46 protein-coding genes, 2 tRNA genes, 3 rRNA genes and 1 riboswitch (1 of these 52 running past the window's edge) are annotated in these 57,671 nt (G+C 59.8%); of the genes, 39 read left to right on the top strand and 12 right to left on the bottom strand.

From position 1 onward, the window contains the following. The first annotated feature begins 96 nt into the window (after positions 1-96). Both sake_RS10840 and sake_RS10835 read left to right on the top strand, forming a co-directional pair. A complete protein-coding gene (locus sake_RS10840; RefSeq protein WP_129360511.1) occupies positions 97-1,377 on the top strand; it encodes a cell wall metabolism sensor histidine kinase WalK in 1,281 nt (426 codons plus the stop codon). Next, complete coding sequence (locus sake_RS10835; RefSeq protein WP_129360512.1) at positions 1,374-2,054, top strand: response regulator transcription factor; 681 nt, start codon at positions 1,374-1,376, stop codon at positions 2,052-2,054. The genes sake_RS10840 and sake_RS10835 overlap by 4 nt, the downstream gene beginning before the upstream one ends. Positions 2,055-2,180: 126 nt before the next feature. Here the strand turns inward: sake_RS10835 and sake_RS10830 are convergent, their stop codons facing one another. After that, entirely contained in the window at positions 2,181-2,714 is a 534-nt protein-coding gene (locus sake_RS10830; protein ID WP_129360513.1) for a hypothetical protein, read from the bottom strand. Between the two features lie 302 nt (positions 2,715-3,016). On the opposite strand from sake_RS10830, the gene sake_RS10825 reads away from it, so the two are divergent. The 6 genes from sake_RS10825 (at position 3,017) to rrf (ending at position 11,928) form a co-directional block, all read left to right on the top strand. Beyond that, entirely contained in the window at positions 3,017-3,499 is a 483-nt protein-coding gene (locus tag sake_RS10825) for a CarD family transcriptional regulator (RefSeq protein ID WP_129360514.1), read from the top strand. A gap of 169 nt (positions 3,500-3,668) precedes the next feature. Beyond that, positions 3,669-5,087: a cysteine--tRNA ligase gene (gene cysS, locus sake_RS10820; RefSeq protein ID WP_178946027.1), complete on the top strand. Its 1,419-nt coding sequence runs from the start codon at positions 3,669-3,671 to the stop codon at positions 5,085-5,087. Positions 5,088-5,115: 28 nt separating this feature from the next. Then, a complete protein-coding gene (gene rlmB, locus sake_RS10815) occupies positions 5,116-6,108 on the top strand; it encodes a 23S rRNA (guanosine(2251)-2'-O)-methyltransferase RlmB (RefSeq protein WP_178946026.1) in 993 nt (330 codons plus the stop codon). 518 nt (positions 6,109-6,626) lie between these two features. Then, positions 6,627-8,157: ribosomal RNA gene (locus sake_RS10810) — 16S ribosomal RNA — on the top strand. A gap of 377 nt (positions 8,158-8,534) precedes the next feature. Further along, a 23S ribosomal RNA gene (locus tag sake_RS10805) occupies positions 8,535-11,639 on the top strand. Between the two features lie 171 nt (positions 11,640-11,810). Next, a 5S ribosomal RNA gene (gene rrf / locus sake_RS10800) occupies positions 11,811-11,928 on the top strand. Together the 16S, 23S and 5S rRNA genes form the textbook arrangement of a ribosomal RNA operon. 369 nt (positions 11,929-12,297) lie before the next feature. Here rrf and otsB read toward each other — a convergent pair. Beyond that, the gene (otsB, locus tag sake_RS13645) at positions 12,298-14,763 is read right to left on the bottom strand and encodes a trehalose-phosphatase (protein ID WP_165001036.1); all 2,466 of its coding nucleotides are present in this window, start codon (positions 14,761-14,763) and stop codon (positions 12,298-12,300) included. A 155-nt stretch (positions 14,764-14,918) separates the two neighbouring features. Between otsB and sake_RS10790 the strand changes: the two genes are divergently transcribed. From sake_RS10790 to sake_RS10780, 3 genes are all read left to right on the top strand, one after another. Next, complete coding sequence (locus sake_RS10790) at positions 14,919-15,812, top strand: thioredoxin domain-containing protein (RefSeq protein ID WP_178946025.1); 894 nt, start codon at positions 14,919-14,921, stop codon at positions 15,810-15,812. Between the two features lie 131 nt (positions 15,813-15,943). After that, positions 15,944-16,020: transfer RNA gene (locus tag sake_RS10785), tRNA-Thr, on the top strand. 288 nt (positions 16,021-16,308) lie between these two features. Then, complete coding sequence (locus tag sake_RS10780) at positions 16,309-17,232, top strand: SDR family oxidoreductase (RefSeq protein WP_178946024.1); 924 nt, start codon at positions 16,309-16,311, stop codon at positions 17,230-17,232. On the opposite strand, the gene sake_RS10775 is transcribed toward sake_RS10780, so the two are convergent. Further along, the gene (locus sake_RS10775; protein ID WP_178946023.1) at positions 17,207-18,301 is read right to left on the bottom strand and encodes a TDT family transporter; all 1,095 of its coding nucleotides are present in this window, start codon (positions 18,299-18,301) and stop codon (positions 17,207-17,209) included. The two genes, sake_RS10780 and sake_RS10775, sit on opposite strands and share 26 nt — an antisense overlap. A gap of 91 nt (positions 18,302-18,392) precedes the next feature. On the opposite strand from sake_RS10775, the gene sake_RS10770 reads away from it, so the two are divergent. From sake_RS10770 to sake_RS10730, 9 genes are all read left to right on the top strand, one after another. Then, complete coding sequence (locus tag sake_RS10770) at positions 18,393-19,328, top strand: LysR family transcriptional regulator (protein WP_178946022.1); 936 nt, start codon at positions 18,393-18,395, stop codon at positions 19,326-19,328. 90 nt (positions 19,329-19,418) lie between these two features. Beyond that, entirely contained in the window at positions 19,419-20,012 is a 594-nt protein-coding gene (locus sake_RS10765; RefSeq protein ID WP_165001035.1) for a histidine phosphatase family protein, read from the top strand. A 170-nt stretch (positions 20,013-20,182) separates the two neighbouring features. Further along, positions 20,183-20,974, top strand: coding sequence for a DeoR/GlpR family DNA-binding transcription regulator (locus tag sake_RS10760; RefSeq protein ID WP_129360816.1), 792 nt, complete (start codon positions 20,183-20,185; stop codon positions 20,972-20,974). Then, entirely contained in the window at positions 20,971-21,930 is a 960-nt protein-coding gene (locus tag sake_RS10755; RefSeq protein ID WP_178946021.1) for a 1-phosphofructokinase family hexose kinase, read from the top strand. The genes sake_RS10760 and sake_RS10755 overlap by 4 nt, the downstream gene beginning before the upstream one ends. Positions 21,931-22,016: 86 nt before the next feature. Beyond that, positions 22,017-24,167: a fructose-specific PTS transporter subunit EIIC gene (locus tag sake_RS10750; RefSeq protein WP_129360814.1), complete on the top strand. Its 2,151-nt coding sequence runs from the start codon at positions 22,017-22,019 to the stop codon at positions 24,165-24,167. A gap of 37 nt (positions 24,168-24,204) precedes the next feature. Beyond that, a complete protein-coding gene (gene ptsP, locus sake_RS10745; RefSeq protein WP_178946020.1) occupies positions 24,205-25,902 on the top strand; it encodes a phosphoenolpyruvate--protein phosphotransferase in 1,698 nt (565 codons plus the stop codon). 66 nt (positions 25,903-25,968) lie between these two features. After that, positions 25,969-26,247: an HPr family phosphocarrier protein gene (locus tag sake_RS10740; RefSeq protein ID WP_129360812.1), complete on the top strand. Its 279-nt coding sequence runs from the start codon at positions 25,969-25,971 to the stop codon at positions 26,245-26,247. A gap of 213 nt (positions 26,248-26,460) precedes the next feature. Continuing rightward, complete coding sequence (locus sake_RS10735) at positions 26,461-27,576, top strand: peptidoglycan bridge formation glycyltransferase FemA/FemB family protein (RefSeq protein ID WP_129360811.1); 1,116 nt, start codon at positions 26,461-26,463, stop codon at positions 27,574-27,576. A 78-nt stretch (positions 27,577-27,654) separates the two neighbouring features. Next, positions 27,655-29,763, top strand: a complete 2,109-nt coding sequence (locus sake_RS10730) for a threonine/serine exporter ThrE family protein (protein WP_129360810.1) — start codon at positions 27,655-27,657, stop codon at positions 29,761-29,763. Positions 29,764-29,801: 38 nt separating this feature from the next. Here the strand turns inward: sake_RS10730 and sake_RS13485 are convergent, their stop codons facing one another. Then, on the bottom strand, positions 29,802-30,455 hold the full coding sequence (locus sake_RS13485) for a uracil-DNA glycosylase (RefSeq protein WP_243155778.1): 654 nt from the start codon (positions 30,453-30,455) through the stop codon (positions 29,802-29,804). A 78-nt stretch (positions 30,456-30,533) separates the two neighbouring features. Between sake_RS13485 and sake_RS13480 the strand changes: the two genes are divergently transcribed. The 7 genes from sake_RS13480 to sake_RS10690 all read left to right on the top strand — a co-directional run bounded on the left by sake_RS13480 (position 30,534) and on the right by sake_RS10690 (position 38,476). Then, positions 30,534-30,746: a DUF3263 domain-containing protein gene (locus sake_RS13480; RefSeq protein WP_238147728.1), complete on the top strand. Its 213-nt coding sequence runs from the start codon at positions 30,534-30,536 to the stop codon at positions 30,744-30,746. A 106-nt stretch (positions 30,747-30,852) separates the two neighbouring features. Beyond that, entirely contained in the window at positions 30,853-31,488 is a 636-nt protein-coding gene (locus sake_RS10715) for a LytR C-terminal domain-containing protein (RefSeq protein WP_178946018.1), read from the top strand. A 350-nt stretch (positions 31,489-31,838) separates the two neighbouring features. Then, a complete protein-coding gene (groL, locus tag sake_RS10710; RefSeq protein WP_178946017.1) occupies positions 31,839-33,473 on the top strand; it encodes a chaperonin GroEL in 1,635 nt (544 codons plus the stop codon). Positions 33,474-33,725: 252 nt separating this feature from the next. After that, positions 33,726-34,940, top strand: coding sequence for an MFS transporter (locus sake_RS10705; RefSeq protein WP_129360859.1), 1,215 nt, complete (start codon positions 33,726-33,728; stop codon positions 34,938-34,940). Positions 34,941-34,984: 44 nt separating this feature from the next. Then, positions 34,985-36,121, top strand: coding sequence for a 23S rRNA (uracil(747)-C(5))-methyltransferase RlmC (gene rlmC / locus sake_RS10700; RefSeq protein ID WP_129360806.1), 1,137 nt, complete (start codon positions 34,985-34,987; stop codon positions 36,119-36,121). Positions 36,122-36,297: 176 nt separating this feature from the next. After that, positions 36,298-37,491: an isochorismate synthase MenF gene (locus tag sake_RS10695; protein ID WP_178946016.1), complete on the top strand. Its 1,194-nt coding sequence runs from the start codon at positions 36,298-36,300 to the stop codon at positions 37,489-37,491. Positions 37,492-37,501: 10 nt separating this feature from the next. Then, entirely contained in the window at positions 37,502-38,476 is a 975-nt protein-coding gene (locus tag sake_RS10690) for an RNase H family protein (RefSeq protein WP_129360804.1), read from the top strand. A 10-nt stretch (positions 38,477-38,486) separates the two neighbouring features. On the opposite strand, the gene sake_RS10685 is transcribed toward sake_RS10690, so the two are convergent. The 4 genes from sake_RS10685 to sake_RS10670 form a co-directional block, all read right to left on the bottom strand. Then, positions 38,487-38,777, bottom strand: coding sequence for a WXG100 family type VII secretion target (locus tag sake_RS10685; protein WP_178946015.1), 291 nt, complete (start codon positions 38,775-38,777; stop codon positions 38,487-38,489). Between the two features lie 133 nt (positions 38,778-38,910). Continuing rightward, positions 38,911-40,335, bottom strand: coding sequence for a cell wall metabolism sensor histidine kinase WalK (locus sake_RS10680; protein WP_129360858.1), 1,425 nt, complete (start codon positions 40,333-40,335; stop codon positions 38,911-38,913). Between the two features lie 75 nt (positions 40,336-40,410). After that, positions 40,411-41,118: a response regulator transcription factor gene (locus tag sake_RS10675; protein ID WP_129360802.1), complete on the bottom strand. Its 708-nt coding sequence runs from the start codon at positions 41,116-41,118 to the stop codon at positions 40,411-40,413. A 105-nt stretch (positions 41,119-41,223) separates the two neighbouring features. Next, positions 41,224-41,520 (bottom strand): hypothetical protein, encoded by a 297-nt coding sequence (locus sake_RS10670; RefSeq protein ID WP_129360801.1) that lies wholly within the window; start codon positions 41,518-41,520, stop codon positions 41,224-41,226. A 282-nt stretch (positions 41,521-41,802) separates the two neighbouring features. Between sake_RS10670 and sake_RS10665 the strand changes: the two genes are divergently transcribed. The 3 genes from sake_RS10665 to sake_RS10655 all read left to right on the top strand — a co-directional run bounded on the left by sake_RS10665 (position 41,803) and on the right by sake_RS10655 (position 44,139). Beyond that, positions 41,803-42,186 carry a cold-shock protein gene (locus tag sake_RS10665; RefSeq protein WP_129360800.1) on the top strand — a complete coding sequence of 128 codons (384 nt, stop codon included), beginning with the start codon at positions 41,803-41,805 and terminating at the stop codon, positions 42,184-42,186. A 29-nt stretch (positions 42,187-42,215) separates the two neighbouring features. After that, positions 42,216-42,743 (top strand): DUF3027 domain-containing protein, encoded by a 528-nt coding sequence (locus tag sake_RS10660; RefSeq protein ID WP_129360799.1) that lies wholly within the window; start codon positions 42,216-42,218, stop codon positions 42,741-42,743. A gap of 118 nt (positions 42,744-42,861) precedes the next feature. Then, positions 42,862-44,139, top strand: coding sequence for an MFS transporter (locus tag sake_RS10655; RefSeq protein WP_238147726.1), 1,278 nt, complete (start codon positions 42,862-42,864; stop codon positions 44,137-44,139). A gap of 19 nt (positions 44,140-44,158) precedes the next feature. Here the strand turns inward: sake_RS10655 and serC are convergent, their stop codons facing one another. Beyond that, entirely contained in the window at positions 44,159-45,280 is a 1,122-nt protein-coding gene (gene serC, locus sake_RS10650) for a phosphoserine transaminase (RefSeq protein WP_243155685.1), read from the bottom strand. A 174-nt stretch (positions 45,281-45,454) separates the two neighbouring features. Here serC and sake_RS10645 point away from each other — a divergent pair, with 174 nt between their 5' ends. The 4 genes from sake_RS10645 (at position 45,455) to sake_RS10630 (ending at position 48,645) form a co-directional block, all read left to right on the top strand. Continuing rightward, positions 45,455-46,150, top strand: a complete 696-nt coding sequence (locus sake_RS10645; protein ID WP_129360796.1) for a metal-dependent transcriptional regulator — start codon at positions 45,455-45,457, stop codon at positions 46,148-46,150. 6 nt (positions 46,151-46,156) lie between these two features. Continuing rightward, a complete protein-coding gene (locus sake_RS10640; RefSeq protein WP_129360795.1) occupies positions 46,157-46,780 on the top strand; it encodes a thymidine kinase in 624 nt (207 codons plus the stop codon). Positions 46,781-47,221: 441 nt separating this feature from the next. Then, positions 47,222-47,371: riboswitch (cyclic di-AMP (ydaO/yuaA leader) on the top strand. An 8-nt stretch (positions 47,372-47,379) separates the two neighbouring features. After that, positions 47,380-48,006 carry a C40 family peptidase gene (locus sake_RS10635; protein WP_129360794.1) on the top strand — a complete coding sequence of 209 codons (627 nt, stop codon included), beginning with the start codon at positions 47,380-47,382 and terminating at the stop codon, positions 48,004-48,006. A gap of 378 nt (positions 48,007-48,384) precedes the next feature. Beyond that, positions 48,385-48,645, top strand: coding sequence for a hypothetical protein (locus tag sake_RS10630; RefSeq protein ID WP_129360793.1), 261 nt, complete (start codon positions 48,385-48,387; stop codon positions 48,643-48,645). A 9-nt stretch (positions 48,646-48,654) separates the two neighbouring features. Here sake_RS10630 and sake_RS10625 read toward each other — a convergent pair whose 3' ends face one another. Beyond that, entirely contained in the window at positions 48,655-49,548 is an 894-nt protein-coding gene (locus tag sake_RS10625; protein ID WP_178946013.1) for a DUF4031 domain-containing protein, read from the bottom strand. Positions 49,549-49,590: 42 nt separating this feature from the next. Here sake_RS10625 and sake_RS10620 point away from each other — a divergent pair. After that, positions 49,591-49,663 (top strand) — tRNA-Arg (locus tag sake_RS10620). Between the two features lie 503 nt (positions 49,664-50,166). Here the strand turns inward: sake_RS10620 and sake_RS10615 are convergent. Further along, a complete protein-coding gene (locus sake_RS10615; RefSeq protein WP_129360791.1) occupies positions 50,167-50,358 on the bottom strand; it encodes a hypothetical protein in 192 nt (63 codons plus the stop codon). 345 nt (positions 50,359-50,703) lie between these two features. Between sake_RS10615 and sake_RS10610 the strand changes: the two genes are divergently transcribed. Further along, a complete protein-coding gene (locus tag sake_RS10610; RefSeq protein WP_129360790.1) occupies positions 50,704-51,312 on the top strand; it encodes a PadR family transcriptional regulator in 609 nt (202 codons plus the stop codon). Between the two features lie 34 nt (positions 51,313-51,346). Next, complete coding sequence (locus sake_RS10605) at positions 51,347-52,963, top strand: DHA2 family efflux MFS transporter permease subunit (protein WP_255411267.1); 1,617 nt, start codon at positions 51,347-51,349, stop codon at positions 52,961-52,963. A 15-nt stretch (positions 52,964-52,978) separates the two neighbouring features. Here sake_RS10605 and sake_RS10600 read toward each other — a convergent pair whose 3' ends face one another. Further along, positions 52,979-53,671, bottom strand: coding sequence for a hypothetical protein (locus sake_RS10600; RefSeq protein ID WP_178946011.1), 693 nt, complete (start codon positions 53,669-53,671; stop codon positions 52,979-52,981). Positions 53,672-53,775: 104 nt separating this feature from the next. Between sake_RS10600 and sake_RS10595 the strand changes: the two genes are divergently transcribed. Continuing rightward, positions 53,776-56,340, top strand: a complete 2,565-nt coding sequence (locus sake_RS10595) for a UvrD-helicase domain-containing protein (protein WP_178946010.1) — start codon at positions 53,776-53,778, stop codon at positions 56,338-56,340. Positions 56,341-56,479: 139 nt separating this feature from the next. Further along, positions 56,480-57,671, top strand: partial view of an MFS transporter gene (locus tag sake_RS10590; protein WP_129360787.1) — the 5' portion only. It continues 200 nt past the right edge of the window; 1,192 of the gene's 1,392 nt are visible here — the first part of the coding sequence; it begins with the start codon at positions 56,480-56,482; its stop codon lies off the right edge, out of view.

The following is a 57,671-nucleotide window of genomic DNA, read 5'->3' as shown; positions in this document are numbered from 1 at the left end:
AACGCGATCCCCGTCTTGGGTGAACCTTAGTTGAACCCGGGGGCGCAAGGCACTATTTGGATCAATTCAGTTGATACTTATGCCTAAGCTGTACAGGTGAGTTCTGTCGCTTTAGCCTTCATGTGGGGCCTGATCGGGTTGGCGCTTGGTTTGGTCAGCCACTTCGCCCTGCGCCGAAGCGATCGCCAGCGTGCCGAGTGGGCCGTGGTCGACGAACCAACTATAAGCGATGGTGCCGCTCAGGTACTGGCTGTCGTCGGGCAGGCGTACGTACTCGTCGACGCGGTGGACGGCGTCGTACGCGCGTCCCAGGGGTCTTATGCCTACGGCCTGGTACGCGGACACAGTCTGGCTCAACCCGAATTGCTCGAATTGATCCGTCAGGTACGGCGCGACGGGGTGATTATCGAGAAGACCGTAGAGATTTCTCGTGGCCCCATGGGGCGCGGAGTCCTCGTGCTGAATGTCCGCATAGCACCCGTGGCAGACGAATACATTTTGATGCTCGCGGATGACCGCACCGAGATCACCCGTGCACAGGCGATCCGAACAGACTTTGTGGCGAACGTGTCACATGAGCTCAAGACCCCGGTCGGTGCCGTCCGTTTGCTGGCTGAAGCGATCGAAGGGTCCTCCGAGGACCCGGAGGCGGTGCGGCATTTCACCCGGAGACTCCATAAGGAAGCGGCGCGATTGACCGCGCTGGTTCACGACATCATCGAACTCTCGCGGTTGCAGGGCACGGATATCGTGCAAAAGGGAAAGATCATCGATCTCAACCAGCTGGTGCATGAAGCAGCGGATCGAAACAAGCTCACCGCCGAGAACAAGAACATCTCGATTCGTGTCGGAGGTACGGCTACCCGGCCGATTCACGGCGACCCGGAGTTGCTCATGACCGCCTTGCGGAATCTCATCGACAATGCAATTCGCTATTCGCCGGAGAATACCCGCATCGGAGTGGGAATCCGATCCAAGAACGGCACGGCTTCGGTGTCCGTCAAGGATCAGGGTCCGGGTATTCCCGAAGAAGAGCAAGACCGCATATTCGAACGCTTTTACCGGGTCGACGCCGCTCGCTCACGGCAGACGGGTGGTACCGGTTTGGGGCTGTCGATCGTGAAACACGTGATGGCTCAGCACGGCGGAGAAATCTCTGTGTGGTCTACGCCGGGACAGGGATCGACCTTTACGGTGAGCCTCCCGGAGCTGGACGAGGCAACCGAGAAGGACCTGCGCGAAAGCGAGTCGGATCTCGGACCGATCCGCGATCAAGAACCCGTTTCCATCATTGCGGTGGATCAGACCCCTGCAGATAGCGCGGGGAAGAATAGATCCGGTGATACCGGTTTTGACGAGGAGGATACTCAAGCATGACTCGACTCTTGGTTATCGAGGATGAGGAAGCCCTCAGCGAGCCTCTGGCCTTTTTACTGGGGCGCGAGGGGTTCGAGGTGACCGTGATCGACAACGGTCTCGACGCCGTCGCCGAATTCGATCGAGCAGGAGCCGATCTGGTTCTTCTGGACCTGATGTTGCCGGGTCAGTCCGGGACGGAAGTGTGCAAACAATTGCGCCAACGCTCCAACGTCCCGATCATCATGTTGACCGCGAAGGACACGGAAATCGATAAGGTTCTCGGCCTCGAGCTCGGTGCCGACGATTATGTGACGAAGCCATATTCGTCTCGTGAACTCGTTGCCCGGGTGCGCGCCGTATTGCGGCGACAAACGGAGACCGAGGAGTTGGTGACCTCGACGGTCGAGGGCGGGCCCGTGCGCATGGACATCGAGCGGCATGTGGTCAGCGTCAACGGCCAACAAACCGCAATGCCTCTGAAAGAATTTGAACTCCTCGAGATGCTGTTGCGCAACGCTGGCCGTGTTCTGACCCGTGGTCAGCTCATCGACCGTGTGTGGGGCAGCGACTACGTGGGCGACACCAAGACACTGGATGTTCACATCAAAAGGCTCCGGTCCAAGATTGAACCCGATCCTTCCCATCCTCGGTACCTCGTGACCGTACGCGGCCTCGGGTACAAATTCGAACCCTGAAACTGGTCAGGTCCTTCACCGGCATGATGTAAAGACCCCGGCATACACGAGGGCTCCCCGTTGCACTGCAACGGGGAGCCCTCGTGTATGCGGAGCGGGGCTGTCCGCTTCCGGAATGCGTGAGTCTTAGCTGCCCTGTGAAGACTGGCTGGAGCTGGGCGAGGCGCTGCTCGAGGACTGCGTTTCGGCCAGGTTCGGCATGTATTCCTTGTACTCATCGAGCGTGCCGTCCAGAACCGGAACGTTGGCGGTGGTGCTCTGCGATCCGACCGAAAGCTTGGTGCCGTCGAGGAGTTCACCCGGAGCCTTGCTGACGGGGTCGAGGATGGTTTCCTTCTGTTCCAACTGAACCTTGCCGTTGGCGGGAACACTGACGGAAGCGGTCGCGTTGCCCGTGTCGATCCGGACGTCCATGTCCTGGTCCGAGGAGTTGATGATGGTTCCGAGCAGACGGCCCGCGGAGTCCTTGTCCTTGGCTATGACCATCAGGTTCCGGAATTCTGCATCAGCCACGTTCGCATGAACGCCGTCGGACGCGGCGTAATGAATCGTGGTGGGCTGCTGGTGAATGTAGCCACAGCCCGTGGCGGACAGAACCGCCGCCGCAATGGCAACCGTTGCTCCGGCGCGCTTGACGTTCTGGCGAGCAAAAGACTTCACGTCTCACTCCTTGTGTGGTGATGCGAGGATCGATCGACGCCCCGATTAAAGCGCCGCAGAGTCATTCCCTGGTCAGTTTAGCGCTTTTTGTGGACGCTTCGTCGGCAACGGGGCCCGTGGCGGGCGCGCCGAAGCCGTGGCCTTGGCCGATAGGGCGGCCGTGCCTTGATTTAGAGGGATGCACCCCACTGGCGGTGGTGGCGAAAGCCTCAGAATTTCCAGTGCTTCATTATAGGAAACTCATGGCTCATTGGTGTAAATGGGCCGTGGTAAACTGGGTAGGCTGAAAGGGGTTTATCCATATGCTTTTTGAGGTTGGCGAAACCGTCGTATACCCTCACCACGGCGCGGCGACGATCGAAGAGATCAAGACTCGCATGGTCAAGGGCGAAGAGAAGATGTATCTCAAATTGCAGGTCGCACAGGGTGACCTGACGATTGAGGTTCCGGCGGACAACGTCGACATGGTGGGCGTCCGGGACGTCGTTGATGAGAAGGGCCTCCAAGAGGTCATCAACGTACTTCAGGCCGAGGACGTCGAGGAAGCCAGTAACTGGTCCCGCCGTTTCAAGGCCAACTCCGAGAAGCTCGCCTCCGGCGATGTCCTCAAGGTTGCCGAGGTCGTTCGCGACCTGTGGCGCCGCGAACAAGTAAAGGGTCTTTCGGCGGGCGAGAAGCGCATGCTGTCCAAAGCTCGGCAAATTCTCTCCTCCGAGGTGGCCCTGGCGAGGGACATCGACGAAGAGGCAGCGGAGACCCAGCTCGACAAGATCCTCGAGGACTAGGCGGGCCTTCAGGCGCCGAAGAGTTCACGACGAATGCGCGTTCCTCCACCCAGGAGGGACGCGCTTTTGTCGTTGATCTTGTCCTCGCCCGGCAGTTCCGGGTCGGCCGAGGGCGCGTTTTGATCGCGCCCTGGACTCGGTACTTGATGATCCTCGTTAGAATTGCCCCGTGAGCTTGCGTTTTTACAGTACCGATACGGCCAGTGTCCGAGATTTTGAGCCGGTCTCCCCGGGGGAGGCGCGTCTCTACTACTGTGGCGCCACGGTGCAGGGTATGCCTCATATCGGCCACATCAGATCAGCTTTGGTCTTTGATCAGCTCAGCCGTTGGCTGCGGTATCGGGGATTTAAGGTCACGACGGTCCGTAACGTGACGGATATTGACGATAAGATCCTCGCCAATTCTGCGGCCAGTTTTGAGCAGGGTTATTCGGGTTCGCATCCCGAAGAAGAGTGGTGGGCTCTGGCCTATCGATTCGAGAAGGTCTTCGCTTCGGCGTATCAGGCACTCGCAATCGACCAACCGACCTACGAGCCGCGCGCGACAGGGCACATTCCGGAGATGTTCCGTCTCATCCAACGGCTAATCGATCGTGGACACGCCTATCCCGCTTTGGACGATTCCGGAGATGTCTACTTCGACGTCCGGTCATGGAAGTCCTACGGCTCACTGACCCGTCAGAACATCGATGACATGCAAGCCGCCCCCGATGCCGATCCCAGGGGCAAGCGCGATCCTCGCGACTTTGCTTTGTGGAAGGGCCATAAGGATGGCGAGCCGTTCACGGCCTCGTGGGAATCTCCCTGGGGGAGGGGACGGCCAGGGTGGCACCTGGAGTGCTCTGCGATGGCCGGTAAGTATTTGGGGGAACGCTTCGATATTCACGGGGGCGGGCTGGACTTGCGTTTCCCGCATCACGAGAATGAACTGGCGCAGTCCACCGCGGCAGGTTTCGGCTTCGCGAACTTCTGGCTGCACAACGGCCTGGTGACCTACGAGGGCGACAAAATGTCCAAGTCCATTGGCAACACCGTCTCCCCCGAGGAGATGCTGGAAACAGCGCGTCCGTTGGTCGTCAGGTACTACTTGGGCCAAGCGCACTATCGGTCGATACTGGATTATCGCCCTACCTCGTTGGATGAAGCCCAAGTGGCGGTGGAACGCGTGGAGACTTTCCTCGCACATGCAGGCGGCGGACGTCCCGATGGTGAGGTCCCGCAAGGATTCGCGGACGCGATGGATGATGACCTCAATATCCCGCAGGCCCTGGCCATTTTGCATGAACACGTACGGTCCGGAAATGCGGCCCGTGCGGAGCATAAGGAAGATGCCGTCGCCCGTGAAGCCGACGCCGTGCGAGCGATGACGGATGTGCTAGGTCTGACGCCTCTCATGGACTTCGCTTCACCGAGCGGTTCAGGGGCGGAGCATTCAGCCCTCGACTCACTCATCCGAACACTTGTGGCCCAGAGGGCCGAGGCGCGCGCCGCAAAGGATTGGGCCCGCGCAGATCACATCAGAGACGAACTCGCCGCCGCCGGAATTACCGTCAAGGATTCCGAAAGCGGGACGACTTGGTCGGTCTGAGACCGAGCCAAGCACAGAAAGGCACATCATGGCTGAAAACAACCGGCCCGGAGCAATCCGGAAGAAGAAAAAGGGCCCCCTCAAAGGCACGGGTGGCCACGGGCGCAAATCTTTGGAGGGCAAGGGCCCGACACCCAAGGCGGAGGACCGTCCTTATCACAAAGCTCACAAGGCGAAGAAGCTTGCGGCCCGGCACCAGCGTTCCGCTGGGCCGGCGAGGCAGCAACGTCTTGGCGGAAGGCGCACGAGCGAAGAACTCGTGACGGGGCGCAACGCCGTCCTTGAAGCGCTGCGCACTGATATTCCGGCCAAGCACATCTTTGTGATGGCCAATATCGAGGCCGACGACCGCATCCGGGAAATTCTCGCAACCGTCACCCGCCGAGACATTCCCGCTTTGGAGATCACGCGGAGCGAGATCGAGCGGTTGACAGAAGGGGCCGTTCACCAAGGGGTGGCTCTGCAGATCCCTCCCTACAAATACCCGGACGCAGGCGACCTCACGTCTTCGATTCTGGAGAAGTGGCACGCGGGCAAGATGGAGAAGCCTCCGCTGTTCGTTGCTTTGGACGGAATCACGGATCCGCGTAACTTGGGCGCGATCATCAGGAGCGTTTCGGCCTTCTCGGGACAAGCTGTGATTGTTCCGGAACGTCGAGCCGCCGGCGTGACGGCTTCAGCATGGAAGACGAGTGCGGGGGCGGTCTCACGAGTTCCGGTAGCCAAGGCAACCAACCTGAACCGTGTGATTGACCAGCTCAAAGAACAGGGGGTGTTCGTCGTAGGCCTCGATGGCGACGGTGATGTTCAACTGCCGGCACTCGGGCTGGCGACCGAACCTCTTTGCGTCGTCGTGGGTTCCGAAGGCAAGGGCCTGTCCCGGTTGACGGCTGAGAAGTGCGATCAAATAGTTTCTATCCCGATTGACTCGTCGATGGAGTCCCTCAACGCATCGTTGGCTGCGGGCATCGCTTTGTATGAGGTATCCCGCCTCCGGGGGCAAGCCGAGGGGCAACGATAGGGGTCTGTCCCCGCACCACGAAGAGCGTAATGCACATCACGGGCCCTCGAGTTGCGGGGGTCCGTGAGCGTATGTAAAGTAATGCGAGTTGCCACGGCGACTGGGTCCACGACCCGGCAGTGGCGACTAATCTCCGGAAAAATTCTCCAGCTCACCGACTTGCTTCAGTGAGATGAGTGAGCTAGACTGGTAGATTGTGGCTCCTTGAGACTTAGGTCTTCAAGAGCCGAAAATTGAGTGAACAAAGCGGAAACGTCAAGTTGACTCGCCGATGAACAGCCGGTAAAGTTGTTCAAGCAAACCGCGGGAGCGGACATCACATACCTGATGCGAGTTCCTAGTACGGGATTGTTGTTTGAGAACTCAATAGTGTGCTTTGTTTGAATGTTGTACCGAAGTTTTTATTTTTTGAATTCTTGTTGGTTTCAACATGACACGGCGGATGTTTGTGTCATCACCCCGTGATGATGGTCCGTCGTGGTTTATTTTGTTGGGCCACGGGTTTTTCTTTTTGTTTTTTAACGGAGAGTTTGATCCTGGCTCAGGACGAACGCTGGCGGCGTGCTTAACACATGCAAGTCGAACGCTGAAGCCTGGTGCTTGCACTGGGTGGATGAGTGGCGAACGGGTGAGTAATACGTGAGTGACCTTCCTTGAACTCTGGGATAAGCCCGGGAAACTGGGTCTAATACCGGATACGACCAGTCCTCGCATGGGGTGCTGGTGGAAAGGGTTTGTACTGGTTCTTGATGGGCTCACGTCCTATCAGCTTGTTGGTGAGGTAATGGCTTACCAAGGCGACGACGGGTAGCCGGCCTGAGAGGGTGACCGGCCACACTGGGACTGAGACACGGCCCAGACTCCTACGGGAGGCAGCAGTGGGGAATATTGCACAATGGGCGCAAGCCTGATGCAGCGACGCCGCGTGAGGGATGACGGCCTTCGGGTTGTAAACCTCTTTCAGCAGGGAAGAAGCGAAAGTGACGGTACCTGCAGAAGAAGCGCCGGCTAACTACGTGCCAGCAGCCGCGGTAATACGTAGGGCGCAAGCGTTGTCCGGAATTATTGGGCGTAAAGAGCTCGTAGGCGGTTTGTCGCGTCTGCTGTGAAAGCCCGGGGCTCAACCCCGGGTGTGCAGTGGGTACGGGCAGGCTAGAGTGCAGTAGGGGAGACTGGAATTCCTGGTGTAGCGGTGAAATGCGCAGATATCAGGAGGAACACCGATGGCGAAGGCAGGTCTCTGGGCTGTTACTGACGCTGAGGAGCGAAAGCATGGGGAGCGAACAGGATTAGATACCCTGGTAGTCCATGCCGTAAACGTTGGGCACTAGGTGTGGGGGACATTCCACGTTTTCCGCGCCGTAGCTAACGCATTAAGTGCCCCGCCTGGGGAGTACGGCCGCAAGGCTAAAACTCAAAGGAATTGACGGGGGCCCGCACAAGCGGCGGAGCATGCGGATTAATTCGATGCAACGCGAAGAACCTTACCAAGGCTTGACATACACTGGATCGCCGTAGAGATACGGTTTCCCTTCGGGGCTGGTGTACAGGTGGTGCATGGTTGTCGTCAGCTCGTGTCGTGAGATGTTGGGTTAAGTCCCGCAACGAGCGCAACCCTCGTTCTATGTTGCCAGCACGTGATGGTGGGGACTCATAGGAGACTGCCGGGGTCAACTCGGAGGAAGGTGGGGACGACGTCAAATCATCATGCCCCTTATGTCTTGGGCTTCACGCATGCTACAATGGCCGGTACAATGGGTTGCGATACTGTGAGGTGGAGCTAATCCCAAAAAGCCGGTCTCAGTTCGGATTGGGGTCTGCAACTCGACCCCATGAAGTCGGAGTCGCTAGTAATCGCAGATCAGCAACGCTGCGGTGAATACGTTCCCGGGCCTTGTACACACCGCCCGTCAAGTCACGAAAGTTGGTAACACCCGAAGCCGATGGCCTAACCCTTTGTGGGGGGAATCGTCGAAGGTGGGACTGGCGATTGGGACTAAGTCGTAACAAGGTAGCCGTACCGGAAGGTGCGGCTGGATCACCTCCTTTCTAAGGAGCTCAACTGTTTGGTTGGCCATGCTGGGCACGAGTGTTGTCTGGGTGGTTTGCTCATGGGTGGAATACAATATTCGCGGCAATGGATTTCTTCTTGTGGAGGGGTTTGTTGTGTGCTTGCGTGCTGGTGTCCTGTGTGGGTGCTGGTGTGTGGGGATGAAGTGCACTGTTGGGTTTTGAGGCAATGAACCGTTGGTTTGGTTGTCTTGTGGCCTGGCTTCGTCATGGTGGCCTCCTGTGGGGTTGTTGTGGTGGGGTGATGGGGTTGTTGTTTGAGAACTATATAGTGGACGCGAGCATCTTATGATCCGGCGCCTTGTGGTGTCGGGTTGTGATTGTTTATTTTGAATGCCTTTGTGGTGATCATTTGTGTGTAAATCGTTAAGGGCGCACGGTGGATGCCTGGGCACAAGAAGCCGATGAAGGACGTGTGAATCTGCGATAAGCCTCGGGGAGTCGATAACTGGACTGTGATCCGAGGATTTCCGAATGGGGAAACCCCGCTGCCTGTCAAGGGTAGTGACCCGCATCTGAATGTATAGGGTGTGTGGAGGGAACGAGGGGAAGTGAAACATCTCAGTACCCTCAGGAAGAGAAAATAATAATGATTCTGTGAGTAGTGGCGAGCGAAAGCGGATGAGACTAAACCTGTGGTGTGTGATACCGGTAAGGGGTTGCATCATGGGTGTTGTGGGGTTTGTTTGTACCAGTTCTTACTTGGCTGGTGGTGTTCAGCGTTGTGGTAGGCGAATCATCTGGGAAGGTGGACCGTAGTGGGTGAGAGTCCCGTAGTCGAAATCATGGCGTTGGTGCTTGAGCGAATACCCGAGTAGCACGGGGCTCGTGGAATCTCGTGTGAATCTGCCAGGACCACCTGGTAAGTCTAAATACTTTCTTGTGACCGATAGTGTATCAGTACCGTGAGGGAATGGTGAAAAGTACCCCGTGAGGGGAGTGAAATAGTACCTGAAACCGTGTGCCTACAAGCCGTCAGAGCCTTTTGGGGTGATGGCGTGCCTTTTGAAGAATGAGCCTGCGAGTTAGTGCTGTGTCGCGAGGTTAACCCGTGTGGGGTAGCCGTAGCGAAAGCGAGTCTGAATAGGGCGATTGAGTGGCATGGTCTAGACCCGAAGCGGAGTGATCTACCCATGGCCAGGTTGAAGCGTGTGTAAGAGCGCGTGGAGGACCGAACCCACTTCAGTTGAAAATGGAGGGGATGAGCTGTGGGTAGGGGTGAAAGGCCAATCAAACTCTGTGATAGCTGGTTCTCCCCGAAATGCATTTAGGTGCAGCGTCGCGTGTTGCTTGCCTGAGGTAGAGCTACTGGTTGGCTGATGGGCCTTTACGGGTTACTGACGTCAGCCAAACTCCGAATGCGGGTAAGTGTAAGCGCGGCAGTGAGACAGTGGGGGATAAGCTTCATTGTCGAGAGGGAAACAGCCCAGATCATCGACTAAGGCCCCTAAGCGTGTGCTAAGTGGGAAAGGATGTGGAGTTGCTGAGACAACCAGGAGGTTGGCTTAGAAGCAGCCATCCTTGAAAGAGTGCGTAATAGCTCACTGGTCAAGTGATTCTGCGCCGATAATGTAGCGGGGCTCAAGCACACCGCCGAAGTCGTGACAATGCATAATTTTTTGTGTGTTGGGTAGGGGAGCGTCGTGTACTGCGGTGAAGCTGTCGTGTGAACGTATGGTGGAGTGTACGCGAGTGAGAATGCAGGCATGAGTAGCGAATGATGCGTGAGAAACGTATCCGCCGAATGATCAAGGGTTCCAGGGTCAAGCTAATCTTCCCTGGGTTAGTCGGGGCCTAAGGCGAGGCCGACAGGCGTAGTCGATGGATAACGGGTTGATATTCCCGTACCGACGAAGAACCGTCCATACTAAACCGGTGATACTAACCATCCGGGTCATGCTGTGTGCTTCCTTGTGGAGTGCTGGTGTGGTCTGCATGGGGCCTGAACCGGGGCGGTAAACGCATTAACGGGTGTGACGCAGGAAGGTAGCCGGGCCACGCGGTGGTTGTCGTGGTCTAAGCATGTAGGGCGGGTCGTTGTTAAATGCGCGATCCTTTGGGCCTGAGATGTGATGGGACCCCCTTTGGTGGGGGGATTCGGTGATCCTATGCTGTCGAGAAAAGCATCGGCGTGAGGTTCTAGTTGCCCGTACCCTAAACCGACACAGGTGATCAGGTAGAGAATACTAAGGCGTTCGAGAGAATCATGGTTAAGGAACTCGGCAAAATGCCCCCGTAACTTCGGGAGAAGGGGGACCTTGAGCGTGACCCACCTGCGCGGTGGTGAGCGTGTATGGGTCGCAGAGACCAGGGGGAAGCGACTGTTTATCAAAAACACAGGTCCGTGCGAAGTCGCAAGACGATGTATACGGACTGACTCCTGCCCGGTGCTGGAAGGTTAAGAGGACCCGTTAGATCCTTTGGGGTCGAAGCGGAGAATTTAAGCCCCAGTAAACGGCGGTGGTAACTATAACCATCCTAAGGTAGCGAAATTCCTTGTCGGGTAAGTTCCGACCTGCACGAATGGAGTAACGACTTCCCTACTGTCTCAACCATGAACTCGGCGAAATTGCAGTACGAGTAAAGATGCTCGTTTCGCGCAGCAGGACGGAAAGACCCCGTGACCTTTACTATAGTTTGGTATTGGTGTTCGGTGTGGCTTGTGTAGGATAGGTGGGAGACTGTGAAGTCGCGGCGCTAGTCGTGGTGGAGTCGTTGTTGAAATACCACTCTGGTCATATTGGATGTCTAACCTCGGCCCATGATCTGGGTCAGGGACAGTGCCTGATGGGTAGTTTAACTGGGGCGGTTGCCTCCTAAAGAGTAACGGAGGCGCCCAAAGGTTCCCTCAGCCTGGTTGGCAATCAGGTGTTGAGTGTAAGTGCACAAGGGAGCTTGACTGTGAGACTGGCAGGTCGAGCAGGGACGAAAGTCGGGACTAGTGATCCGGCGGTTCATTGTGGAATGGCCGTCGCTCAACGGATAAAAGGTACCTCGGGGATAACAGGCTGATCTTGCCCAAGAGTTCATATCGACGGCATGGTTTGGCACCTCGATGTCGGCTCGTCGCATCCTGGGGCTGGAGTTGGTCCCAAGGGTTGGGCTGTTCGCCCATTAAAGCGGCACGCGAGCTGGGTTCAGAACGTCGTGAGACAGTTCGGTCCCTATCCGCTGCGTGCGTTGGAGAATTGTGGAGGCCTGTCCTTAGTACGAGAGGACCGGGACGGACGAACCTCTGGTATGTCAGTTGTACCGCCAGGTGCATGGCTGATTGGCTACGTTCGGGAGAGATAACCGCTGAAGGCATCTAAGCGGGAAGCTTGCTTCGAGATGAGTTCTCCTTGCCTCCTTTGAGGGGTGTGAGGCTCCCTGTAGATGACGGGGTTGATAGGCCGGGTATGGAAGCCAGGACGTAAGACTGGTGAAGTTGACCGGTACTAATAGGCCGAAGGTTTATACACATTCGACTCGTTGTGGGTTGGTGTGGTTGTCATGAAGGTTTGATGGATGATCCTGTGATGGGTGTTTGCGTTCACTGTATGGTTTTGGGATAACAATCTTGTGTGGGTTGTTGTTGTTTGAGGTTTCACCATGCTGGCCCCTGGTGTGGGGTGGGTGTGTGTGGTTAGTTTTTCGGTGGTTATGGCAAGAGGGGTACACCCGGTCTCATTCCGAACCCGGTAGTTAAGGCTCTTAGCGCTGATGGTACTGCACCCGGTAGGTGTGTGGGAGAGTAGGTCGCCGCCGAAATATTTTTGTGGTGTGGTGCGGTGTGCATTGCTTGTCCTCTGTGTGGGGGTGGGTGGTGTGCATCGTGCTGCACCTTTTTTGTGTTTAATGTGTGGCCCCCTTTTTTTTTCTTTTGTTACCGTGGTTTTTGGTGGTGTGGGGTGGTGGGGTGGTGCATGGGGATGTGTGGGATGCCTGCTTCGATGTCTGGGGTGGCTGCACGGACGAACCCGAACCCCTCATACCATTTGCGGTTGTTGCTTGAGGGGACGAGCTAGACAGCACGTGAGAATCTGAGCCCTTCGCGTTATATTTCCACTACGGCATAAGAAAGAGGCCCCGGCGAACGCTGTCACAAGCGTTCGCCGGGGCCTCTTGTTCGTAAGGCGTCTACGAAGGGTCAGGCAAAGTTCCGTGCTGCCGATCAGGGTTCTCCGCGTGCGCCCTGCGCAGGTGTGCCAAACGGGCCAGGGCGTGCGACATGGCCTCAGGGCCGGTCACCCGGACCCGGGCGATGGATTCGGCCCGTCCGACCTTGATACCTAGGTCATCGGCCCCTAGAACACCCAAAGCGTATTCGTCCGTCAGGTCATCGCCAGCGAAGATCGTCGTATCGGCCTTCGTGAAGTCCCGGATGATCTCCATCGCGTCGCCTTTGTTGACCTCGAGCACGGCGCATTCGACGACGTACTGCCCCGGAGTGAGCTTGACCCCCGGAATGTTCTTGAGGGTCTTGACCGCGTCAGCCTCGGCCGTCTGGGCAGCGGCGTCGTCGTTCATGGTTCGGGTGTGGAAACCTACCCCGGCCGGCTTGTGTTCGATCTCCGAACCTGGGTGCTTCCGGACGAGCTCTTCCACGGCTCGAGTTGCCTCTTCCAAGGCGTGCCTCTGCGCATCCGTCAACGAAAGTTCGGGTGACTCCTGGCCCCCGGCGGAGAGATCGAATTCTGCGCCGTGCGAACCCGACAGCAGCATCTTGTTGTGCGGGTCTGCAGTCTCTCTGAGGAAGCTCAAGGGCCTCCCTGAAATGAGAGCGACCGTCGTCTCGGGCAAGCCGGCGAGAGTTTCGAGGGCCGTCTGAGAGAGGGGGAGTGCCCTGGCTTCCTCCGGATCGGTTGTAAACGGTGCCAAAGTCCCGTCGAAATCCATCGCTACCAAGAGGTTGTCGGTTACAGCCGCGCGCTGGAGCTCCTGCTCGACGGCAGGCGTGGGGAACGGTCCATGCCCCCGGTCGATGTGGCCGACAGTCGGAATCTCGTCCGTGGCAGGCTCGGGGCCCAGGTAGTCTTCGCGGGTTCGCGAGAGGTCCTCGAGGAAGCGGGTCGACCAATCTTCCACGTCATGTGCGAAGATCTGCTCGCGCATGCCTTTCATCCGATCCTGTTGTTCCTCGATCGTCATGTTTTTCGCATACAACAACGCCTCTTTGAAGCCATCGATATCGTGCGGATTGATCTGAATAGCATCGGGAAGTTGCTCGGCCGCACCGGTGAATTCCGAGAGCACCAGAGCTCCCGTGTGGTCGAGATGGCTCACCACGAATTCTTTGGCTACGAGGTTCATGCCGTCTCTGAGTGAGGAAACGACCATAACGTCGGTTGCCAGATACAAAGCGATCATTTCTTCGAAGGGGTATCCATGATGCAGATACCGGATCGCAGTATGGGACATGGTGTCGAACTGTCCGTTCAAGCGTCCCACCATGCCTTCGATCTGCTCTCGCAGCTCAATGTAGGAGGCGACCCGTTCACGGGACGGGCTGGCAACCTGAATCATCGCAGAACTCTCGACGGTGAGGTCACCATCGTTGAGGAGCTCGCCGTACGCCTTGAGACGGTGGCGAATGCCTTTGGTGTAGTCCAATCGGTCAACGCCCAGATAGACGGTCTTGGGGTTCCCCAATTCCTCGCGAATCTGGCGAGCCCGGCGCTTCGTGGCCGGTCGTGAGGCCATCTCGGTGACGGCCTCGACATCGATGGAAATCGGGTATGACGTCGCCCGGGTGATCCATGTGGGCAGATCCCGGTTCAAGCGTTCCTTGCGGGCACGCCGCCGGGATGTCACATTCGGCATCGCGTTCGTGTACGCCCGTCGGAATCGTTCGTTGCTTTCCTCCTCATTCTGTTCCTGAGGGGTTTGGGTCACTTCCGTGCGTTCGCCGTCGAACTGCACACCGAGAATTTTGTCGCAGCATCTGCGAAAGTTCGACGCGTCTCCGGGGCGTTGGAATCCCAAGAGATCGGCGCCGAGCAAGCCCGTCAGAACCTGTTTGCGCCACGGCAACTGAGCGAAGATTTCCAAGGGCGGGAAAGGTATGTGGTCAAAGAATCCGATCGTCAGGTCGGGGCGCAAATGCCGAAGCATCGCGGGCACCAACTGGAGCTGATAGTCCTGGATCCAGACCGTGGCATTGTGCGATGCGCTACGGGCTGCGGCCTCAGCGAATCGATTATTGACCGCCCGGTATGTATCCCACCACGTACGGTGAAATTCAGGCTGGGCAATGACGTCGTGGTAGAGCGGCCAAATGGTCGCATTGGAAAAGCCCTCGTAGTACCGGCGAACCTCACCTTCGGACAGCGTCACGGGAACCAGATGGAAAACATCGTGATCAAAAGGTTCGAGGTCCTCATCGGCAGCTCCGTGCCAGCCAACCCAGGCCCCAGTGTGTGAGGACATGACGGGAGCGAGTGCGCTGACTAGCCCACCCGGGGATCGGCCCCATTTCGACTCGCCATTGTCGTCCACGGTGCGATCCACCGGTAACCTGTTGGCCACCACAACAAAGTCGTAGTCGCCTTCCTGCCCTTGACGAGGGCTGGCATCGTCGTTCATAGCATCTTCAACCGGACACATGGCTTCTCCCTTCGACCAATCTATGTCTAGCCTATCCGCACTTGCGCGTCCGCACAGGGGCAGTTCGCAAGAGAAAACATTGACGGGCCTTTCAGGGAATTCCGTTAGGCTATTTCCGATTACAAGTACCGTCCAATTCGAACAGGGAGCAACACGTGGCATCCTCTCCTTCGCCGCGGAGCAGCGAGGCGCGAGAAAAGGCGCGCCAAATCGCAGCAAAGCAAAGCAAACGATCCTCAAAGTCGTCCCGCTTGTGGTGGCAAATCGGCGTGGTCGTGGTTCTGGTGCTCATCATCGGCATCATTGCGGCCGTGTACACCCACAACAAGAAGGGCGAGATCCCGGATTCTGGGCCCGTGCCCACGAGCGCCAACCAATACGGAGGCATCGTGGTAACGAAGGACGGGATCAAGAAAGACACCTCCGACGTCGACACCCGAGACGTGAACGACCTGAAAACCTCTTCGGCGTCCGCCTCCCCGGATGATGAGTCCAAGGGCAAGGAAACGACCCTGCCCGTTGGCATGCCGACCGCTGACGAAGCTAAGAAAAACGGCCAGCCTGCTCGCGTGACGATTTTCCAGGACTACAACTGCATCCACTGCGCCGAATTCGAAAAGGCCAACGGCGAAGAGATCAAGAAGCAGGTTCTCGACGGTGATGCCACTCTCGAGATCCGTAACCTGAACTTCTTGGACCAGGAGACCAGCACCGAATACTCCTCTCGTGCTGCAATGGCCGCGTATTCTGTTGCCGAGCAGGTCTCTCCGGAGAAATTCCTCGATTGGCAGGCGGAGATGTTCTCCCACCAGGGCCAGGGCGGAATGTCCAACAAGGAATTGGCGGACCTGGCGGACAAATATGGCGCCGACATCAAGGACGACCTGGACTCCAACAAGTACCGGCCGATGGTCAATGTGACTGTTGCCGAGTCCCAGGAAAACGGCTTGTCCGGAACTCCGACCAGCTACGTGGACAGCACCAAGTTCACCGGTCAGAGCTTTACCGATTTCCTCAACAACATCAAGAAAGCCAAGAGCGGAAGCTGACCTCCGCGAAGGCTCACGGTGCTTGTGGGGCGCGATGCCGAATGCTCGGCATCGCGCCCCATGCTCGTCCATGATGCACAGTTTGGGATAGGGCGTTCCGACAGGTAATCTAATCAGGCGCCTTGGCGCATGCCTCCTTAGCTCAGATGGCCAGAGCATCTGTCTTGTAAACAGAGGGTCGCCGGTTCGAATCCGGCAGGGGGCTCCACCGAAAACGGGCCATGGACGGCGAAAGCCATCCATGGCCCGTTGTGCATGTGCTGGAAGCCTCGTCCCGCGAAGGGTCATTCATACTCCGCGGCAGCATCGCGTCGATGCGGCCGCTTCTGCACGTCCAAGAGGGTGCGTTCCCGGAGCTGCCGTTCCTTGCCCCGTTTCTTGAGGAAATGCGGGGGTGGTTAGGAGCAATGGCAAGAGATGAGGATGACAGCTAGGCCTGCGGCCCTAGAATGGAGGGGAAGCGTACGTCAAATGGATAACCTCTCTAGGAGAAACCATGACTCAGCCGAATACGCAGAACCACACATCAACAGATCAGTTGGAATTCCAGAACCCCGTCACTCGCTTCCCCACGATCGAGCCCCCGAAGCAGCACCAGCCGGAGCCCGGCCTGGATGCAGAACTGATCCCTCAGGCGGATCGAGGAGAAAAAACCTACCGTGGAACGGGACGCCTGGAAGGCCGAAAGGCGCTCATCACCGGTGCCGATTCGGGCATCGGTGCGGCCGTTGCGATCGCTTTCTCGCGCGAGGGCGCCGACGTCGCGCTGAATTATCTCCCCGACGAGGAAACGGACGCTCAGTACATCAAGGAGCTTCTTGAGAAGGAAGGGCGCGTCGTCCATCTCTTGGCGGGCGACCTGCTGGACCACGAATTCTGCCGTACCGTGGTCGACGAGGCCCACGAGAAGCTGGGCGGGCTGGATATATTGGTCAACAACGCGGGAAAACAGGTCGTGACCGAAGGGCTCGAAGGGTTGAGTGACGAAGAACTCGAAGCCACGTACGACGTCAACATCCTTGCGATGTTCCGTATCACCCGACAGGCCCTGAAGTACCTTCCGGCAGGCTCCTCGATCGTGAACTCGACGTCGATTCAGGCATATGAGCCATCGCCGCACATCATGCATTACGCATCCACCAAGGCAGCCATCAACAACTTCTCCAAAGGGCTGAGCCAAGATCTGGCACCGAAAGGCATACGGGTCAATGCGGTTGCACCCGGCCCGATTTGGACCCCATTGCAGGTCAGCGACGGCCAGCCCAAGGAGGCTTTGCCGAAGTTCGGCCAGAACACTCCCATCGGCCGTGCGGGGCAACCGACCGAACTGGCTCCCGCTTACGTGTTCTTGGCATCTTCCGAATCCAGTTATGTCATCGGTGAGACGCTCAACGTCAACGGCGGGCAGGTATCTCCGTAGAAAGACCCCGAGCGAGGTTCATGACGGTCCCCGTCGCGGCGACGCACCAATGCGCCGCCAGAACCAGCAATAGTACTGCGGACAAGACGTCCCATCCCATGAGGTGGGTCCCGAGGCTGCAGGTTCCGACGGGGAAGGTCATGGCCCACCAGCCGGGTGTGAAAGGCATTCCTCGGGCGAATCCGCGGTATGTCGTGAAAGCGGCCCACAGGAAAACCGGTATTCCAATAACGAGCACTACGACCCCGTAGATGTGGGCGAGGCGCGCCAATGCATCGACGACGTCGGGCTGCAGAAGCGGTTGTGCGGCGGTCGAGAGCGACTGCGCCGCTGCGGTGGACTGTCCCACAATCCCCAGTGGGATGAAAGCCGAGGCCGCGGCGGCCAAGGGCAGGGGCTCCTGCCTCCACGCGTGTGCGTAGGCAATGGCAAAAATTGCGATGCCCATGGACAGTGCAACGAAGAAGCTGCCGCCCGAGAGGACCCCGGTGAATACCGCGCCGACCAGAGAGTGGGCGTGCGAGACCAGCTGTGCGCCCGTCGTCGCGGTGACCATCGGTGCAACGATCGGAAGCCCCCACGCCGGCAGAGGGCTTTCCGTGTGGCCTTTCATGAGTTTCGCCGCAAACCCGACGGCCGCGACCAAACCGATCGCCGTGCCGATCGTCCACATCACCCAGTCGACGCTCCACGCGACAGAGGTGAGCCCCGGCATCCAGGAAGACAGAACGGTAGGGGTTGAGGAACCGACCGATAAATAGCCCATTGAAACCATGCCCCAGGCGGTGACCTCCGAGTGCTTGGTAAAGGAGTCCTTGAATGTCCTGGGGGAACGGAGGCAACGCAGCACGAATCCGATCGAGAGTATCGCCAGAAGAACCCATCCCGCGACAAAAAGTACGATCGGGACGCCGGGTACGCCATGAATCTGAGTCAGATTCGCGAACAGAGAGGTGCCCATGACGGCCCCGAACCAAGCCGGACCTGCCGGAACAACGGCCTGCGATGGCCTGGTGGCGCGGGGGGCGTGACGTCCTTCAATGTCTTTTTGTTGCGCGGAAAGTAGCATGCTTCGAGCCTAAGGCCGGGGGCGCAGGCTCGGTAGGGACCAAAATGTTGTCTGCTCACAAGCTGGGGTTGTGAGCCGATAGGGTGGACCCATGAACATGAACCGCCTGCCCGAGCTCTCGGCGTGGATTCTGCTGGAGGAGGTGGACCGAAGAGGCAGCCTCGGAGCCGCGGCGCGATCCTTGGGGATGACTCAGCAGGCAGCTTCGTCAAAGGTCCGCGCCGCCGAGCGACTCCTCGGAATCGACATGTTCGTCCGCTCCCCCCGAGGGGTTGCGACGACCGCGACCGGCCGAAACGTGCTCGATGCCGCGGCTGGACTGCTCGAAGGGGCTCGTTCACTGGCAGAGAGCGTCGAAGTGGCACGTGAAGGAGCATCCAAGCGGCTGAGAGTCTCCGCCAGTAACACGGTGGTCGAGCACTACCTGCCGTCCTGGACGGGGGAGATGCTCAGAAGAAACCCCTCGGTGAGAATCGATGTGATCGCGGCGAATTCACGCGAAGTCATGCGTGACGTGGCCTCGGCCGACGTCGAGCTCGGATTCATCGAGACGCCCGAGCGGCCCGGCGGGGAACGAAGTGCGGAGATACTCCGCGAGGAGTCACGGTGGCACACCAAATTGTCGGCCCGTACGGTCGCTTGGGATCACATTGTGCTCGCCGTCGTGCCAGAACATCCGTGGGCCGTGACCCCGCCGAGCCTCCAGCGGGTGAGAGAAACAGCCGTGCTTCTCCGAGAGAACGGATCGGGAACTCGAAGAGCCGTGGAACAAGCCCTTCCAGGCATGGTCGCTCCGGCCGCCGAGGTGGGCTCGCTGTCGGCCATGTGGAGGACCGCGCGGGCGACTGGGATACCGGCGTTTCTTCCTCTCAGAGCGATGGACGAACCTCTTGTTGCCGTCGATGTCGAAGGTCTGCAGGTGGGGCGTCCCATACGGGCCATATGGCGGCGCGGGCACAGTCTTTCCGCGCTCGCCAGCTCATTGGTGGCCGCCGCGGAGAATTCTGAGGCCGTGGCTTCGAAATGACCTATTATCCGTTGGACTCCACACAAAAATCCACGCAAGCCCACAACCGCAGGTAAGATCGAGCGGGACCAAACTATAGGAGGGGTCGGCGTGAGCCAAGAGCAAGCCGAAAAATCTGCGCTGAACGGGCGGCTCGTCGTCGTGCGGCATGGTCAAACCGACTGGAACAAAGCCGGAAAGATGCAAGGCAGTTCTGACATCCCGCTGAATGACACCGGCCGAGCGCAGGCACACGAAGCGGGGCAGTATCTTGCCGACCAGGGCGAGTTCTGGAATTACCTGGGTGCCTCGCCGTTGTCCCGTGCACAGGAGACCGCACGGATCATCGGCCAGCACGTAGGACTGAGCAACATCGAAACGGTTCCGGGCGTTATCGAACGTGCATACGGAGACGCCGAAGGGCAGGTGCTGAGCTTCGAAGACTCACGCCATCCTCAAGATCTCTACCATGGTGTCGAGCCGGAAGCGGAGGTCTACCGCAGAGGCGTAGAGGCTTTCAAGCAACTCATCCTCCAGCATCCAGGCCAGAATCTGCTCGTGGTGAGCCACGGAACGCTCATCCGTCGAGTTCTTCTGGCGACGACGCCGGGAGATTGGACGGAACACGTTCCCAATGCGACCCCGATCGAAGTCGACATCGAAGGTCTCTTCGCTTGGGACCCGGAGTCGTTGGTCCTGAACTGAACGACCGCGGCACAGGCCGAAGGGTCGATCGGTGACCATTCAGGGATGTGCGTTTTCCTGTGAACGCTACCGATCGCAATTGTTCCCGTTGACCGAACCACTTAATGCCACATAAAATCAATAATGCACAAACGGGGTCATCCCGTTGTCATCACGGGGAGTGTTTCACCATGTTCGCTGAAGAACGACGGGCGGAGATCGCCAAGCTGGTCAGCAGCGCCCGGCGAGTGAATGGTGCCGAATTGGCTCGTCGCTACGACGTCACGATGGAAACCGTGCGCCGTGACCTTGCAGCTCTCGAAGCGGATGGCAAATTGCGCCGTGTGCACGGTGGGGCCGTCACCGTTGAGCAGTCCACCGCCGTGGAATCCAGTATTTCCTCCCGGCAGACCGTCAATACCCCCGAAAAGCAGCGCATCGCTTCCCGGGCATATCAGCTGTTGCAGGATGCAGATGCCGGAGCCGTGGTCCTGGACGCCGGCTCGACAACTGAAATCCTCGCCGACCTGATCGCTAGCGCTGATTTTTCTCTCAAATCCGGCGCAGACCGACTCATCGTCACCCATGCACTGCACATCGCGGTCAAACTTGCAGAGGCCGACGGTATCGTTCTCGACCTGGTCGGGGGGCAACTGCGCAAGATGACTTGGGCGGCCGTGGGGACCCGGGCCGCCGAACACTTTTCGACCATCCGCCCAGATATCGCCCTGATCGGCGTCAACGGACTCGACGAAGAGTTCGGGCTTTCGACTCCTGGATTGAACGAGGCAATCGTCAAGACCGCGATCGTGCGTTCCGCACGTCGCGTGGTCTTGTTGTGCGATTCGGCCAAATTCGGGCAGGAGTCGCTCGTGAGGTTCGCGGGCCTGCCTGATATTGACGCGCTCATCACTGACAAGGCACCGGAAGGGTCCTTGGCCGCCGCCCTCGAAGAAGCGAACGTAGAGGTTCTCATCGCATGATCGTTACATTGACAGCCAATCCCAGCCTTGATCGCACCGTCGAGATCCCGGCCGGATTGGCACGGGGAACAGTCATCCGCGCGACTCGCTCCGTGGCGGACCCCGGTGGCAAGGGCGTCAATATTGCGCGTGCGCTGAGCGTCAGTGGCGTGGAAACGGTCGCAGTCCTGCCCGGAGACGACGGTGATCCCGTGCTCGCTGGACTGACCGAAGCCAACGTGAGGTATTCGAACCTCTCAACCGGATACCCCATCCGAACCAACGTGACCATCGCGGAACCGGACGGTACGACGACCAAGATCAATGCACCTGGCGACCCTTTCGACGAGCGGTCACAACGCGAGCTGACCCGGCTTCTCATCAATGAAGCGAAGGGAGCCAGCTGGCTGGTCCTGGCCGGTTCGTTGCCTCCCGGGGTCCCCAGCGACTATTACGCGGTAGTTTCCCGAGCAGTTCGGGAAGGTCTCGGCGCTCAGGCGCCGCGCGTCGCGGTCGACACCTCGGGAGCCGCGCTGCGTGACACCCTCAATGGCCAGGACGGGTTGCCCAACCTGATTAAGCCGAACTCTGAAGAGCTTGCCGAGCTGGTTGGCCGGGCCGGCGCGTGGGAGATCCTGGAATCGGACCCCGTGGAAACCGCCCGCACGGCCCAGGACCTGGTGGATCGCGGTGTCGAATCCGTACTCGCGACCCTCGGTTCCAAGGGCGCCGTTCTGGTCAACGCCCAAGGCGCCTGGCACGCTCAGCACGCACCGATCAAGGCGCGAAGCACCGTCGGAGCAGGTGACTGCTCTCTGGCCGGATTCCTCTTGGCCGATGAGGCGGGACAGGCCCCACACGAATGCCTGGCCCAAGCTGTTGCCCACGGCTCCGCGGCTGCATCGCTGCCCGGAACACAGGTGCCTTCGCTCCAGGACACCACGCCCGAAGAAGTGACCGTCACCAAAATCGGGTGAAAGCCCCAGCACTTGTACCACCCCTTTTGAGCGGGCCCGAATAGGCCAAGACGTCGGCAGGGGAAACCGAAATCAAGGAGAGCGTCATGTCTGCACTCATCACAGCGGATCTTGTGGCTTTGGACCAGAACTTGGGAGAAGACCGGTTCGACCTCATCAAGCATCTTGCTGAAAGGGTCGTCGACGCGGGCCGAGCCACATCGATCGACCGCCTGTACGCGGACGCCAAGGCCCGCGAATCGAAAACCGACACGGGCATCCCCGGTGGGATTGCGATTCCGCATTGCCGATCCGAGGCTGTTACCGAAGCGACACTGGCCATGGCCCGCCCTGCGCCAGGCGTCGATTTCGGAGCAAAGGACGGCCCCGCTGACCTGATCTTCTTCATCGCCGCTCCCGAAGGAGCGGACCAGGAACATCTGACGCTCTTGTCCAAGTTGGCGCGCTCGCTCGTCAAAAAGGATTTTGTTGCTGCCCTGAGAGAAGCGAAGGAGCCTCAGCAGATCGTTGACCTCGTGAACGGGGCCTTGGGACTTGGCGACACTGGAACGAAGCAAGATCAGAAAAAGGATTCGACCGTTGCCGGATCCGACGCATCGTCGGAGGCCAGTGCATCGAAAGCTCCCTCGGGGGAAGGATCGACCGCGCTCGCGGCAGGCGCCACCCCGGTTTCTTCTGCGGGTTCCGCTGCGACGGAGACGGTTCCGGAGTCGAATGACAAGCACGTCACAGGCAAGCGGTTGGTCGCCGTGACCGCTTGCCCTACGGGCATTGCGCACACATACATGGCGGCAGATTCTTTGGCGCAATCAGCCGAGGAAATGGGCATCCGCCTCGATGTGGAGACCCAGGGGTCGTCAGGGAACGAAGTTCTTTCCCAGGATGTCATCGATGCGGCCGACGCGGTTATCTTCGCGGTTTCGGTGGATGTTCGAGACCGGGAGAGATTCGCGGGGAAGCCTGTGATCGAGTCGCCCGTCAAACGAGGCATCGATGAGCCCGGAACCATGATTGAGGAGGCCATCCAAGCCTCCGACAACCCCAATGCCCGACGCGTATCCGGTTCAAAGTCCGAAGGGTCGGCATCGAGCTCGGATGAGGGATCATGGGGCGGACGCATCTATCGCTCGCTCATGACCGGCGTGTCCTACATGATTCCGTTCGTGGCGGCCGGCGGTTTGCTGGTCGCGATTTCCTTCATCCTCGGCGGCTACGAGATCGCAAATAATGCGAACGACATTCTCGGGATTTCCGACGGATCGGTGACCGGCGACGGAGCCTCACTCTTCAACCTGGGCGATACGAGCTTGCTGCAGTACCTCGCTGCGGTCGCCAACGTTATCGGCAACTTCGCAATCGGGCTTCTCGTTCCGGCCTTGGCAGGCTACATCGCCTTCGGCATGGCGGGACGGCCGGGCATCGCGCCTGGCTTCGCGGCCGGTCTGGTCGCCAACACCGTGGGCGCGGGCTTCCTCGGTGGCATCGTCGGTGGTCTGTTGGCGGGCTTTGCGGCCTATCTGTTGGCCAAGCCGAAGCTGCCCCGGTGGCTCGCAGGCATGATGCCTGTGGTCATCATCCCGTTGCTGGCGACAATCATTTCGAGCGGTTTGATGTTCCTCATTCTGGGACAGCCGATCGCGTGGGTTATGACGGTACTCAACGATTTCCTGATGTCGATGTCGGGAGCTTCGGCCGTTGTTCTCGGCCTGATTCTAGGCGCCATGATGGGTGCGGACCTCGGAGGCCCGATCAACAAGGCCGCGTACCTCTTCGCGACCGCGGGGCTTTCGGCCGGAACGGATGTTTCCAAGGAAATCATGGCAGCCGTGATCGCCTCCGGAATGGTCACTCCGCTGGCCATGGCACTCGCCACGACCCTCCGCAAGAAATACTTCACCGAAGCCGAGGTCTCCAACGGACGCGCGGCGTGGTTGTTGGGCGCTTCGTTCATCTCGGAGGGCGCGATCCCCTTCGCTGCGGCCGATCCACTGCGCGTTATACCGTCCTCGATGGTCGGGAGCGCGATTGCGGGCGCGATCTGCATGGGTTCGCACGTGGCATCCCCGGCACCTCACGGGGGTATCTGGATCGTGGCCCTCGTGGATAATTGGCCCATGTACCTGATTTCGGTCGTGGTGGGAGCCATTGTGACCGCCGTGATTTACCTGGTTCTCAAGAGCCTCGGAAAAGCCAAAACCGGCAAGGAAAAAGCCGACCAGGTAGCGGCAGCTTCCTGATTGTCGGACGGAGCTTCACCAGTAAGGAATGATAGCGATGAAGAAACTCACCGGAGTCGGCGTTTCAGCCGGCCGGGTCATCGGCCCTGTGTTGCAGATGCCCGAACCGATTCAGGAACCTGCCGTCGGATCGACGCTTGCAGATAGCGAAACGCCCGAAAGCGCAGTCGAGCGTCTGCAGAACGCGGCGACTCGCGTCAAGGAAAACCTCAAGGAGCGCGCCGGACGGACATCAGGCAATGCCGCTGCTGTGCTGAAGTCCACTGCCCTCATGGCCGGGGACAAGGCGTTGCTCAAGAATGCGGGCAAGCTCGTGACGGGGAAGAACTACACTCCCGAGCGGGCAATCTGGGAGGCCGCCGGATCGTATGCTGAGCAGATGAAAGCCTTGGGCGGCTACATGGCACAGCGCGTGACAGACATTTTGGATGTCCGGGCACGTATCGTCGCGGAGCTGTCGGGCCAACCTGCGCCGGGTATTCCCGAGTCGGAGGGCGCTTTCATCCTGATGGCAGAAGATCTTGCCCCCGCGGACACGGCGACGCTCGATCCCGAAAAGGTCATCGCGCTGGTCACCTCGGACGGTGGGCCCCAAGCCCATACCGCGATCCTCGCTCGCGATCTGGGTCTGCCTGCGATCGTGGCTGCAACAGGCGCGACCCAGGTGCCCGATGGCACCGTGGTGTACGTGGATGCGACCGACGGAACAGTTGTGACCGAGCCCGGCGACGTCGAGAAGCGTCTCGCTGAGAAGTACGCGAATCGCAAAGAGATTCCGGAATTCGACGGCAAGGGGATACTGGCCGACGGAACCGAGGTCCCGTTGTACTCCAATGTGGGCAACGGTAAGGCGGCGCAGACAGCGGCAGAGAACCGTGCCCAGGGCATCGGGCTCTTTCGTACCGAATTCGCTTTCCTGAACCGCGAGGAAGAACCCTCGGTCGAGGAACAGAAAGTCGAGTACAAGGCGGTATTCGACGCTTTTCCGGGCCAACACGTCGTCGTGCGGACCTTGGATGCCGGCGCCGACAAGCCTCTTCCATTCCTGACCGACTCGACTGAGCCGAATCCAGCGCTTGGAGTCCGTGGTTACCGCACGGACTGGACGACGCCGGGGGTTCTGAGTCGTCAGCTCGAGGCCATCTCGGCTGCGGCCAAGGAATCGACCGCGGAGATCTGGGTCATGGCACCCATGATTTCGACGGCTCCCGAAGCTCGGGACTTTGCCAAGATGCTCGACGAGGCAGACCTCGACGTGCACGGCGTCATGGTCGAGACACCGTCCGCTGCGGTGACAGCCGAGGCCGTTCTCCAAGAGGTGGACTTCGTCTCGATGGGAACCAACGATCTGACGCAGTACACGATGGCCGCGGATCGTTTGCTCGGTGCTTTGGCCGAGCTGAACAACCCGTGGCAGCCGGCCGTGCTGAAGATGATTCGCCTCACCGTCGAAGGCGCGGAGCGCGCCGAGCAGTCCACCGGTCGCCCGAAGACGGTGTCCGTATGCGGCGAAGCTGCAGCGGATCCGGCGCTTGCCGTGGTCCTCGTGGGGCTGGGCGTCAAGGCCCTGTCCATGAATACTCGTTCCTTGCCTGCGGTCGCCGCCGTGCTGAAATCCGTTACGCTGGAACAAGCACAACAGATCGCAGCCAAGGCCATGGAAGCGCGATCTGCTGAAGAGACTAAGGATGTGGCCCGCGCGGAGCTGCCCATCCTTGATGACCTCGGCCTGTAAACCAGTCCGGCATTTCCGGGGACGTTACGACAGCCCCACATGACCACATAATCAAGGAGAACAATCATGGCAGAACGTACCGCCACCATCGCCAGCCGAGTCGGCCTCCACGCTCGACCGGCCGCGATCTTCGCCGAGGCCGCCGGCGACCTCCCCGTTGAGGTCACCATCGCAGCCGAAGGCGAGTCGGCCGACGAGGCTATGGACGCATCGTCGATCCTGTCTCTCATGTCCTTGGGCGCAAAGCACGGAGACAAGGTTGTTCTCCGCGCCGAGGGCGACGGCGCAGATGAGGCTCTGGACAGCTTGGTCAAGATTCTCGAAACCGATCACGACGCCGAATAATCCGCGCTAGCCGGTCGAACGCTGAGTCGGTCAGTCCGGCTGACCGGTGCCACGCATTGAGCCCGAGATCGTCATCCACAATAGATGGCGCTCTCGGGCCTTTGCGTGAGACTTTCCAGAACTCCGCCGTAAACTGGTGGAGACCAGCCCGCCGCGCGGGAAAATCAATCATGGCGTAGGGTAATACCTCTGCGCACGGCAGATGAGGATTCTTTGCGACATTTCACCGCTCGATTCGCGACCGATCAAGAGATCCAACACTGGGATGACCATGTCACCGCAAACCCTAACGGTGGAAATCTCCTTCAATCCGCATCCTTTGCGTCGGTGAAGTCCGAGCACGGCTGGAAGCCCGTGTACGTGGTCTACGAGGGGATCACTGAGGCCCGGAATGATCAGGGCGGCACCGAGGAAAAAGAAGTCACGAGCTACAACCTCGTTCTCGAGAAGAATATCCCGTTCCTGGGCAAGATCTGGTACATGATCAAGGGGCCGGATGTGTGGGACATCGAAGATATCCCCGCCGTCATGGACGCGAACAAGGAATTCGTCCGCGCCGAGGGCCTCAAAGTGTTCGCGATCAAGATCGAGCCGGACATTCTTGATTCCGAGGCACGCAGCGCGTTCCTCAAACGCGCTGGACTGGTCAAGCAGTTCAATATCCAGCCGAACGACTCGACTGCCGTGCTCAAGACCGATGCGGATGAGGAGACCGTGCTCAAATCCCTTCACTCACGTGGCAGGAATGCGGTACGACGCGCTAAGCGAGAAGGCGCGGAGGTCGAACGTGTGGAGTTGACGGAAGAGAACATGAAGAAAATGTTCTCCCTGATGGACACGGTGGGGCAGGGGCACGCCAACGTGAATCTTCGGTCGTACGAGTACTACAAACAGTTCTGGACCACTTTTGCGCGCGCAGGTCAGGGCCGTCTGTACTTCACCTACGAAGACGGCGAACCTTCGGTCGGTGCGTACGTCATTCGATACGGGCGGAAAGGGACCTACAAAGATGGCGGCTCGAAACCTCGCCGTCAACAATACGGAGACTCGCACCTGGTCCAGTGGACTGCACTCACCGACTTGATGCGGGACTACGGCATTGAGGAGTATGACTTCTGCGGCACCCCGCCGAAGGCGGAACTGAAGAACAAAGAACACAGTTACTACGGGCTGGGCCTTTTCAAGACGAGTTTCACCAAGACGGTCATCGACTTCGTCGGGGTCTACGACCAAGTTCTGAATCCCACCGCATACAAGGCATGGGTCACGATCGTCGAAAGAGTCATGCGCCAGATTTGGTGGCGCCGTACGCAGCAGCCTTTCTACTAAGCCGACGATCAGGTCCTCATGGACCGAAACTCAGGGGTGCTCGGTAGCGTTGAGGTGAGTTAGTGCCAAGGAGGGAAGATGAGCGAAGGTCAGGAGGGTCAGCACCTCACGGGTGCCTACCCTTCCTCGGGTTTGTCACACGAGCCTGAGTCCGGTGCCGACCCGTTCGGGCCGGATACGTCAGAGGACGTCTATACGGACCCGTTCTCCAGCGGGCACACCGCGCCGCTCGCATCCAGCGCCGACGAACCGGTCTCGAGCCCGGACGCGGGCTTATTCGATGGGGGCTCCGACCACGCCGCCGAAGCCTTCACGTCCGCACCGACGCACCCGGAGACTTACGCAACGGGTTTTCCTGCGGTCAGCAGGTCGCAGATCCAGGACGAGCGACTCGCGGACATCCTCGGTCGGCCGGATGACTCCCGGCATTACCGGGGCAACGAGGACAACCCGCTCTCCTCCGACACACACACTGGATCACGAGCCTACACAGGGGACGGCGTCCAACCCGAGGCCGACGTCAATACGCTGGGCGCAGCCACGCAAGGCTCCGGCATCCAGGATGCCGACCGCATTGCCGCTTCTCGGACCGCACCTCAGGACGTCTTCCGTAACACTCAGGATCTTTCCGGGCCGTATCCCGCGAGCGATCTGCCTCCACAGCAAGACGGCGCGATAGCTCACGCGAGCTATCCTTCGGCGGAGGCACCAACGGCCAAGCCGTCTCCGCAGCGACGCGGGCTCGGGCTGCGCAGGATGATGCGATCGGAGAATCTTCCCACGGCTCCGATGCGCGTGGTTGAGAGGCTTGCCAACTCTCCGTTTGCCAATCCGCGGCGCCACAAGGAAAATACCGAGGCACGAAAGACCCTCAATTTTTCATTGCGCATGGCCGAAACGATGTTCCATTTCGGAGCGGATTCCCGCGACGTCGAAACGGCCATCGTCGCAACGTGCGCGACATACGGGGTTGAGGACGTCGACGTCGACATCACCAACCAATCCGTCATCATCAACTACATTTCGGAATACGGCATGCACCAGGATTCCGGTCAACCCGTGGGCGAAACCGCCGGAGTCTTCAGCCACACCGTCGTGCGCGTCGTGCGTTCCTGGTCTGATAATTATGCGGGATTGACCGAGACGCACCGGCTCGTCAAGACCATCACCAATGGTGAGCTGTCCCGGTCCGAGGCAGAGGCCCGCCTGAACCGGATTCTGTCCAAGCCCAAGCCGTTCCCTCGATGGCTTGTGAGCCTCTGCAACTCCTCGGCGGCCGCCGCGTTGACGATCGGCATCGGCGGAACATGGCCAGGTGCCATCGTTTCCTTCCTGACTTTCGCGCTCGTCCAGGTCATGGCCGGAAAACTTGCGTCGTGGAGAATTCCGTCCTTCTTTACCATGGCTGCCTGCTCTGCGCTGGTGACCCTCATCGCCATGGTCCTGTGGGCCATCGGTGCGCCGATATCCCCACCCCACATCATTGGCTCGGGGCTGATCATGCTCTTGCCTACCTTGACGTTGGTTTCAACGATTCAGGACGCGATCAACGGATTCCCTGTGACGTCGGCGGGGCGGCTCATTTCCACGGGTCTATCGTTCCTGGGCCTGATCGTGGGTATTGCTATCGCGATCTCGATTACCACCTATATCGGTTTCGACGAGATCAAGGTGGACAGCGTGATCTTCTCGGGTGCGCAGCCGTTGGTCAATATCATCTTCATGCTGATCGCGACCGCCTTGATTGCCGTCACGGTGCAAGTCAAGCCGGAACACATCCTCCTGGGCGTATTCAGCGCCTTCTGTGGTCTGCTGGTCTATCACCTGTTCGGTTGGTTGGGCGCGGGTTCCCGCATGATTTCGATGCTCGGAGCGGTCGGTGTGGGTTGCGCCTCAGCGCTGATCGCGCAGCGGAGGGTCGTTCCGCAGGTAGTCATCGCTGTCCCGGCCCTGACCTTCCTGTTGCCCGGTTTGACGATTTTCCGTGGCATGTACACCCTTACCGTGAACATCGATCCGGTGACCGGGATCATCCCGATGCTCAATGCCGGGGCCATCATCATGTCCATGGCGGCCGCAGTGGTGCTAGGCAATTACCTGATGAGGCCCTTCATGAGCAAGGACCCGCAGACGCAAAGGAAATTGGTCAAGCGGAGAAAACAGCAGCCGGAGCCATTGGGGAACTGAGCCTCGACGGTTTCTTCAAGCTCGTCTGACCGCCGCACCTACCGAATGCGCCAATCCACAGGGTCCAGCCCCAACGATTCGAGTTCTCGATTGGCCCTGCTGAAGGGGCATGATCCGAAGAACCCACGAGACGCGGACAAGGGCGACGGATGTACGGATTCGAGTTTGGGTACATCAGGGCCGAGTTGTGCGCCGGCATTGCGGGCGTCGCGGCCCCAGAGAATCGCGACGAGGGGCTTCTTCCGCGCGCCAAGGGCCTGGATAGCGGCGTCGGTGACGAGCTCCCAGCCCTGGTTGCGATGTGAACCCGCTTCGCCCTCTCGAACCGAAAGGCAACGATTCAGGAGCATGACTCCTTGAGAAGCCCACGACGACAGGTCGCCGTGGCTTGCGGCCGGGATGCCGAGGTCGGACTCCATCTCTTTGTAAATATTTCCCAGGGAGCGGGGGAGCGGGCGCACGTCGGGTTGGACCGAGAAAGACAGACCCATTGCGTGCCCCGGCGTCGGATACGGGTCCTGACCGATAATCAGTACCTTGACCGAGTCGAGGGGTTCCTGGAAGGCCCGGAAAATATTCTCCGAGGTCGGAAAAGTCCGGTGGCCGGCGGCATGCTCGGACCGCAGGAAATCCCCCATCTTCCGGATGGTCGGTTCGACAGGAGAAAGGGCTTCGGCCCAATCCTGGGCCATGATGTCGGACAGCGGCTGGATCGGCAAGACGGCTCCCTGAAATTCGTGAACGACGATGGTCGTCCCTAGACTATCTTCGTGGGAACCTTGACCGAAGCAGAGCGCGCCATTCTTGAGATGGAAAAAAGAACCTGGAAGTACCCGGGGGCGAAAGAGCGTGCGGTTCGGAAAGAACTCGGGATGTCGGCCACCGAGTACTACATGCGTCTGAACCGTTTGATCGACGATGTGCGTGCCGTGCGAGAAGAGCCGGCATTGACCCGTAGGCTCCGGGAACGGCGGGATCTTTGACCCCTCCCGGCGCAATGTGCAGAGAATGACCAGACTGGGCAGATATTCTTGACGCTTGACCGGTGCGTGAGCGAGCGTGCGCACCCCATATATGACGAGGACTTTGATGGCCGAGTACGAACACGATGAATTCGACGACGTCCCCGTGGACTCGCCCCGTCGGGGCGCATACCGGGGTGAACTGCCGGAGAAGAGCGGCGGGTTCAAGCAACTGGCCGCCCTCATCGTGGCAGGTATTTGCGCCCTCATCATCGGCGGAGTGTTCTTCTTGCTGTCTCCCAAACTGGCGTCCCCCGATGCCGCGAGTTCGTCCGCATCCTCGTCCAGCAGCCAAGAAGCTTCGGATTCGGGCTCCGCATCGGAATCCCCCTCCGATTCGGAATCCGGGCCGGGGTCGGATGAATCCTCAACGGCCAAACCGGATGCGTCGACAACCCTCGGCGTATACAACTACAGCTCCAAGGAAGGTACCGCGACCAAAGCCGCCACAACTCTGACGGATGCCGGCTGGACGGTTTCTGACGTCAGCAACTGGGACGGTCAGGCACAGAAATCCTCGGTGGTCTACTACGCCCAGGGTCATGATGAGCAGGCGAAAGCAATAGCTCAAAAGCTCGATATCAAGGACGTCAAGCAGGCCGCGGGGTACTCCTACCAAGTTGTCGTGGTCCTGTCCGAAGGAGACGGGGCGAATTCTTCGAGTTCCGGCGGGTCTCAGGGCGATTCGACCAGCCAGCAGTAACCTGGGACAAGGTTGTCGCCGTCTACCAGGGCACCGGGGCGCCTGGCACGTTGTCTGGGATGTGCTGTGAGCGAAGAGTCCTCAACCTCTGTGGACATCGTTTGCACTCTCCCCGTCCGGGTGCCAAGATTGGAATTAGCACTCATCCTCCTCGACTGCTAAAAAACTCGCGCGGAGAACGCACACGCTTCGTCGGCGCGGGCAGCATCGCGGATCGATGGGCAAAAGACACAGTCACCACGGTGAGGTGTGGGAATGCGACGCCCCGAGCGCGGAGTGTTCACCAGCCGTCCGTCGCGGGCACCGTGGTTGATGCATCCGTCTACCGTCCAGGAGGGACGTAAGCCACCATGGCAAAACTGATTGCTTTTGATGAAGAGGCACGCCGCGGACTCGAAAAGGGTCTGAACACCCTCGCCGATGCCGTCAAGGTTACCCTTGGGCCCCGCGGGCGCAATGTTGTGCTCGAGAAGAAGTGGGGCGCACCCACCATCACCAACGATGGCGTATCGATCGCCAAGGAAATTGAACTCGAAGACGCCTACGAGAAGATCGGCGCCGAGCTCGTCAAGGAAGTTGCCAAAAAGACTGACGACATCGCGGGCGACGGCACTACCACCGCAACCGTCTTGGCCCAGGCTCTGGTTCGCGAGGGCCTGCGCAACGTCGCGGCGGGCGCCGACCCCTTGTCCCTCAAGCGTGGCATCGAAAAGGCCGTTGAGGCAGTGACCAAGGAACTGCTTTCTTCCGCCAAGGAGATCGAGACCGAAGAAGAGATCGCTGCTACCGCCTCGATCTCTGCGGGTGACCCCGAGATCGGCAAGCTCATCGCCCAGGCGATGGAGAAGGTCGGCAAGGAAGGCGTCATTACCGTCGAGGAGTCCAACACCTTCGGTCTCGATCTCGAACTGACCGAGGGCATGCGCTTCGACAAGGGCTTCCTGTCCGGTTACTTCGTGACCGACGCCGACCGCCAGGAAGCAGTCCTCGAGGATCCCTACATCCTCATCGTGAACTCCAAGATCTCCAATGTGAAGGACCTCGTCCCCGTACTGGAGAAGGTCATGCAGTCGGGCAAGCCACTGCTGATCATCGCCGAGGACGTAGAAGGCGAGGCTCTCGCCCTGCTCGTCCTCAACAAGATGCGTGGATCCATCAAATCCGTCGCCGTCAAGGCTCCCGGCTTCGGCGACCGCCGCAAGGCTCAGCTTGCCGACATCGCCGTGCTGACCGGTGGACAGGTCATCACTGAAGAGGTCGGGCTGTCCCTCGAGACCGCTTCTCTGGACCTTCTGGGACAGGCGCGCAAGGTTGTCGTGACCAAGGACGAGACCACCATCGTCGATGGCGCTGGCTCCGCTGAGGAAATCGAAGGCCGCGTCGCTCAGATCCGTGCGGAGATCGCCAATACCGATTCCGACTACGATCGCGAGAAGCTCCAGGAGCGTCTGGCCAAGCTCGCGGGCGGCGTCGCGGTTTTGAAGGCCGGGGCCGCTACGGAGGTTGAGCTCAAGGAGCGCAAGCACCGCATCGAAGACGCGGTTCGTAACGCTAAGGCTGCCGTCGAAGAGGGCATTGTCTCCGGCGGCGGTGTCGCACTGATCCAAGCAGGCGTACGTGCGTTCGAGACCCTCAGCCTTGAGGGTGACGAGTCCACGGGCGCCAACATCGTCAAGGTTGCGGTCGATGCTCCGCTCAAGCAGATCGCCAGCAACGCTGGTCTCGAGCCAGGCGTTGTCGCAGACAAGGTGCGTGGCCTCGAGCAGGGTTACGGTTTGAACGCGGCGACAGGGGAGTACGAAGACCTCATGACCGCGGGCATCAATGACCCGGTCAAGGTCACTCGTTCGGCTTTGCAGAACGCTGCTTCCATCGCTGGACTGTTCCTCACCACCGAGGCCGTTGTGGCCGATAAGCCGGAGAAGAATGCCGGCGCCGGTGCCGAGGGCATGGACGGTATGGGCGGCATGGGTGGCATGATGTAGCCACTGGTCGTTCGACCGGTTCTTTTGAATCCTTGGAGGCCCCGCACGAGTTTCGGCTCGTGCGGGGCCTCTTCATGCATCCGTACATGCGCAGCTGGGGGGGGAAGCTCAGTGGCCAAGGGTTCTGTAACTACATCGCGTCATGTTTTACGGCCAGCGTAAGGTGGTCAATCGGTGATCGGGGAGACGAAGCAGGGGTTGGTAGTGGGGAACAAGCAAAGCCGAGCATGGTTGTGGGCCCTCGTGGCTTTTATGTTCCTCTCACAAACCGGTTTGAATATTGCAAGGCCGCAGATGAGTTACAAACTCATTGCACTGGGAGCCCCACCTTTCACGATCGGTTTAGTGACGTCCGCTTACGCGATCGTTCCCGTATTCGCCGCGATATCGATGGGACGTCTGGCGCAGAGAATCAAGAGGCTCAGGCTCCTGGTCCTCAGCGGCGGCCTGCTTATCGCGTTCGGGACCGCGATGCTCGCCGTCGTCAACGGGGTGGGCACGATTGCGTGTGCCAGCATTATCTTCGGGATGGGCCATTTGGTATCCCAAATCGGTTCACAATCAGCGGTCTCGCGCTACGCAACGGACTCAGGACTGGACCAGGGGTTCGGCTGGACCACCGCAGGCCTCTCCGCGGGACAGCTTGTCGGACCACTGATCGGTGGTTGGGTCCTCGGTTTTCACGCGAACCCGACCCAGTCGCAGAGACTCCATGACATATCCATCGCCTCGTGGATTGGCGCAGTCTGCGCTTTGGTATCCATCACATTCATGGTGTTGCCGATCGCGAGAGCCAAGGTATCGGCCCCGAGTACCCCGCCCGCAGCAACGCGTCGATCTGTGGTTGCCCCTGCGAACGGTCCCGCAGCCCAGAAAGCCACCACGCTGGGCATCTTGAAGACCCCGGGAGTCTCTTCGCACATCTTGGCATCACTCGCGATGCTCTCCATCATGGACATCCTGACTTCTTTCCTGCCGCTCGTGGGCGAGCAAGCAGGAGTCGCCCCACTGTGGATCGGCATTTTGCTAGCCGTTCGCAGCTTTTCGTCAATTGTCTCCAGATCAATGATCTCCGTGCTCTCTCGGCGCTGGAACCGGACACAACTGGTCCTGGTGTCCTTGATTCTGGGTTCCCTCACCGTCGCCGCGGTGCCCCCGTTGATTTCCTTCCTGCCTGTGGCGTTTTTCCTGCTGCTCGTGGGAGGCTTCTTCATCGGTCTGGCCCAGCCCCTGACAATGACCATGATCATCAAATCTGTTCCCGAGACGTGGAGGTCACCAGCTCTCGCCGTACGTCTGACTGGAAATCGAGTGGGACAAGTGGCGATTCCACTGGTAGCCGGAGCCGTGGTCGCCCCCGTGGGCCCGGCAGGTGCCATCTGGCTCACGTGCGCTTTGCTCTTGGGTTCCGCCGGCGAAAAAGCCGTCCGCTACGCCCGACAGGGACTAACGGAAGCCGACCGTTGACCCGGCCGATCAAGAGCGAAGCCAAGAGTTAACATAGATTCACCATGCAATGTGATTACTTCGACGCCGGTCTGTGCCGTTCTTGCTCCCTGATGGGGACTCCGTACCAGGTGCAGCTTGAGGGCAAACAGGCACACGTCGAACAGTTGTTCGCCGGATACACGAAGCTCCATTGGCTGGAACCGGTCAGCAGCGACGAGGCGGCTTTCCGCAACAAAGCCAAGATGGTCGTCTCCGGGCCTGTCGATCGGCCGCGGTTGGGAATTCTCGACCGCGCCGGCCACGGGGTCGACCTGTCCGAATGTGGGCTGTACCCCGACTCGATCCTGAAGTGCATGCCGGTTCTCCGGCGATTTATCACGCACCATTCGCTGACTCCATACGATGTACGAACGCGCCGCGGTGAGCTCAAGAGTGTTCTTGTGACCGTCTCGCCCGACGGCGAGGCCATGATTCGCTTCGTGCTCCGCAGCAAGAAGCTGGTAGTCCCCCTTCGACGCGCGTTGCCCGAGCTCCTGGAGGCCTTGCCTCATATCCGGGTCGTCAGCGCCAATATTCTCCGTGAACACAAGGCGGTGCTGGAAGGACCTGAGGAAATACCTCTGACCGATCAGCAGCTCTTGCCGATGCAGCTCAACGGTATCCGGCTGTATCTGCGTCCACAGGGATTTTTCCAAACGAACTCGACAATTGCCGGCGGGATGTACAACCAAGCGGCAGAGTGGGCGGCCTCTAAGGCGCCCGAGTCGCTGTGGGACCTGTTCTGCGGCGTCGGGGGATTTGCGCTGCACGCCGCCCAGCGGCTGGGCAAAGCCGCCGAGGTCGTCGGTATTGAGATCAATGACCAAGCCATTGCTGCTGCCCGGGAGAGTGCCGCCGAGGCAAATTTGAGACACACCGTATTTGTCGACGGGGACGCCAGCGAATTCGCCGTCGGGTCCTCTGAAGCGCCGGAGATGCTCGTGGTGAATCCTCCGCGCAGGGGCATCGGAGCTGAGATGGCAGAATGGATCGAATCCAGCGACATTGAAACGGTCATGTATTCGAGCTGCAATTCCCGCTCCTTGGCCGCGGACCTCGAAAGGATGACGTCTTTCAGACCACAGGTTGGCAGGATGTTCGACATGTTTCCTCAGACCAATCACTACGAAACGATGGTCCTTTTGGAACGTTCCCGGTGACGTTTCAGCCCTGATGATCCGCAGCGGCGCACGGATTTCTGGCAGACGGTCTTGATAGTACCGTCGGATGGGCTATCCGGATCTCCGAGACCTTGGGGCGGTACCTCAGGCCGCCGCGGGCTAATAGCGAGCGATACTCTGATGGATAGTCGCGATTGCAAAAGAGGAAGACACAGATGAGTTACACGGAGCGCAGGAGCACCGATCACACGGACGGGCTCACCCCTCCGCACTCCGTGGCTGCGGTCGCGACCCCAGAGCAGGAGATTGGCCGGAAGACCTTGCCTGATTTCGCGATGTCGACCCAACGGGGGACGCTCCAGACTTCGGGTGAGTTATTGCCGGTTGCTGAAGACGAATGCCAAGCAATCGCTCGAGAGCGGGGCTCCATTGTCGTGGGGATGCTGCCCTTCGACCCGGACGAAAAGTCGTTGTTGTGTGTGCCCGAACGCTTCACATGGAGTTCACGGTACCCTGCGATCCAGGCAACGTCGGAAGCTGCACGTCCTACCAGCGTCATCGGCTATGACAGCCAGCTCTACCGCGACGCCGTGACATCGGCCGTTACCCGTATTCACGAAGGATCACTGGAAAAAGTGGTGCTGTCTCGGGCGCTTGAACTCGTCTACGAAGCCCACGCCTTGAAACCCGGCGCGGTATATCGCAACCTTCTGGCGCAAAACCCTTCCGCTTACGTCTTTACGGTCCGGGACCCGTCGACAGGGGAGTACGTGATGGGTGCAAGTCCGGAACTCGTGGTAGGAGTCCACGACGGAAAGTGCTCGACCCACCCGCTCGCCGGATCCGCCTCACGGCAGATCGCGTCCGGGCCCACGGAAGACGCACAAGCCGGAGAGGCGCTGTTGAAGTCCGCCAAGGACCGAGCCGAGCACGCAACCGTCGTCCAGGACATCACGGCACGACTCGAACCACTCTGCGAATCTTTGAACGTGCCACCTGTGCCGACACTCGTGGCAACTCCGCAACTGTGGCACTTGGGCACTCCGATGAGCGGAAAGCTCAAACAAGGAATCACGGCTTTGGACGCGGCACGAGCCATCCACCCGACACCCGCGATATGTGGCATGCCGCGCAGTGCCGCCCTGGAGATCATCCGCGAATTAGAGCCCTACGAGCGGGGATACTACGGAGGCCTCGTTGGGTGGATGGACGCCGACGGCAACGGAGAATGGGCACTGAATCTGCGGAGCGGACGGGTGGGTGCGCGTCGGGCGACGCTGTGCGCGGGAGCCGGCATCGTCGACGGATCGACTGCCGGCGGAGAACATCACGAAACGGCGATAAAACTCTCTACATTCTTGGCCGCACTGGGACTGCGACTCGAAGATGTAGATGATCTTGCCCGGTAAAGTGGGCCGTATGAGCAGCCCCGGCGCAAGCAGCGATCCCCCCAATATCGGCCCAGGCAAAACGACCTCAACGGTCGAAGACGCCGGATCGGATGCTCCGATCATTGCGGCGGCCGACGGTTCGGCACTGGGTAACCCTGGCCCAGCCGGTTGGGCTTGGTATGTGAACGACGACTGCTGGGAAGCCGGGGGATGGCCGTACGGCACGAACAACATGGGAGAGCTGAAGGCAGTTCTCGCCCTCTTGGAGGCCACTGCGGATCACCCGCACCGGCCGCTGCGGATTCTGTGCGATAGCCAATACGTGATCAATTGCATCACGCGGTGGATGCCAGGGTGGAAAGCCAAAGGGTGGAAGAAGAAGGACGGAAAACCTGTCCTGAATCGGGACCTCCTGGAACAACTGGACCTGGCGATGATCGGGCGCACGTACGAATTCGAATGGGTCAAAGGTCACGCAGGCCACGAACTCAACGAGGCGGCCGACGACCGGGCCCGAGCCGCTGCGACCGCATTTCAACACGGCCAGGACCCGGATCCCGGGCCAGGTTTTTCATCCGAAGGAACGCCGCTCGAAACGCAGGTACTTTCCGCGGAAAACGCGTCCACGACAACGGGGGACCAACCCTCCCGCCCGCAGGAGAATTCGGCGGAATCGGCCCTGGAGCACGAGCGGCTCCTCAACCGAGCGGAGACCTACACTGACCCGGGGAGCCTCAAACGCTTGCTAGCGGATGACCTGATCTGGGTCACCGTCCGAGGGCGCCTGGCCGATCGCACAGCAGCTATCAACTATCCCGAGCAGGCCTTCGGCCTTCGATCGGAGCCGGAGTATCTGCGCAATAGCGCCGCTACCGAAGACTCGGGCTTGGTCGTCAGTCGTGTGGAGACCACGAGAGGACCGGCGTTGCGGTCGAGCCTATGGGCCCGGACACCACGTGGAGACTGGGCACTGTCTATGCGGCAGGACACCCTCGAGGCCTAGCCGCGCTCCACTAACTAGCAAAGAGCGAGGCGTTCGCAGCTTCCGTCTCGGCGTAATTGATGCCCGCGTTGCACAGCGCGGTGTTGATATGCGTGATGGATTCCTCGACTTGAGCCTGCGTCGACCTCCAAATGGCCAAGACCTCTTGGAAATTCACGGATGCGGTTCCTGTCCAACTGGATTGCAGATCCGGCAACGAAGCGGTCATCCCGTTGACCTCGGACGAAATGCGTTCCATGAAACCGCGTGCCTCGGCAGTCTTGGCAGCAATGACTTCTGAATCGACCACGAACTGGGCCATTATTCCCTCCTGAATCAGGCGCTGAGCGCCGCTTACCCGACCGGTTGCGGCCGGTGACAGGAGACTACGATGTGGCCACCTGTCGTGAGTCCGCGGGTGTGCTGGAACCCAACGAATGGGGACTCATAGCAGCTCAGGACGAAATATTGCCGGTCTGGGGATGGCTCAGCTCGTCGTTGTCGGAGAGCTGCGGAATCTGCACGACCATGGTGGCACCGCCACCGGAAGTCTCTTCGACACGAACCGACCCGTCGTGCTGCGCTACTATCGCGGCAACGATTGCGAGTCCGAGGCCTGTGCCTCCGGTATCGCGTGCACGCGACGTATCCGAACGGTAGAAACGCTCGAAGACTTTTTGCATGTCATCGCCCTGGATACCGGGCCCGTGATCCACGACCTTCACGACGGAAATGTATTTTCCGTCAATTCCGGGCCGCGAGCCTACCGCGAGTTCGATGGGACTTCCATCAGGGGTGTATCGCAGCGCATTGGTTACCAAATTCGCGAGAACTTGGCGGAGACGGGGCTCGTCCCCCCGAACCGGAGCGGGCAGACCGGGGCCGGGCTCCAAGCCGATGACCGAGATGTCACGTTCGGGCGCCGAAGCTGCGGCGTCGTCCGCCGCGTCCTGTGCGAGATCGAGGAGATCTACCTGGGTCAGTTCCAGAGGGCGGCGTTCATCGATCCTGGCCAACATCAGGAGATCCTCGACCAACTGCCCCATGCGCTTCGATTCGGCTTCGATCCGTGCCATGGCCTTGGCGACGTCTTCATCCGTTTGCAACGCCCCGTGGCGGTACAGCTCCGAATAGCCTCGGATCGAAACGAGAGGAGTCCGCAGCTCATGGGAAGCATCCCCGACAAACCGACGCATCTTGACTTCGGAGCGCTTCTGCGCGTCGAAAGCTTCTTCAATGCGAGTCAGCATCACATTGAGCGACAAAGAGAGCTGGCCGATCTCGGTTCGGGGGTCGTGACGCTCGATGCGCTGGGACAGATCGCCTGCCGCGATGCGGGCTGCGGTCCGTTCGACTCGAGCCAAGGGCTCGAATGCGCGGGTGACCAACACCCAAGCTAGTGCGGCTGCGGCGGCTAGAGTGGCCAAGCCGAAAGCCAGGGTGAGCAGACCGACCAAGGTCACGACGGCATTGGTCTGGGTCAGCGGCGTTGCGATGATGACCGTGTACCCCGAGTCATCAGTGGCCAGTGGGAGGATCCTCCACTCGGTGTCCCCGCTGTTGCTCGGGACGGTGAGACCCTGTCCGTTGTACCTGAGCCCGTTGTCGTGGTTCCAACCGTTGAGGCGCGGCGAGGAATGTCCGTCGTCGGCGACAATGGAGCTCACGAGGTTGCCGTCCGAATCCATCAGGTACGCGGAATAGCGGAAACCAGGCCCATCTGAAGATACGGCCTTGTCGTTGCCCAGATATTTGGTGAGCGACGAGGCGCTGGACTTCATCTCGGAATCAATTTGCTGCACGAGCTGTCCGCGAAGTGCGGAGATCGCCACAAGACTCGTGACGGCGATGGCCAGAGCCAGCAGAAATCCGGTCAGCATGACCAATTGGGTGCGCAGGGACAGCGCACCCAATTTGGATTGACGTACCCGGTTGGTAACGGAGTACACCACTATTTAGTGCTTGGTCGTCCGCAACAGGTAGCCGACGCCGCGCTTCGTGTGAATCAGCGGCGGAAGGGACTTGTCGTTGTCGATCTTGCGGCGCAAATAGGAAATATACGACTCCACGATCGACGCGTCGCCGTTGAAATCGTACTCCCATACGTGGTCCAGGATCTGTGCCTTGGACAGAACGCGATTCGGATTGAGCATGAGATAACGGAGCAACTTGAACTCCGTGGGGGACAGATCGATCTCCCGGTCGCCCCTGTAGACCTCGTGGGCGTCGTCATCCAGGATCAAGTCCTCGACGCGAAGGCGGGAATCTTCCTCCTCCAATGCTTGAGTCCGACGGAGGACAGCTCGAATACGTGCCACGACCTCGTCGAGGCTGAAAGGTTTGGTGACGTAGTCGTCGCCGCCGACGGTCAGGCCGGTGACTTTGTCCTCCGTGTCGTCCTTCGCGGTGAGGAACAGGATCGGGAAGACGAGACCGGTCGCCCGAATCTTGCGGGTCACGGTGAACCCGTCCATATCCGGCAACATGACGTCCATGACGGCCAGGTCGGGGGCTTCGGCAGTCGCTTTGTCGAGGGCCTCACGGCCGTTGGCGGCGGTGATGACCTCGAAACCCGCGAACCTCAGCGAGGTCGCGAGGAGTTCGAGGATGTTGGGCTCGTCGTCGACGACTAACAGCTTGGCTTCAGACTGATGTGCTTTCACAGAAACAAGTCTCACCCAAGTATCTGAGTAGACGCTGAGCGTTGCGAAGGTGAATGCTGGTTCGGCTCTGGATGACGATCTGCGGAAGACTCCGTCCCCACCTGGTCATAGGGATCGACGCCGTCTGGCGGCCAGGACCAGGGCAATGATCAAAAGGATGAAGGCTATCGGCAGAAAGATGAGCGGCAACTGGGTCAGGAAGCTCCATGGGTGCAGGCCCATCCACTTCAAAACGAGCATGACCACGCCGCTGACCACGCACAGCAGAGCGATTACGCCCGCGAGGCCTGCGAACCAGGTGAAAGCCCTGGACTCTGACCGCGGGGCGGACGAATTAGAGGCTTTGGGTTCCGAGTCGGATGAGTCTCGCGGAGGCGTGTGTGAGGAAGGAGAGCTACTCATGACTACAACGGTACCGCTCCGTGAGGTCGCGATCGGCCACGCGAAAACGGTTGGGCGCTGTATAATGGTTACTTCAGACTTTCGTGTAAACGGGTCCTCCCCAGGTGTCTGTCATGGCCGTTTCGGTACCGAGTGCGTACCGACGTCGTGGCTTCGGTGCCGGGGCAGCGGGATTGGGTTGAGGACCACAGCGAGTCCTTTCGACGAGGGACGCCATCATCGTCGGGCGCGTGTGCGTCGCCATCGGGGTAACCTCCGCCAAGACAAGCAAAGGAAATGAACATGCCCACCGGAAAAGTGAAGTGGTTCGACGAGTCGAAAGGATTCGGCTTCGTGACGGCCGAAGACGGCCAAGAAGTATTCCTGCCCGCTTCGGCTCTTCCTTCCGGAGTCAAGAGCGTCAAGTCGGGAATGCGCTTGGAATTCGGGATCGCAGAGGGTCGCCGAGGAGCGCAGGCCCTGTCCGCACGCCTGCTGGACAAAGCTCCGTCGTCGGTCAAAAACCACCGGAAACCCGCCGACGAAATGGCAGTGATCACCGAGGACCTGATCAAGTTGTTGGACGGCGTGTCGAACACCTTGCGCCGGGGCCGCTACCCAGACCGGGCGGTGGGACGTAAGGTCGCAACGATCCTGCGCAACGTCGCTGACAACCTTGATGCGTAAATCGGCCGGTCACAAGGTTTAATAAGGCTATGGCGAAAACAGCGCAAGACGAAACGGTGGCCACGGGACAACCCGACGAGTCCACCGCCGAGATCCAAAGCCCCAAGCTGGGGGATCCGCGCAAGCCGCGGCGTCGCACCACTCGCTTGGACGCGGTATTGGCAGAGGCGAAAGAGGCCGCGTATCGCAGCGTCTTGGAGATCACTCCCGAATCGACCGTCGGCACGGTCCACCACATTCGTGGCGAGGAAGACCGGCTCAGCACCCACTTATTTGAGTGCACGCTTCCGGGATACCGCGGTTGGTTCTGGTTCTCGACCGTGGCCAGAGCCCCTCGTTCCAAGAAAGCAACTGTCTGCGAAGTCGGTCTGTTGCCCGGCGACGACGCCCTGCTCGCTCCCGAATGGGTGCCTTGGGCTGACCGCCTGAGGCCGGAAGACGCCGTCGAGGACGAGGACTCCGCCGGTGAAGAACACACAGCGGAGCAAGAACGTGAGGCAAATCAGCTCACGTCCGAAGATGCGGATGCCGAGGAGGCTGCCGCACCCGAGGACTAGAACGCATGGGGCACGCGACCTCCGATCGCGGCCCCTCACAAGGAGATGACCCGGTACGCCTAGTCAGAACACCGTCAAGCCTCAGCCCGCGCGAGGTGGCACCTTCCGGTCCCTGAAAGTGCCGAATTACCGGCTGTGGTTCGCGGGTGCCCTCATCTCCAACGTGGGAACCTGGATGCAACGAATCGCCCAGGACTGGTTGGTCTTCAACGACCTTTCCCACGAGGACTCCACCGCGATGGGCATCGTGATGGCCTTGCAATTCCTGCCGCAACTTTTCCTTGCACCTTATGCGGGTCTCCTGGCAGACCGAGCGGACCGGCGGAAGCTGTTGTTCATCACCCAGATCTCGATGGCCGTGCTGGGCGGGCTTCTCGGCGGTCTCGTGCTGACCGGTGCGGCACAACTGTGGCACGTATACATTTTCGCTCTGATGCTCGGCGTCATCACGGCGCTCGACTCCCCGGTGCGCCAGACGTTCGTGTCCAATCTGGTCTCGGACGCGGACCTTCCGAACGCCGTCGCGCTGAACTCGATGTCCTTCAACTCGGCGCGCATGGTGGGTCCCGCAATCGCCGGTGTCTTGGTTGCGGCCGTGGGCTCGGGGCCCGTCTTCCTCATCAACATGGTCACGTTCTTGGCCATGATTGGCGCCATCGCGAAGATCGACACGTCCAAGTTGCGGCCCATACCTCGCGTATCACGGGCCAACTCTCGGATGCGCGACGGAATCACCTACATCATGAGCCGGCCGGACATCGTGGTCGTGATGATCGGCGCGTTCCTGGTCGGTACTTTCGGAATGAACTCCGCAATCAACATTGCGGCCATGGCGACCAGCGAATTCGGATTCGGCGCGAATGAGTTCGGATTCTTGAGCTCGACCATGGCAGTGGGCTCCGTCGCGGGAACACTGATGGCCGCCAAGCGGGAGCGGCCACGGCTGCGGTTCATTTTTGGGGCCTCGGGAGCATTCGGAGTGACGTGTCTTCTGGCCGCTCTGTCGCCCAACGTGGTGATTTTCGCGATAACGCTGGTCCCGATGGGGCTCGCGGCGCTGACCTTTATCACGTCGGCCAACGCATACGTCCAGGTCTCGACCGAGCCACAGATGCGCGGCAGGGTCATGAGCATTTACATGGCCGTATTCATGGGCGGAACCCCGATCGGCGCACCGGTGGTCGGCGTCGTCAACGATGTCTTCGGCGCACGCTGGGGCCTCGGAGTGGCGGTGGTTGCCGGGGTGATCACCGCGGTCCTGGGGCTGTTCTGGTATTGGCGGAGCCAGCACCTTCACCTGACCTTCGACCGCTCGCGGCGAGGCTTCGTACGTCTGGAGAAAGAAGCGAATTACGCGCCGATCACCGCGGCCCTCGAAGTCCAGGAACCGCGGTAACCGACGGAAGGGCAAATGGCTATGCCATCTGCGCAACGACCTCATCGATGCACGTCAGGAGTGCCTGGACATCATCGGGGTCGATCGCGGTGAAAGTAGCGATGCGAAGTTGATTGCGGCCCAGCTTGCGATACGGTTCTGTATCCACCACACCATGAGAGCGCAGGACCTTGGCGACCTCCGCGGCGTCCACGGCGTCGTCGAAATCGACGGTGGTGATAACGGTTGACCGGTCCTCGGGGCGCTCGACAAAGGGCCGCGCGAATTCGCTGGCTTCCGCCCAGCGGTAGACCATATCGGAGGAACGGGCCGTGCGTTTGGCAGCCCAGCTCAACCCGCCGTTGTCCAAAATCCACGAAATCTGGTTGTCGAGCATGACCAAATTAGCCAAGGACGGCGTGTTGTAGGTCTGATTCTTCCGCGAATTGTCCACGGCAGTCTTGAGATTGAGAGAGTCGGGGATCCAGCGATCCGAAGCCGCGATCTCTTCGACGCGTTCCAGGGCAGCCGGAGAGAAGAAGGAGAGCCAGAGGCCGCCGTCCGAAGCGAAATTCTTCTGCGGCGAGAAATAGTAGACGTCGGCCTCACTGGCGTCGACGGCCATGCCTCCGGCCGCGCTGGTCGCGTCGACGACCACGAGGGCGCCCTCGTCGATGCCTTCTGGGCGAACAACAGGGGCGGAGACCCCAGTCGACGTCTCGTTCTGGGGCCATGCGTAAATATCGGCTCCCGAAACAGCAGCGAAGTCAGGGCGCGTTCCGGGCTCCGACGTGGCGATCTCGGAGGGATCCAGGAATGGAGCCTTATCGGTAGCGGCCGCGAACTTGGAACCGAATTCGCCGAAGCTCAGGTGCGCAGCTTTGGAACGGACCAGGTTGAAAGTCGCCGAATCCCAGAACGACGTCGCCCCACCCGTGCCCAGGATGACCTCGTAACCCTCGGGGAGGCCGAACAGGTTGCTGAGTCCCGACCGGACGGAACCCACGAGGTTCTTGACCGGAGCCTGACGGTGGGAGGTCCCGAGAATGTTCTGCGCCGATACGAGGGCATCGACTTGCTCGGGGCGAACTTTGGAAGGACCGGCGCCGAAGCGTCCGTCGACGGGAAGAATATTTTCCGGAATGACAATGTTTTCGGTCACGGGTTGTGCTCCAATGATCAGAGGGCTACGCGTACTGTCTCTGCTGCGTCCTGACTCCACCATTGTGCTTGGTCGAGTCCTCCAAGAGTGAATCTTCGACGGAAGATGAACCTAAGCCCCTAGAATGGACTGGCATACAGTCAGGAAAATTACGAGAAGGGCGTTATACCTCCAATGACGGACCTCGTTGATACCACCGAGATGTACCTCCGAACCATTCTGGATTTGGAGGAAGAAGGCATCACTCCGATGCGTGCCCGGATCGCAGAGCGCCTTGACCATTCTGGCCCAACCGTTTCTCAAACCGTTGCACGTATGGAGCGCCACGGTCTCGTGCACGTCGAGAGCGATCGGTCGCTGTCCCTCACACCAGAGGGGCGCAGCCGTGCCGTTTCCGTGATGCGCAAGCACCGCTTGGCCGAGCGACTCCTGGCCGACGTCGTCGGGCTCGATATGGCATACGTCCACGACGAGGCGTGCCGTTGGGAACACGTCATGAGCGAACGCGTCGAGCGTCGACTCGTCGAGTTGCTCAATTCTCCCAAGTTCTCCCCGTATGGAAATGCCATTCCGGGCCTCGAAGAGCTGGGCGTAACCAGCGAGAGGGACGACCCCAAGACCGTGACCCTGACCATTGCCGCCAAGGATTCCTCCGAAGAGGATCGGTTCACGGTTGCCCGCTTCCCGGAAGTGCTGCAATCGGACGTCGAAATCATGAAGGTTCTGGGCCGGGCAGGTCTCCGTCAGGGCGCCGTGATCAGTATCCAACCCAAGGTTGGGGCGATTCACGTGCAGGTAGATGGGGAAGAAGGCGGTGTGGACGTGGACCTGGAGGTCGCGGACCACATTGTCGTCAAGCGCGGCGCCTGACCGGACGTGGCCAAACTTTATTTTCGTTACGGAGCCATGAACTCCGGCAAGTCCACTGCGCTGCTCCAGGCTGCTTTCAACTACGAGGAGCGGGGGCAACGCATCCTCTTGGCCAAGCCAAGAGTGGATACCAAAGGCGAATCCCAGATCGTGTCGCGGCTCGGGGTTGAGCGGGAGGTCAACTTCCTCCTGGGCCCTGAGGATTCCGCACGCGATACCTTTAGGCACCACGCTCAAGGGGAGGACGGAGGGCTCGACATGCACGTCGAGCTGCCACCTGTGGCCTGTCTACTGATCGATGAGGCCCAGTTCCTGACGCCGACTCAGGTCGACGATCTGATGCGCATCGCGGTTCTGGATGGTGTGCCAGTACTTGCCTATGGGATCAGGACCGACTTCCAGACACGCGCTTTTCCCGGGTCCGCCCGATTGCTCGAGCTCTCTCACACTTTGGAAGAGCTCAAAACCATCTGCCGTTGCGGACGTAAAGCCTTGTTCAATGGCCGGCGCGTGGGAGACGACTTCGTCTTCTCCGGAACACAGATAGCCATCGACGGTGAGGCCGTGACCTACGAATCACTGTGCGCTACCTGCTACCTCGACGAGACCCGCGGCATGCTGGGGGAATAGCCCCACGGTCATCAGTGCGTTGAAAAAGTGGCCGAATCTTGACCTTTGACGCCACCAGCTTAATCATTTCGTGACCTTTTCGTGATCCATAGGACCGCTGAGAAAGACCTGGAGGGCCACTCGGAAGGTCGAAAAGTCGTCTGAAAGACCCTGTGCCATACGACACGGAAAAAATTTTAAGTGTTACGCCGTGTCTCAGGTCACACCCGCTAGATAAGCCAGCTCCCCTGCAATAGTGCTTGTCAGCGGCCGATTGAGTCTTCTCGTTCGAGGTCGAAAGTGGCGCCCGTCAACCTCGAACAGAACCGGTGACCGCTCTTCGCTCCAGATCGTCGTGACCAAAACGTGACTTTTCCGTGTCCCGTGTGTACTCTCGAACTCGTGCCAATCACTGGTCGAGACGGCACCTTCGGTTAGAACGCCTAGCTCTGCCACTAACCGAAGAACCAAAAACCGATACGTCCGTTGGCAGAGGCGGGGGACCCAATAACGGGTTCTTCTTTGTAAGAGCCCTTGGGGTTAAGTCGCTTGCGCGACCGGGTGTCTCCCATCCGAACCCGACAGCTCACCTCGCAGGCACAGGGAGGAAAACTTTTATTATGACTAAGCACATTGCTCGTCACCGCGCTGCAACCCAGTCCCACGCTGTCCGCAACACCGGTATCGCCGTCGCCGCCGCAGGCGTCATCGCCGGTTCGGTAGCCCCGGCCAACGCATTCGCAACCGCAGCGCCGGCTGACAACGCCTCGTACACCACGCAGTCCTCCAACGTGCAGACTGCTGATTTCAGCACTCAGGCATCCAACACCCAGGCCGTTGACAACGGTGCTCAGGCGTCCAATACCCAGGATGCGGGCAACACCAACGTTTCCGGTGATCGTGCCAAGATCGTTGAGGATGCCAAGGCCGGCATCGGCGGCTCCTACGTTTGGGGCGGCTCGGACTTCAAGGCTTGGGACTGCTCGGGCTTCGTGTCCTACGTCGCCGCACAGTCCGGAGTCCAGCTCGATTCCTACACCCACTCGATGAAGAACCAGCTGACCCCGACCTCTGCTCCTCAGCCGGGTGACGTCGTCTTCACCAATGGTTACGAGCACGTTGGCATCTACCTCGGTGATGGCCAGATGGTCTCCGCATTGAACCCCTCGCAGGGCACCGAAATCACTTCGGTTGACGGCGGCGGAATGATGCCGGTTGACGGCTACTACAGCATGCCCGGAATGTAATTTCGGCACACTGACTTCGCCTTATGAGTAATAAGGGGCGCCTGGGAGGGAAACCCGGGCGCCCCTTTTTTATGCCCGATCACTCCGGGTCTGCGCTCCCGGCACGTCACCCCGCAGAGTCTGCGGGGGACAAATGGCACCACGGCCGGATTGAGCGCAAATCTCCCGAGTGCGTATTCTCCCGACTATATTCGCCTCGCTCGTTGAATTTATGACTATGCTGGACAAGTAGGTTTTTCCTCCTTGGGCGAGTTGAGTCATCACGGCGAAAGCTCGTCACTTCGGAGCCGTTACCGGTTCCGAGCGATGCGGCCCCCGTGGACCAGTGGGGGTCGCATTTTTGCGCTCGGACCAAGGTTGACGATCTATCATGAGGTCATGCCCTCACAGTTTGAGCCCCCCAAGAGCAGCAGCGATCAAGAATTCCAGGCAATGGCCGTAGGCATGGTGGCAGGTGCGGTTCCTGGGATCATCATCGGACTTATCCTGTCCTTCTCGCTCGGCAACCCCGCAATGTGGGTCTCCATCGTCGGCGGAATCGGCATCATTATCGGCCTCGTGTCGGCCGTCATCTACAACCGCTCTCGTTCTCGTAAGAACCGTGAGAATGGTACGGGCGGCGAATCAAAGCGCGACTGACATGCCGCCTCACTCGGTCCGAAGCGCTTCGACCTCTGACCGAAGGTTTTGGCGAGCCTGTTTCTCCCACAACCGGTTGGCCATGTCCGTGAGATAAAGCCTGTCCTGGCCAAGGAATCCTTCCAGGATTTCGGCACGGGTCCTGCGGAAGATTCCCTCCGGGACATGGGAGTATTCTCGACGTACCGAGGTGACATATCGCTCGTACCGCCCCCGTGAAGCCGCCAGGATTCCCAGATCGGCGTCGTGAAAGATCGGCCAGAGGGGTTCGTTGGATGCTTGGGTGTGATCGATCGTTCCGAGGATGACTGCCTGTATGCGACTGATTTCTGCGGTCCCCACATGCCCGGTGAGGTGGGCTACGGCCAGTTCGGCGCTTGCTCGTTCGTCCTCGCCCGGTATGCCGTGATATACAGCGTCGTGGTACCAGGATGCGATTCGCAGGATGCGGGAGGATTCAGGGCCGATGCTCTCCGCGTTGCCGAGTACGCGCACGTTTCCGAGGACCTCGGACAAGTGAACAGATGTGTGATATTCGCGACCCTGTGCGTCCCATCGATCCAGCAGAATGTCCCCGAGCTCGGGGGCTGTGGGGACAAGGGTGTTCCACTCGCGCGCTAGGCGTCCCCGAAGTCTGGCCGGTCGTTCTTTGGCCGGGATTCTCAGGCCCGACGCCGTGAGACGGCGTGTGAGCTCATGTGCCGTCACGCGCGTGGCGCCTGCGGCGACGGCCTCGTCGATCAAGTGTGCCGGAACGTCGTAGTGATCGTGATCGAATGCTCTGGGACTGATTGAGGTTCGACCCACCAGTTCGTGCAGTTCTTCGAGACTGGAATCGGATACGAGATGGGAGAACACTGTTCCGTGCGCGGGCCACAAAGGCGGGTCAATCAAAACGGCCATGACTCCAGCATCGCACGCAAACCCTGTAGACTAGAGCGGTGCGCCCTCGTAGCTCAGGGGATAGAGCACGGCTCTCCTAAAGCCGGTGTCGGTGGTTCGAATCCACTCGAGGGCACTTATTCTTTTCCGGGGTGCGGAGTTTCACGTGCGTCGTGCCTGAATTCTGCGGGGACGGCGGGCTTCGAGTGAACCGAGCAGGCCCGCTCTTGGTGATCGGGGCGATAGCCGGCACGCCAGTCGGCTTGCGATGGCCTCGGCAATACCTCGCCGTGAGAGATATATGTGAAAACCCGAGCTGTATATCTCGACCTTGTGAAGACCGTAATCCATAAATGCACAAGAATTGTGGATCCGTGTCGATGAATTCTGATTCTTCCCGTGCCGACAGCGTGGGGCCGTCTATGAATCGCTACGTGGTTCTTGGTGCCGGTTCCGGCGTGAGAGGGAAGAGGGCCCGGGCAGAGGGTTGCTCTCGTTTCTGATGCGGAAGCATGGTTTGGGTATCCGTTAGGCTGCGGGTCGGGCTAGTATGCCCTGAGTTCCGCTCGCGCCACGGTTTGTCGAGTGGAATAAGAGAGGGCGAGCGGACCTCATAGGATCCGCCCGCCCCTCACAGTGTTAGTTGCCGAAGATCGCGGAGACGATCTTCTCGATGACGGCTACGATGTCGCCGCCCGCGACGAGAGCTGCTTTGATGATTCCTGCAATATCCACGGATTCTCCATCGTGTTGGTTCTTGGATGTACCGTCCCGAAATGCCGCAACCTCCCACGCGCCGACAACAGGGTTATCGGAACAATGGGGCGCCATGGCATTCCGAGGCGGCGCTCCTCGTATGGTTCCTTATTTTCTGTACTTGAAAGTACAGAACAGACCTTAGGGGCAGAAGAGTGTGTGCGCAAGGATTTAAATCAAAGCAAAATTGAAGGGAATTTTGGAGAGCTTTTGTTCTTGCGCAGCCCACGGGGGCGCGGGGGTGGTGAGGCCACTCGGTTCGTTCTGCGTGATGCAAATTGTGTTGCTTCTTGAGCACTTCATGGTCAGACCTAGCGGGCGGGCGATGTGTCGGCGGCCCTGGGGTGCCCGACTGTGGGGTGTGGAAGGCGGAAGCGGCATTGATTGGATTGCATCAACGACTGGGCGCCTCTATTCGCAATGCTATATATTCTGGGTAGAATAATTGACGCGGAATATTCCGAAGGGGGACGCGTCGAACTCAAAGCGTTGGCGGTAACGGTGCTGGGTCTGCTCCGCGAAGGCCCAATGCATCCGTACGAAATGTTCCAGGTGCTTAGGAAGCGCGGGGACGACCAAGTGATCAAAGTCAGTCCTGGAGCGCTGTACCACGCCGTCGAAAAATTGGAAGAAAGCGGCCTGGTCAGAATCGACCGGATCGAGCGGGAAAGCAACCGGCCGGAACGGACCGTGTATGCCCTCGAACCGTCCGGCGAACGGGCCGCGACAGACTGGGTGATTTCCGAGCTTTCCAAAGTTCGGAATGAGTATCCGGTCTTTCCTGTGGCGCTGGCCGTCGCACCCAAACTTCCGTGGAGGACGGTCAGAGGGGCCTTCGAGCAAAGGATCAAGGAACTGCACGAGCTTCGCGCGAGCAGGATCGAACGCCTCAACCATGCTCGGGAAGCCGACATCAGCGAGATCTTCCTTCTGGAAGACACCTATCTGCTGGAAGTGCAGACAGCACAGCTCAACCACATGCAGCGCACCATCGATCTCGTCGAGAGCGGCGCACTGACGTGGCCCTAGATTTTCCCCACACCGACTTCCTGAAAGAAGAATTATGAGTTCCGAATACACTCCGCGGCACAGCGGTGCCACCCCGGAGAAGGCGCGTGGGGAGACCACATCCACCGCTTCGAACCCCGCGGAAATGCCGCCGGCAGAGGAGTTGCCTGAAGCCCCCCGCGGTGAGGGCGTCGACCCCAAAAAAGAAGACAAACAGGCATGGAGTGCGCTCTGGGCCATTGTGATCGGGTTCTTCATGATCCTGATCGACGCAACCATCGTCTCCACCGCGATGCCGGCGATCATGAATCACTTTGACACCGACATCAATCAGGTCGTGTGGGTCACGAGTGCCTACTTGCTCGCCTACGCCGTGCCTCTGTTGGTCACCGGAAGGCTGGGTGATCGTGTCGGTCCCGGCCGAATGTATTTGGGCGGCCTTGCGCTGTTCACGCTGGCGTCATTGTGGTGCGGCCTGTCCGGCACGGTTGAGATGCTCATCGTCGCCCGTGTCTTCCAGGGGTTGGGTGCAGCGATCATGACCCCCCAAACCATGGCGATCATTACCCGAATGTTCCCTCCAGAGCGTCGCGGTGCTGCGATGGGTATCTGGGGCGCGACTGCCGGCGTCGCCAGCTTGCTGGGACCGATCCTGGGCGGGCTCCTGGTCGACAGCCTGGGCTGGGAATGGATCTTCTTCGTCAACATCCCGGTGGGCATCTTCGCGTTCATTCGTGCCTGGCAGAAAGTTCCCAAGCTCGAAATCCACCGGCACAAGTTGGACTACCTCGGGGTCGTATTGAGCGCCATCGCGATGTTCCTCATCGTCTTCGGAATCCAGGAAGGCCACGGACACGACTGGGGCAAGATATGGGGGCCCATCACGGTCCCGGAACTGATTATCGCCGGCGTGATCTTCCTCGCTCTATTCGTGGTCTGGCAGAAGATCACCACGGCAGAACCACTGATCCCTCTCGGGTTGTTCCGTGACAGGAACTTTTCCTTGGGAAACTCTGCGATCAGCATGGTGGGGCTGATGATCGTGTCGTTCGTACTGCCGCTGATGCTGTACTACCAGCTCGTTCGCGGCATGGCCCCGACCCAGGCTGCACTGATGATCGCTCCGATGGCCATCGTCTCGGGCGTGCTGGCCCCCGTCGTCGGGCGCTTGATCACGGCCGCCAGGGCTCCTTTCATCGCAGTCTTCGGACTCCTGATGAATGTGCTGGGCCTGGTGGGGTACTGGTTCTTCATGGCACCCGATACATCAATCTGGATCATGTTGATTCCCTCGTTCATCATGGGCATCGGGGGATCCTGCATGTGGGCGCCGATTTCCATCACGACGACGCGCGACTTGTCTCCGCAGCAGGCCGGTGCGGGATCCGGCGTCTTCAACACGACCCGTCAGGTCGGCTCCGTTCTCGGCTCGTCATTGATCGCGATGATGATGGAGAACCGCATCGCAGCGAACCTGCCCCAGATGTCAGGGCAATCCGCCCAAGGGGGAGAGGCCGCAGCCGGCAGTACCCAATTGCCGGAGATGCTTCGTGACGGGTACGCGACCGCGATGGGGCAGAGTATCTTGCTTCCCGCAGCGGCCGTGCTCCTCGCCGCCGTGGTTGCGGCTTTCTTCCGTCCCCGCAAGCTGGATCGTTCGAAGCAGGCCTGATCCGGAGCACGGGGGTCAGCGCACCGGTTGCTGGCCCTCGAGCTCGCCTCGAGAAAAAGCGTCCAATTTTCCCCGGATCAATCGCGTCGCGAGCCACGCCGCCTCAATGATCAGGACGACCAACAGGACCCACCGGATGAGGATGAGCGCCGTCGCGACCGCCGGCCCTGAGCCGGCAGGGTCGGCGAGGGCGGCGTCGGTTGTGAAGCTGCCCGCGAGGAAAATGAGCATGAAGAGGATCGGGGGAGTCCACAGGAACCAGCGCAAACCACCCTTGAGCCCGGAAGCAGCGATCATGGCGATCCACGCGGCGCTCAGGAAAATCGGGGTGACGAGTCCCCAAGACCAATGGACTGAAGAGTAGGCCTGGAGCCCTTGGCCGCCGAGTTGGTCTGCGACGCGTTTTGCCTCGGACGGGAAACCCAGAGGCCGCAGTTCCGGCAAGGCCACGCCGGCGCGCGCTCCCAGTTGAGGGAGCACCCATGCGTGGAGGAAGACGAACATCAGGATCGAAACCACGAGAAGTGCGCCGGTGATGACCCCGACGGAGGATTTCTGCTGGGGACGTGTTCGCGGAGAAGAAACCGATGCAGGCTGAGGGTGGGCCGAGGCTCTCCTCGGCTGATCATTGGATGCCCGAGTGCCTGGGCTCTGTGTTTGTACGGCGTACCGCGGCGGTGAGGAAGGTTCCACCCGGTTACCGTACATGCGCCGTTTTTGCCCCTTCGACATACCCATAGTCCAATTATGGACCTTGCGGGCGTGGACGGGGGAGCCAATCGAAACTATGTTCGCCTAGACTGGTTCTCGGTATGGATTTTCTGCGCGACTCTTCCTTTTTTACGCCCGAGAGCTCCTCGTCCACTGGACCGGGAGCCGGAACTCGTGATCCTCAGTCATTGGTTGAGGGTCTCAACGAGCATCAGGCTGCGGCGGTGACACACTCGGGTTCGCCCTTGTTGATTGTCGCCGGGGCCGGATCCGGCAAAACCCGTGTTCTGACGCATCGCATCGCTTATCTGCTCGCAACGGGTCGCGCGCATCAGGGCGAGATCTTGGCGATCACTTTCACGAACAAGGCCGCGGCAGAGATGCGCGAGCGCGTCGTCGAATTGGTGGGACCACGTGCCGAAAAGATGTGGATTTCGACCTTCCACAGTTTCTGTGTCCGTGTTCTGCGCCGCGAGGCGGGCACGCTGGGGATGAAATCCTCGTTTTCGATCTATGATGCCGCGGACTCCCTGCGGCTGGTGACTTTGATCGCCAAGGAATTCGAACTCGACTCCAAGAAGTTCGCTCCCAAGGCTCTGCAACACCGGATCTCGGCGCTCAAGAACGAGCTGATCGATGCCGAGCAAAATGCTTCTTCCGCCTCCAGCACTGACCCGTGGGAATCGAATGTTGCTCGGGTGTACAGCGAATACACCCGTCGGTTGCGTGCGGCGAATGCGATGGATTTCGACGACCTCATTGCGGAAACGGTCTTCATGTTCCGCGCCTTTCCCCAAGTCGCCGAGTATTATCGACGCCGGTTCCGCCACATTCTGGTTGACGAGTACCAAGACACCAACCATGCCCAGTACGCGCTCGTCCGAGAACTTACCGGTCACGATGCCGCTCGAAATTCCTCTCAGGATCAAGCGACGCCGTATCCCCAAGGAGCCGAACCGGCCGAATTGACGGTTGTAGGTGATTCCGACCAGTCCATTTATGCGTTCCGTGGGGCCGATATCCGGAACATCACCGACTTCGAACGGGATTACCCCTCGGCGCGCACTATCCTGTTGGAACAGAATTACCGGTCCACGCAGAACATTCTGAGCGCGGCAAACTCGGTGATTGAACGCAATCCCAACCGCCGTGACAAGAAACTGTGGACTGCCTCCGGAGATGGCGCTCTCATCACGGGTTACGTCGCTGAGAACGAACACGCCGAGGCACGGTTCATCGCCGAGGAAATCGACCGACTTCGGGATGAAGAGGGAGTCGCTCCGGGCGACGTCGCCGTGTTCTACCGGACCAATGCGCAGTCGCGCTCGGTGGAAGAGATCTTGATGCGAGTTGGTCTTCCATATCGCGTGGTGGGTGGGACACGGTTCTACGAGCGCAAAGAGATCAAGGATGCGCTCTCGTACCTGCGCGCTCTCATGAATCCGGATGACGACATCAGCGTTCGTCGCATCCTCAACGAGCCGAAGCGTGGAATCGGCGCGCGGTCCGAAGGCGCGATCGCAAACCTCGCGTCCAGGAACCGGACTTCATTCATGGCCGCGGCCCGTAATGCCGAGGAAGCTCCCGGCCTGGCCGCAGCCGGTGCCAAGAAGATCGGTGCGTTCGTGACTCTGATGGACGATCTCGAGCAGATCGCTTCCACGGAGTCGGCCGCGACCTGTCTCGAGGCCGTTTTGGAACAGTCCGGATATTTGGAGGCGCTCCGGACCTCGGACGATCCGCAGGATGAATCGCGGGTGGAAAACCTCGCCGAGCTCGTGGCGGTGGTCCGCGAATTCGAAAGAGACAACCCGGAGGGGGGGCTGACCGAATTCCTGGAGCACGTCTCGCTGGTGGCCGACGCGGACCAGATCCCGAATCGACCGAAACAGGGCGACGAAGAGGAAGGTGGCGTCTCGGCTGCCCAGGTCGCGCGGGAGGTTGCTGAGGCTCGCGAACAGGGCGTCGTGACCCTGATGACCCTGCACACTGCCAAAGGACTCGAGTTCCCGGTCGTTTTCCTAACGGGCATGGAGCACGGGATTTTCCCGCATCAGCGGGCACTGGCCGATGAAAACGAGATGAGTGAGGAACGCCGCATCGCATATGTGGGGCTGACCCGCGCGATGGAGAGGCTCTACCTGACTCGAGCTGAATCGCGTTCCATGTGGGGCCAGGGGCAATTCAACCCGCCGTCCCCGTTCCTGGAGGAGATTCCGGAGCACCTAATTGATTGGAAACGACTCGGGGCGGCTTCGGGATTCTCCGCGGGAGGATTCGGTTCGCCTGTATACGGTTCCGGCGCATTCGGGGGCGGTCCGGGTCGACGCGACCACGGAACCTGGAGTGGATCCGGGGCATGGGGTGGACGTGGTACCGGTCCTACCCAGCGTCCGGCACCTGCAAGTCACGACGCCGGATATTCCGGCGGAATCGAAGGGTCGCCGAACTTGGGCACGCGTGCAACCAAGGCATCTCGCATCAATCAGTCGAAGGAAATTCCCTCCCTGGCCATCGGGGACACCGTCGAGCACAAGACATTCGGCACGGGCCGCGTCATCGCATTGGAAGGCGGAGGCGACAAAACGGTGGCCAAGGTTCGATTCGCCAACGAGGAAAAGCGGCTGCTCCTTCGCTACGCGCCGTTGAAGAAGGTCGAGCAGTAGCCGTCTCGCCGGACGATTCAAAGATGACGAGGAACAGCACCCCAGCTCCGAGGATGACGTAAGGGCGTGGGCACACGACCTGCTGACCTGGAAAAATGCCGGTAGGGTGTTGTGGAAACCACATCTTTGAAGGGCATTTATGACCTCCTCATCTGACAGCCGGTCTTCCGAAAACACGGCGCATCGTCAACTCGACGCAACGGACCCGGACGACAGTCAGAGGCGAAAAGCCGTCGTTTCCAGTTTCCTCGGAAATTTTGTCGAGTGGTTCGACTACGGCGCCTACAGCTATTTGGCCGTTACGATCGGTGCCGAGTTCTTTCCCGGAAACGCCGAAAATTCCACATTCTTGGCCTTCGGGCTTTTTGCCGTGGCGTTCTTGATCCGACCCGTGGGGGCTTTCTTCTGGGGCCATTGGGGAGACCGCTTCGGGCGAACCAAAACCCTTGCGTGGTCGATCCTTCTCATGACCAGCGCAACTTTCCTCATCGGGTGCATGCCGGGCGCATCCTCTATAGGAATCGCCGCTCCGATCATTTTGCTCGTTCTCCGATTGGTCCAGGGCTTTTCCGCATCCGGCGAATACGCCGGCGCTTCCGCTCTCCTGAGCGAATTCGCACCCCAAGGTAAACGAGGACGATACGCGTCGGTGGTTCCGGCTTCGACGGCGTCGGGTCTGCTCCTGGGCTCGCTCGCAGCGACACTGTTGTACGGATTGTTGGACGAGACCGCCATGAACGCGTGGGGTTGGCGACTGCCGTTCCTCATAGCTGCGCCTCTCGGCCTGATCGGCCTGTACATTCGGCGAAAAATAGAAGACACTCCGGCATTCGTCAAGCACAACACCAACCAAATGGAGATCGTCAAGCGGGGCCAGAAGCCCACGCCGCCCCTGGTCGAATTGGTCACCCACGCCCCGAAGCAGCTGGTCCAGGGGCTCGGAATCGTCCTGCTGAATGCCGTCGGCTTCTACGTGGTGCTGACTTTCATGCCGACGTATCTGGCCGAGAACCTGGGCTACGACGCGACGGCCTCTCAACTGGCGACGACGTTGTCCCTGGTTACCTACATCGCGTTCATCTTCCTTACGGGATCCATAGCCGACCGGATAGGCAGAAGGCGCACGCTGATCCTCGCTTCTACATTGTTCATCTTCCTTTCGATCCCAGCCTTCGCGGTCATGGGCACGGGGCACTATTGGCTGGCCGTCTCCGCCCTGGTGGTCATGGGCGCATTTCTGTCCCTCAACGACGGCGCATTGCCGTCGGCCGTTTCAGAATTGTTCCCCACCGCCGCGCGTTTCAGCGGATTCGCCCTGGTCTTCAACATCG

Origin of the sequence: Kocuria sp. TGY1127_2 (assembly GCF_013394385.1) — a bacterium.
Taxonomy (GTDB): Bacteria; Actinomycetota; Actinomycetes; order Actinomycetales; family Micrococcaceae; genus Rothia.
This window is presented reverse-complemented; position numbering and strand designations above follow the sequence as displayed.

Excerpts from the sequence above, each read along its gene's own strand:
- sake_RS10835 (WP_129360512.1), top strand. The coding sequence starts at position 1,374 with ATGACTCGACTCTTGGTTATCGAGGATGAGGAAGCCCTCAGCGAGCCT.
- sake_RS10825 (WP_129360514.1), top strand. The coding sequence starts at position 3,017 with ATGCTTTTTGAGGTTGGCGAAACCGTCGTATACCCTCACCACGGCGCG.
- rlmB (WP_178946026.1), top strand. The coding sequence starts at position 5,116 with ATGGCTGAAAACAACCGGCCCGGAGCAATCCGGAAGAAGAAAAAGGGC.
- otsB (WP_165001036.1), bottom strand. The coding sequence starts at position 14,763 with ATGTGTCCGGTTGAAGATGCTATGAACGACGATGCCAGCCCTCGTCAA.
- sake_RS10780 (WP_178946024.1), top strand. The coding sequence starts at position 16,309 with ATGACTCAGCCGAATACGCAGAACCACACATCAACAGATCAGTTGGAA.
- sake_RS10775 (WP_178946023.1), bottom strand. The coding sequence starts at position 18,301 with ATGCTACTTTCCGCGCAACAAAAAGACATTGAAGGACGTCACGCCCCC.
- sake_RS10770 (WP_178946022.1), top strand. The coding sequence starts at position 18,393 with ATGAACATGAACCGCCTGCCCGAGCTCTCGGCGTGGATTCTGCTGGAG.
- sake_RS10760 (WP_129360816.1), top strand. The coding sequence starts at position 20,183 with ATGTTCGCTGAAGAACGACGGGCGGAGATCGCCAAGCTGGTCAGCAGC.
- sake_RS10755 (WP_178946021.1), top strand. The coding sequence starts at position 20,971 with ATGATCGTTACATTGACAGCCAATCCCAGCCTTGATCGCACCGTCGAG.
- sake_RS10750 (WP_129360814.1), top strand. The coding sequence starts at position 22,017 with ATGTCTGCACTCATCACAGCGGATCTTGTGGCTTTGGACCAGAACTTG.
- ptsP (WP_178946020.1), top strand. The coding sequence starts at position 24,205 with ATGAAGAAACTCACCGGAGTCGGCGTTTCAGCCGGCCGGGTCATCGGC.
- sake_RS10740 (WP_129360812.1), top strand. The coding sequence starts at position 25,969 with ATGGCAGAACGTACCGCCACCATCGCCAGCCGAGTCGGCCTCCACGCT.
- sake_RS10730 (WP_129360810.1), top strand. The coding sequence starts at position 27,655 with ATGAGCGAAGGTCAGGAGGGTCAGCACCTCACGGGTGCCTACCCTTCC.
- sake_RS13485 (WP_243155778.1), bottom strand. The coding sequence starts at position 30,455 with ATGGCCCAGGATTGGGCCGAAGCCCTTTCTCCTGTCGAACCGACCATC.
- sake_RS10715 (WP_178946018.1), top strand. The coding sequence starts at position 30,853 with ATGGCCGAGTACGAACACGATGAATTCGACGACGTCCCCGTGGACTCG.
- groL (WP_178946017.1), top strand. The coding sequence starts at position 31,839 with ATGGCAAAACTGATTGCTTTTGATGAAGAGGCACGCCGCGGACTCGAA.
- sake_RS10705 (WP_129360859.1), top strand. The coding sequence starts at position 33,726 with ATGTTCCTCTCACAAACCGGTTTGAATATTGCAAGGCCGCAGATGAGT.
- rlmC (WP_129360806.1), top strand. The coding sequence starts at position 34,985 with ATGCAATGTGATTACTTCGACGCCGGTCTGTGCCGTTCTTGCTCCCTG.
- sake_RS10695 (WP_178946016.1), top strand. The coding sequence starts at position 36,298 with ATGAGTTACACGGAGCGCAGGAGCACCGATCACACGGACGGGCTCACC.
- sake_RS10690 (WP_129360804.1), top strand. The coding sequence starts at position 37,502 with ATGAGCAGCCCCGGCGCAAGCAGCGATCCCCCCAATATCGGCCCAGGC.
- sake_RS10685 (WP_178946015.1), bottom strand. The coding sequence starts at position 38,777 with ATGGCCCAGTTCGTGGTCGATTCAGAAGTCATTGCTGCCAAGACTGCC.
- sake_RS10680 (WP_129360858.1), bottom strand. The coding sequence starts at position 40,335 with ATGCTGACCGGATTTCTGCTGGCTCTGGCCATCGCCGTCACGAGTCTT.
- sake_RS10670 (WP_129360801.1), bottom strand. The coding sequence starts at position 41,520 with ATGAGTAGCTCTCCTTCCTCACACACGCCTCCGCGAGACTCATCCGAC.
- sake_RS10665 (WP_129360800.1), top strand. The coding sequence starts at position 41,803 with ATGCCCACCGGAAAAGTGAAGTGGTTCGACGAGTCGAAAGGATTCGGC.
- sake_RS10660 (WP_129360799.1), top strand. The coding sequence starts at position 42,216 with ATGGCGAAAACAGCGCAAGACGAAACGGTGGCCACGGGACAACCCGAC.
- sake_RS10645 (WP_129360796.1), top strand. The coding sequence starts at position 45,455 with ATGACGGACCTCGTTGATACCACCGAGATGTACCTCCGAACCATTCTG.
- sake_RS10635 (WP_129360794.1), top strand. The coding sequence starts at position 47,380 with ATGACTAAGCACATTGCTCGTCACCGCGCTGCAACCCAGTCCCACGCT.
- sake_RS10630 (WP_129360793.1), top strand. The coding sequence starts at position 48,385 with ATGCCCTCACAGTTTGAGCCCCCCAAGAGCAGCAGCGATCAAGAATTC.
- sake_RS10625 (WP_178946013.1), bottom strand. The coding sequence starts at position 49,548 with ATGGCCGTTTTGATTGACCCGCCTTTGTGGCCCGCGCACGGAACAGTG.
- sake_RS10615 (WP_129360791.1), bottom strand. The coding sequence starts at position 50,358 with ATGGCGCCCCATTGTTCCGATAACCCTGTTGTCGGCGCGTGGGAGGTT.
- sake_RS10610 (WP_129360790.1), top strand. The coding sequence starts at position 50,704 with ATGCTATATATTCTGGGTAGAATAATTGACGCGGAATATTCCGAAGGG.
- sake_RS10605 (WP_255411267.1), top strand. The coding sequence starts at position 51,347 with ATGAGTTCCGAATACACTCCGCGGCACAGCGGTGCCACCCCGGAGAAG.
- sake_RS10600 (WP_178946011.1), bottom strand. The coding sequence starts at position 53,671 with ATGTACGGTAACCGGGTGGAACCTTCCTCACCGCCGCGGTACGCCGTA.
- sake_RS10595 (WP_178946010.1), top strand. The coding sequence starts at position 53,776 with ATGGATTTTCTGCGCGACTCTTCCTTTTTTACGCCCGAGAGCTCCTCG.